The organism is Candidatus Falkowbacteria bacterium, assembly GCA_016699775.1.
GTDB lineage: Bacteria > Patescibacteriota > Patescibacteriia > Patescibacteriales > Patescibacteriaceae > Patescibacterium > Patescibacterium danicum.
Window position 1 is genome coordinate 230,686 of sequence record CP065010.1, and the last position, 57,671, is coordinate 288,356.

The following is a 57,671-nucleotide window of genomic DNA, read 5'->3' on the forward strand; positions in this document are numbered from 1 at the left end:
CCTTACTTGGTCTTAATGAAGGTCAGACTCAAGAAAAAAATCTAGCTGATCAGCAACTCAGAGAAATTTATTCACAATATCCTTGGCTCAAGAATTAACTATGCGTTTTCGATTTTTCATTATTCCTTTTATTGCCTTGCTTACAATCGCCGTTAGCGTTTGGTGGTTTTTAGATGCGACAAATGCATTGTGGATTATTTCAACATTATTGATTGGATACGTTTGGGCAGGTTGGCAACTTGATCCTGAAAGAAAAGATTGGTGGCGATTTGCAATTATCCCTTGGTTGGCAGCTATTAGTATATTATTTTTTAGTATATTAATTTCCGGACTACCATTTTTTATTTTGTTAGCTGGTTTTTCCGTGATCTTGCAGATATTATACTGGCGTCAACTTTTAATATATACGAGTGAATCACCTTCGTATATTCCTTTTAGTTTGGAGCGACTTTCTTTTAACTATAATTTTATTATTATTTTCTTTTTAGCTGCTTCAATATTTGGTTTTAAAAGATTTCTGGATATTTCAAGTTGGATTTTATGGCCAGCTTTTGGCCTCTGTTTGGCTGTCTTAATGTTACAAAGATTATGGATTAGTCAAGCCAATCAAAACTCTGCCTGGAGATTGGCCGCTGGTATTTTTATCGGTGTTATGGAGTTATTTTTGATTGCCACCTTCTTACCACTTGATTTTAGATTACTTGCTTTTTTGGTAGCGGCCTCGTATTATGGGTTTGTCTCACTTGCCTCGGGTCAACCAGAGCAGGAAGCCTCTCGGTTAAATATGTGGCTTCTTATAAGTATCATTACCTTGGGCTGTATCGCCGTTTTTGCCACAGCTCGCTGGTATTAATTTAATTTTATGAATATTTCTACGCGACCAAAAATTATATTTATAACCATTATTATTGCTGTGGCAAGTATTAGTGGTGGTATGTTAGGTAATTGGTTATTCATCTATTTTTTAGATACCTATTATGATGTGCCAAATGGTAATTATGGCACTGTACCCACTTCTGCAACAATGCCAATCAGAAGTCCACAAAAAAATATTGACAGTACCGCTATTGCTGGTTCAGTTACAAATGCTGAGAGTAGTTTAGTAGGAATTTTTAAACGTAGTAATCTTTATATACCAAAGAATAAAGTTAGTCAGGGTGTAATTATGACAAGTGATGGTTGGCTAATGTCGACAATATTGTTCTCCTCGGAAGGAGCTGGAAACTTTAGTGAGTATGTTATTGTGGCTAATGATAAAAAAGTATATGAGATTGATAAAGTTATTAATGATAGTCTTAATAAGATAAGTTTTATTCATTTAAAGAAGGCGAGTAATTTACCGGTTAAAGATTTTGTTTTAAGTCGAGATATAGCACCAGGTCAAGAAGTAATTGGCATGGAATGGAAAGGTGCTGTTAGTACCGGCCTAGTTAACTATCGATCTCCTGATGTTCGATCAAGCGAAGGAGCTCTTAATGAATTATCGGTTGTTGGTTTGGAATCACCTACAGCACCTAATATTTTTATTTTTGATCTTGGTGGACGAATGATCGGATTTTCTCGCAACAATATTATTTTTGATATTGATGGTATCCAGGCGTCACTTAATAAAATAATAACTAGTGGTAAAACAAGGTATGCTCGCCTGGGTATACATTATATTTCTTTAGCTGATCTGCCAGTTGAATCTGGAGAGGGAGCTTTAATTACAGCTGCTGATAAAAAACCGGCAATCATAAAAGGTAGTCCCGCCGAGAAAGCTGGTTTACAAGCAGGAGATATAATTTTATCAATAGATAAAGAATCAATTAATGTAAGTTCGGATATTTCTTCACTATTAAAACAATATCTACCTGGAGAAATAATTGATGTAACTTTTTCTCGAAAAAATGAGATAAAAAATATTCAAGTAACGCTTGATGAACAAGCCTTATAATATATTAATTATGAAGATGCGATCCATGCCATCATTACGTCATTTGAAGGGTAAGCGTATTTTACTTCGCCTTGATCTTAATGTCCCGGTTTCTGGGTCAAAAATTACTGATGATTTTAAAATTATTTCGGCTATACCAACGATTCGTCAACTTCGTTCTTGCCCATTAATTATTATAAGTCATCGTGGTGAGCCAAAAACCAAAGCGGGAAAATATACGTATCAAACCTCATATTCATTGCAACTAATCGTTAAGAAATTACAAAAATATATTGGGGGAAATATTTTTATTAGTAAGGGGTCTTGGTCTCTACTTAAAAAACAAGCTCAAGAGCTAAAGCCAGGGGATATTATGGTGGTAGAGAATCTTCGTTTTTGGCCAGGTGAAGTACAAAATGATAAAAACTTTGCGAAAGAACTAGCTGCTTTGGCTGACATTTATATTAATGACGCCTTCGCGGTTTCTCATCGAGCTCACGCTTCGGTGGCTGCAATTACAAAATATATACCCTCATACGCAGGCCCCTTACTCAGACAGGAAATAGTAAATCTAACTAAGGTTACAAAGCAACGTTCACTAGTTGTGATTCTTGGAGGAGCAAAAATTTCTAGTAAGCTACCATTAATACAAAAATTATTACCACGTTCTTCGGCAATTATTATGGGCGGTGGTTTGGCTAATACTATTTTAAAAGTTCGTGGTTATTCTATTGGGGCTTCGCTCTATGATGTAAAAAGTTTGGTTGCGGCTAAGCGTCTAACTTCAGAAAAAATTATACTGCCAATTGATGTTGTTGTTCAAAGTGGGAAAAAGATATTTACTAAGTCTATTACTCAAGTTGGAACCAAGGAAAAAATTTTTGATATTGGACCAGAAACTGTTTCCCATTTCTCTTCGATTATTTCAAAAGCAAAAACTATTATCTGGAATGGCCCTCTGGGATTATTTGAAAATAAAAAATTTCAAAATGGTACCAAACAAATAATAATTTCCATCCAAAAAACGCAAAAGAAAAATATTTTTACCTTAGCCGGTGGTGGTGAAACCGTTGAGGCTATAAGATATTTAAAAGCTCAATCTTCATTTACCTGGGTTTCAACCGGAGGTGGGGCAAGCTTAGCTTTTTTAAGTGGTGAAATGATGCCCGGTTTACAGGGATTAGGTGATACATAATATGACTGAAGTAAAAAAATATTTGCGTCCAAAACCACTTGTACTTATTACGTTAGAAGGTTGGGGAGTAGCCAGGGCTCATTCTGCTAATGCAATTACTGAAGCTAATCCCGAATATTTTAAATTTTTAATAAGTCATTATCCAGCTTTAACTCTTTTGGCATCTGGCGAGTCTGTTGGTGCTTTATTATCAGAGACTGTGGGCACGGAGTTAGGCCACCTGGCAATTGGCCTTGGCCGGCCAGTGATTAACTATTGTTCATTAGTTGACCAAGATATTGCTTCGGGCAATTTTTCAAAATTATGTGAAACAGAATTTGCAAATATACGCGATGGTAGCGTTCACTTGATTGGTCTTATATCTACGGTACAGGTAGAAGCCTCCTTACATCATTTACAATCTTTATTAAAATCTTTGAAGGAGTCACTGCCTTTAGATACAAAAATATTTTTACATGCAATTTTAGATGGACGAGATATGTCAGCCAAAGGTGGTCGTCATCTACTTGAAGATATTGAGAAAGAACTAAAAACTTGTAATGGAACGATTGCCTCAATAACCGGTCGGTTATATGGTTTAGATAGTCATGAGCATAAAGCACGCTTGGAGAAAACAGTAACCACTATGGTTGAAGGAAAAGGCAATACATCTATATCAGCGCTTCAAGCTGTTTCTGACAATTACCAAAAAAAAATCTTTGATGAAGAATTACCACCAACAGCTATTACTTCTTCAGGCGACACTCCAGTAGCTTTAATTTCAAAAGAAGATACTGTTATCTTTTTTAATTTTAATCCTATTTCTATTCGGCCGTTAGCTCGCTCTTTAATTCAGCAATTTTCTGCAACTGAGTCACATCCTCAATGTATAAGTTTAGTGCCTTATGATGATCCAGAAATAAAACCCTTATGTATACTACGTTCGCAAAGTAATTTTTTAGGGGAGTGTATTTCTGAAGCAGGTTTTCGTCAAATTAGAATTTCTGATAGTGAAGGTTATGTGTCAATTACTAGTTTTTTAAACGGGGGCAATGACGTAAGTGTTTCCGGAGAGGATCGACATCTAATTTCTTTATCTGGCGAAACAGAATATTCAACACGGCCTGAGCTTGGCACAACTGACATAGCCAAAGAAACAGTAAAAATTATCGAAGAGAATAAGTATGATTTTATGGCTGTAAATTTTTCAGCCTTAGATCGGGTTGGACATATGAGTAATATAACTCTAGCTAAGGACGTTGTTCTAGCTATTGATCGGGCTTTGCGAAAAATTATTGAAGCAGTTCTGCAGGCTAATGGCGTAGCGGTAATTGTTGGAAGTCATGGGTTAGCTGAACAGCTAATCTCCATTAATGGTGAAAAGTTTTCACCACATACAATAAATCCAGTTCCTTTTATATTAGTGGGAAAGCCATTCGCTGGTTATAGTCTTGGTTTTCCCGAAGCAGTTGGTGGTGATTTAAGTTTAATAACTCCTGTAGGAAGTTTAATTGATGTAGCACCGACTATTTTAAAATTACTGAAATTGTCTATTCCGTCAGTGATGACAGGCAAAAGTTTTTTTGATGAGCTTACATTACTATGACCAAGAAGATTTTTACTAATATTTTTAAATCTGCTGACACCATTGCCGGTGCAGCTTTTATAATTGCGATACTATCAGTGGCTAGTAGAATATTAGGTGTCTTTCGTGATCGTATTTTGGCGGGAACCTTTGGTGCGGGTCAAACGCTGGATCTATATTATGCAGCTTTTCGTTTCCCAGATCTTTTATTTAATTTACTAGTACTTGGAGCTTTATCAGCTGGCTTCATTCCAATATTTTCTCATTTAACAGCTAATAATCAACAAGAAAAGGCATGGCGATTGGCTAATAATATATTAAATATTCTAACCCTTGGGTTAGCTCTCTTGTGTGGTATTGGTATCATTTTTGCACCGTGGCTAGTGAGATTTATTGCCCCGGGTTTTGGACCAGAATCAATAACTACTCTTGTTGATTTAACACGGATTATGTTTGTATCTCCACTCCTTCTTGGCATTTCCAGTATTATTGGCAGTGTCTTACAGGCCAAGCGACGTTTTTTTGTGTATTCAATATCTCCAATTTTTTATAATCTTGGTATTATTGGTGGTGCTTTACTGTTAGCCCCTCGCTTTGGAATTATTGGTCTTGCCTTTGGTGTTGCGATTGGCTCTCTCTTGCATTTAATCATTCAAGTCCCAACTTTTTTTAAACTAGGTTTTAGGTATCAGCGATTATTTGAGTGGCGTGATGCAAGTGTGTTAGCAGTATTTAAAATGATGTCAGCTCGAACATTTAGTTTGGCTGTAACGCAAATTAATTTAATAGTGATAACAATTATTGCTTCTACATTAGCCACTGGTTCATTATCAATTTTTAATTTAGCCAATAATCTTCAATTTTTTCCAGTCAGTATTTTTGGTATTTCTTTTGCCTTAGCTGTTTTTCCATTGATGTCAGCAACTTCCGATAAAGAAAAAATAAAATTTTTATTTTCCCGGACATTTCGTCAGATTCTTTTTTTCATAATTCCGGCTACGGTTATTGTTTTAACCTTACGAGCTCAAATTGTTCGTTTAGTGCTTGGAACCGGAAAGTTTGATTGGACAGCTACAGTACTGACGATTGAGACACTTGGTTTTTTTGCTATATCTTTTTTTGCTCAAGCTGCTCTACCACTTTTGAACCGCGCTTTTTTTGCTCAACAAAATTCTCGAATTCCATTGTTTACTGGTTTAGCCGCCGAAGCAGTAAATATTATATTAGCAATATATTTGTCAAAGAAATTTGGGGTTCCTGGTTTAGCTCTGGCTTTTTCAATTAGCACGATTATTAATTTTGTATTATTATTTGTTTTCTTACATCGTCGGTTACATGGGCTTGATGAGCGACGTATTATTATGTCAGTTACCAAATATACAGTGGCGGCATTTATGGCAGTTTGTGCAATTCAGGCAATGAAACTATTGGTTTGGCCATACGCCGATATGAGTCGTTTTTGGGGAGTACTATTACAGGCCAGTGCCGCAGGAATCTTTGGTAGCGTAGTGTATCTTGGAATGTGCTCACTTTTAAAGAGTGAAGAGTTTGCAGAATTATGGAAGGCAGCTAAGATTCGTCTATTTAAACCATCAGCTGATTTTAAAGCTGATGATCAGGGTGAGGCTAGAGGGATTTAAAATAATATATGAAAATTCATTTTATTGGATTATCTTGCTTCCTAATCGAGAATGAAATGGGTTTTAGAATTTTAATTGACCCATTTAATAATTCCCCTGAATGGTCACTTGGTCCAAAATTTCCCGAAGAATTTAATGGAAAATCTTTTGGTACTAATGTTGTGTTGATGTCTGAACCAGATGCTGACCATTCATATTCACGTGGAGATTGGTTACAATATGCTCCGAGAACAAAACCCCATAGTGATCCTTTTCCAGACTTTGATTTAAAGGGAAGTTTTGTTTATGAGTATAATGGTGATTTAAATATAGCCTATCAATATACTATTGATGGGTTACGCCTAGCTCATTTTGCTGATAATGCACACTTATTATCTGATAAACAACTTAAGGAGATTGGTTCACTAGATATTATATTTATTTCTCCTCCTAAGGTTACTGCAGATAACAAAGCTCTTAACGTAGTGCGTCAAAATATTAATTTATTAAAACCAAAAATTATTATTTGGTCTCATCATATTGTCCCTGAGAGATTACCTTTTGAAACAGATAGTGAGACATTGAGATTATTTTTTAAAAAATACTTTAAAGAGAAAGCCAGCACTAATCAGTTTTATAAAGGAGAAGAAAGTTTTATTCAGCTGTGTTATGTTTTAGAAAATGCATTGTTATTAAATAAAGAGTATAATGGTCTACTTATTTCAGAAACATCGATTGAAGTAAACAAACAATCAATAGCATCTCTAAAAGAGAATCCTCAAAGTTTTTTATTTACTTCGATGTTGGCTCAGTAAGATATGTCTCAAGCTTTCAAACGAACAATAGAAAATTTTATTTGCGAACATTGTCAGCAAGAAGTTGTTGGTAATGGTTATACTAATCACTGTCCGCATTGTTTATATAGTAAACATGTAGATATTAATCCTGGTGATCGAGAGGCAACTTGTGGTGGTTTAATGAAACCAATGCAGATTGAAATAAAGGGACAGGAATGGATAATTTTACATACCTGCTTGATTTGTGGTTTTAAGAAAAAAAATAAAGTGAGCCCAGGGGATAATCGTGAGGCAATAATTCAATTGGCTAAGAGCTAATATTTTGCTTATATTAAACAAAAATATAGCTTACTCAAGCAAAAAATGACTTGACTTACAGTCAAAAATCAGCTATGGTAAAGCAATCTTGTCTTGAGATAATCGCCCGGTACGCAGGTGATTGCTTTATTTAAAAAAAGATAAAGAGGAAAGTCCGGACTCCAGAAAAAAGGCAGTGGGTAATGCCCACCGGAAGTAATTCCAGGGAAAGTGCCACAGAGACAATACTACCCGATCAAATGATCGGCGAAAGGTGAAAAGTGAATTCAAGTCATTAATCGGCTAGAATTCTCGTCGTCTGGTGACAGACTGACGCGGTAAACCCTGCCTGGAGCAAGAGCAAACCTTTTATTGCCAATGGCAGTAAAAGATGAAAAGTAGCTCGCTTGAATCCTTAAGTAATTGAGGATCTAGATAGATAATTACCGTTCGGTTCAATTTCAGTTGATTATATTAATTAACTGAGACCGGATACAGAATCCGGCTTATCGCGTGCCGGGTGTTTATTTCATGATAAGGAATATATGAAAAAATCAGATTTGTTTTTTTCCGTCCTTCTTCTGCCGCTTGATTTCTTAATGATCATAGCCGCAGGTTTATCAGCTTACTATCTTCGTTTTTCTAATCTTTCAACCGACATCCGTCCGGTAATTTTTAATTTGCCATTATCAGAATATTTAGCAGTGTTGTTTTTTCTTAGTTTGGTTTGGTTGGTTATTTTTTCTTTTTCTGGCCTTTATAATATTCGCGAACTCGGAAGTTTAAAAGTTGAATTAAAGAAAGTTATTTTTGGTTGTTCATTGGGCCTAGTGGCAGTGGTTATCTCAATTTTCTTTTATCGCGAACTTTTTTCTTCACGTTTTATTGTTTTGGCCGGCTGGGTTTTATCAATACTCTATGTTGGTGCGGGTAGAATATTATTAACCTTTGTTCGACGCATGTTGTATCGCTATGGTGTTGGCACACATTCTGTGGTAGTTGTTGGAGACAGCCAGACTTCTGATCATTTAGTTCGAGAATTTGCCCGTCGACCTGGACTTGGGTTTGTTGTTGTAAAACGACTATCAGATTTTAGTATTGAGTCAGCTAAAGAAGTAGAGGATTTATTGCTTGTTAAACCAATTGATGAAATATTACAAGCAGATCCTAATCTTTCTAAAAGTGATCGATTACGTCTGTATGATTTTGCTGATGAACATCATTTGGTTTTTAAGTATGCAGCTGATTTACTAGAAACAAAAGTATTACGAGTTGAAGTTGATGAACTTGGAGGCATCCCAATTGTTGAAGTAAAAAAAACTCCCTTAGATGGTTGGGGTAGAGTGGCAAAACGTCTAGCGGATATTATTGGTTCATTGGCATTAATTATTATTACCAGTCCAATAATGATCTTGGTAATTATTGCCATTAAACTTGATTCTCGAGGACCAATTTTTTTCTCACGACTTGATGATGACTCACCGTTATATCGAATTGGTCAAGGTGGAAAAAAGTTTCGTTATTTAAAATTTCGTTCAATGTTACCGCGAATGGATAGTATGCGGTATGGTGAATTAGCTGATCGTAATTTACGTTCAGATGGACCAATGGTTAAAATTAAAGATGATCCTCGGATTACCCGAGTCGGAAGATTTATTCGTCGCTTTAGCCTTGATGAATTACCTGAGTTTTTCTTAGTCTTATCTGGTTCAATGAGCTTGGTTGGACCTCGTCCGCACTTACCAGAAGAAGTAGCAAAGTATGAAAGTCGTCATAAAAAAGTATTAACCATTAAGCCCGGGATTACCGGGTATGCCCAAGTTTCTGGTCGCAGTGATTTAAGTTTTGAAGAAGAGGTTCGCTTGGATATTTATTATATTGAGAATTGGTCTATCCTTTCGGATATTATTATATTATTAAAAACGCCTTTAGCGGTTCTACGCTCACGGGCGAGTGAATAATTTTATGAAAGTTGCTTTAGTTCATGATCATCTGGCCCAAGCTGGCGGTGCGGAAAAAGTCTTACAGGCAATTTGTGAGATGTTTCCTGATGCGACAATTTTTACTTTATTGTATGAGCCAGAAAATGTAGATAAACATTTTAAAAATCGTCGGATTAGATCTTCAATTATTCAACGGTTACCCGGTGGTGTTAAACACTACCAATGGTATATGCCTTTAATGCCAATGGCCGTAGAATTTTTTAATTTAAAAACATATGATCTAGTTATTTCTGATGCTAGTGCTTTTGCCAAAGGAGTAATTACTGGTACGAACACTTTACATATTTGTTATTGTCATACACCAACTCGTTATTTATGGGATTATACTCATGAGTATATTGAAGAGTTACGATTTAATAAATATTTTAAAAAAATTATTTCTTTGGTTTTAAATTATATTAGAATTTGGGATAAATCAGCAGCGGATCGAGTTGATTATTATATAGCTAATTCAAAAACAATTAAAAGTCGAATTGCTAAATATTATCGTCGGACTTCAGAAGTAATTTATCCGCCAGTAGATATGGATCGTTTTAAAGTTGCGGATAGTCAGGGTGAATATTTTTTAATTGGTGGTCGACTTGCTCCGTATAAACGTATTGATATTGCCGTTAAAGCTTTTAAGGAGCTTGGCTGGCCATTGAAAATTTTTGGTGATGGTATTGATCTTGGACGATTACAAGAAATGGCTAGTAGAGCTGATAATATTGAATTTTTGGGTCGGGTGAGCGAAGAGCAAAAAGCTGAATTATATAAAAATTCTAAAGCGTTTATTAACCCGCAAGAAGAAGATTTTGGTATAACCGTTGTTGAAGCGATGGCCTGTGGCCGTCCAGTTATTGCCTATAAAAAAGGTGGAGCAACGGAAACAGTTATTGAGGGTCAAACTGGACTATTTTTTAATGAGCAGTCAGTTGCATCTTTGATTGAGTGTCTAAGAAGATTTAAGGAAGATTCTTTTTCCAGAGAAGCTATTAGACTACACGCTGAACAATTTTCTACTGAGAAATTCAAGAAACAGATGGCCGAAACTATACAGCGTGAATATGAACGCTTTAAAAATGGCCATGAATATCTTAATTGACATTCGCCCCTTGATGGATAAGCGTTATAGTGGGGTGGCGGAATATACATTCGAATTACTTAAAGCGTTATTAATTATTGATCAGAAAAATCATTATTGGTTGTTGTATAATTCGTATCATAATGTCAGTGATCGATTACCAACTTTTGATTATCCAAATGTCACTATTGTTAGAACTAAGTATCCTAACAAATTTTTTAATTATGTTTTATTAAAATGTTTCCATCGTCCGTTGTTTGACAAGCTTGTGGGACAACCAATTGATATTTTTTTCATGCCTCATTTGAATTTTGCCAGATGGTCACCGTCAATTCCAAGTATTATTACAGTCCATGATATCTCGTTTGTATATTTCCCACAATTTTTCAATTGGCGAAAAAATGTATGGCATTGGTTATTATCGGTAAAAAAATTATTGAAGCGATCAACCCTAGTTGTAACCCTTTCTGAAAATACTCAACGTGATGTTCGGCAATATACGAAATTAGATGCTGAAAGAACCAGGACAATTTATTCTGGTATCTCAGATAGTTTTCAAATTATTAATAAAAATGACATCCGATTAGGCGAAGTAAAACAAAAATATCAATTACCTGATGTCTTTATGCTCTTCTTAGGTACTATTGAACCGAGAAAAAATATTGAAGGCTTAATTAAAGCGTTTGAAATCGTTAAGAGTAAGCAGTGTCCAGATTTAAAATTAGTTATTGCTGGTGGCCGTGGCTGGAAAGCTGATCCAGTTTATGAAGCCGCTAATAAATCTTCATTCGTTAAGGATATTATTTTTTTGGATTATGTTGAGGCAGGGGATAAGGTGTATCTATATAATCTGGCGACTTTGTTTGTCTATCCTTCATTCTATGAAGGTTTTGGTTTCCCGCCCTTAGAAGCGATGGCCTCGGGAACGCCAACCATTGTTAGTGCAACTTCATCATTGCCAGAAGTAGTTGGGGATGGTGCAATAATGATAGATCCATATAATCCTGATGCTTTGGCAATGGCAATCAGTGAAGTTTGTAATGATGAATCTTTAAGATCACTATTGAGTGAAAAAGGAAAACAACAAGCAACTAAATTTAATTGGCGCAAAACTGCAGAGCAATATTTAGAATTATTTTCATTAATTTCAAAAAAATAAATGAAGGTGCCAACTCTAACAACTAATAAATCACCATTGGCTGATAGAATGCGACCTCAGAATTTTGAGGAATTTTTTGGTCAAGAAGAAATTTCAAAAGAAAGTGCTTTGATTCGTAAAGCCATTGCGCAAGATAATCTGCCTTCTTTGATTCTTTGGGGACCACCGGGTTCGGGAAAAACAACTTTAGCTTTGTTAATTGCCAATGAAGTGAAGGCTGAATTTATTCGGTTTAGTGCCGTAACTGAAGGCGTGGCTGATTTACGAAAAGCCATTGACCGAGCACGCTCTAACCAGTTACTGGATCAAAAGACAATTTTATTTATTGATGAAATTCATCGTTGGAATAAAGGTCAACAAGATGCTTTATTACCTCATATTGAAAGTGGTGCTTTAACCTTAATTGGAGCCACAACCGAAAATCCAAGTTTTGAATTACGAACAGCCTTACTATCTCGATCTCGAGTTATTGTTTTGCAGACTCTTAGTGATGTGGCTTTGGAAAAAATAATTAAAAATGCGCTTACTGATTCAGCAAGAGGTTTAGGAAGTTTAGATATAAAGATTCATGATGAGGCAATTACATTTTTGGTTGGTATTAGTCAGGGAGATGCTAGGTCGGCTTTAAATATTCTTGAGGCTTCAAGTGTATTAAGTAAAGAAATTACAGTTGAAATTATTAAGCAAGCCGCTCAGAAGTCACATTTATTATATGACAAGGTTGGCGAAGAGCATTACAACATTATTTCCGCTTTGCATAAGTCACTTCGAGGTTCAAATGCTGATGCTGCTTTGTATTGGCTGGCACGTATGCTCGAAGCTGGTGAAGATCCGTTGTATATTGCGCGGCGCTTAGTACGATTTGCTTCTGAGGATATTGGCTTGGCAAATTCTAGAGCTCTTGAACAGGCCATGGCAGGTTTTCAGGCCTGTCAGGTGATTGGTATGCCGGAATGTAATGTAATTCTCGCTCAAGTTGTTGTTTATCTCGCAAAGTGCCAAAAATCAAATGCATTATATACAGCCTATAAAGCCGCTGCCGTTGATGCGCAAGCAACTTCTAATCAAGGTGTGCCTTTGCATTTACGAAATGCCCCGACATCTTTAATGAAAGATTTAGGCTATGGAAAAGATTATAAATATAGTCCAAATTTTGATTATCAAGAAGATCAAAACTATTGGCCTGAAGGTATGAAAGAAAAAAAATATATTTAAAAAACTATTGGTTATAACAATAGTTTTTTAAAATTAGTTTTGAATTTAATGAAGAAATTTATTCTGTGAAAGAGAAGCTTGGAATAATAATATTATTAACATCAAAATAAGGTCCTTTGTAGGTTAGACCTGGAACAACTTCCGGAAAGCCAGCATAGCCCTCATCATCTTGTCCAAGTGAATAAGAAAATACGTAATCATTCTTTTTAGTTATATATTCACTTTTTGGCTCTTCCTCCGTTTGTTGCTCTTGCCAGACTTTTTCTGGGACTATGAATACATAAAAAACACTGTGGTATTCTCCGGTCTTGGTTTTTAATTGGAAGTTATATGCAATTCTTCCATCAATAAGAGTTTCTTTATTGACAGTATAATCTTTCCAGCGTGGTGGTAGTTGAAGAACAAAGTTATATGCTTTATTTCTATATACTAGATTATCAGATTTTTCTTCAGACTTTGTGTCGCTTTGGACAGGTGCAACAATGGGTGGTTCTTCTTGTTTCAAAGATTGTTCCTCAGTTTTTTCTTGGGGAGCTGTAACTTGGGCTGTTCCAAACCAGTATGATCCTATAGAGATTAATAAAAGCGCTAATATCCAAAATATAGTATTTGATGATTTTTTCATATTGATAGTATAACATATTGAGATATTGAAAAAAAGACCATCATATGATGGTCAATAAATAATTCTAACTAATTAAATCCTATTATTCAAAATACTTGTAAAATTGCTTGGTAAGTATTTTAGCCGCATCTGAAATCTCAGATGCTAAAAGAGGAAGCACCTCTTGTTGAGCAAAATAAATTTCTACTATATCCGGATTTTCAGGTACAGGATATTTTGGTTTGAAAAAATGTATTTCAAATTCTCCTGTCAAAATACTATTCTCTTTATCCAAAGAAAGCTCTTTTTTTCGATAGATTTTTCTCAAGCAGTCTTTGCTAATATTTAAATTTATCACAGAGTCTTCCTCCCAGAAGTTTTTCTCCCAGAACTCTGAATAAATTTTATTGTGTATTTTTTTCAATTTCTTTGTATTACTCGCATAGGCAAATTTTATTGTAAAGGCTACTTTTTTTGTTTTATAAAAAAATGGTAAATCAATAAAGCAACCGTTTTGGAGTTGGCGAAGATTTATACAAAAAGAAGTCAGGAGATTAACTCCAACTTGCTTTCTTTTTATTTGTTCCATTATTCAATAGTTAAGTTTTTAAAGTTCATACATTCAAGCTTGGTTTTTGAATATTGTCAAGTGTTTTGTGTTATCCCTTAGAGCCTAGTCTTGACAGAGACATCTATTTCCTTTACAATAAAACAATCAAATTATGGCTAACCCATAATTATTTTATTCATTTCTCATCGCCCGTTATTCTTTCCTTCCCTTATGGAAATTGATCCAGACAGGGCTTACGGGTGAGAGGTTTAAAGGAAAAATATTATGTCAGAAAAAAATACTGTACTGAAGTCACCTTCAGTTGTGGAGATGCTTGAAGCGGGAATGCACTTTGGTCATCGGACCTTTAAGTGGCACCCAAAGATGAAGCCTTATATTTTTGAGGCTCGCAAAGGAATTCATATTATTGATTTAGAAAAGACAAAGGCTAAACTTGAAGAAGCCTTGGCTTTTATCAGTCGTATAACCAGTGAGGGTAAGATAGTTTTATTTGTCGGCACAAAAAATCAAGTAAAAGGTCCACTTGAAGCAGCAGCTAAAGCTATGGGCATGCCTTATGTTAGCCAGCATTGGCTAGGTGGGACTTTAACCAACTTTAATATCATTCGAACATCAATCCGTGTTTTTCAGGATTTAACTGAGAAAAAAGAGTCAGGAAAATTAGAAAAATATACAAAAAAAGAACGGTTAAATTTTGACCGCCGTATTTCTAAATTATCACAAACAGTTGGTGGACTTGTGGGTATGAATAGAACCCCAGATGCAATTTTTATTTGGGATATAAAGCATGAAGAAACTGCGTTAGCTGAAGCAAAGAAAAAACGTATTCCAATTATTGCAATTTGTGATACCAATGTTAACCCAGATGGAATTGATTATGTTATTCCGGCCAATGATGATGCTTCTAAAGCTATTATAATGATTATGAAAATTATTGAAGATATTGTTGTGACGGCAAAAACTTCCGCAAAAGAAGCTAAAGATAGTCAAGCTACAGAAAATAAGTCAGAATAGTATTAGTTATAAAAAAGAAATTCCTAAAACTATCTTATTGTTTTAGAGCCTCGCTTCTGCGAGAAAAATCTTTATAACATTATAATTTTGTAACCTTATAACTAACAAATATGGAACAAATAAAATTGTTACGTGAGCGCACAGGCGCTGGAATCGTGGATTGTAAGAATGCTTTGCAAGAAGCTAATGGTGACCTTGATACGGCCATTGATATCCTACGTAAAAAGGGGATTGCTAAAGCTGCCAAACGCGGAGACCGTGAAGCAACTGAAGGTTTGGTAAAAGTCGGCCTAAATACAGCAGGAACTGAAGGCTATATTTTTGAAATAAATGCTGAAACCGATTTTGTGGTACGAAATGATCAGTTTAAAGAAATGGCAGATAAAATAATGGCAGTTATTAAAGAAAAATCTCCAGCTACTTTAGAGGAAGTCTTAGCCTTGTCAGTTGATGGAACATCTATTGCTGAGACTCTTGAACATATGAGCGGTGTTATTGGTGAGAAGATAGGTCTTAGTCGTTACACAAAATTAACTTCAACAGGTACTCTTGGAAGCTATGTTCACGCCCAGGGGAATATTGGTGTCCTTGTAGCTTTGAATGCAAGTGGTCAAACCGAATTAGCTCAAAATATTGCCATGCATATTGCGGCAGCTAGTCCTCGATATATAAAACCTGAAGAAGTTGATCCGGCTGAACTTGAAAGAGAAAAATCTATTTATCGCGAGCAACTTGCTACTGAAGGAAAACCAGATGAAATGATTGAAAAAATAATGATGGGTAAGTTGGGTAAATATTATGAAGAAGTATGTTTGCTCAAGCAAGAATATATTAAAGATGATTCAAAAAAAGTTGAAGATATTTTAAACGGAGTAGGAATAGAAAGTTTTATTCGCTATTCCATGTAATCTTTTTCACGCAAAAAACCTTCTCGGTATGTGCTGAGAAGGTTTTTTGTTTTGATAAACTTACTTATCTTTAATAAAGTAATGAACAATGATTAAAGAGAGGTAAGTTATATAAATAAGAATGGCGACTTTGGGGGATAAAAAATATTTGCGTTGAGGTTATAAGGTTATTTGATATTTAATAGTTCTATAATATTTTAATAAAATGGTGAGTTGACAAACCCGTCCTTTTGAGCTATAATGAATGTAGACTAATTATTAATGTACTTTGCCAATTGTCCGCTATATACAGGTACGTATGTAAGGTCAGTTAGCAGGTAAGAATAGTAAACGTATGTCAGAAATGCAAGACAAGGATTTTTTAGAAATGATTGTTAAGGCGATTGTTGGTCATCCCGACAAAGTCTCAGTTGAAAGAACTGTTGATGAGATGGGTGTCCTCTTAACGCTTAAGACAGATCCAGAAGATATGGGTTATGTTATTGGACGCCGAGGTCAAACTGCCCAATCTATCCGAACACTTTTGAAGATTGTTGGTGCCAAGAATAACGCGCGTGTTAATTTAAAAATTTATGAACCAGAGGGTTCTGTTAAACCACCTCGTCGCGAACGAGAGCGTGATAATAATTTTGGACACAGTCATCAGACTGAGGGCCAATCTCATGCCCAAGCTTTAGCTGATGTTGATACTTCAGCCATTGATGATATTGATAACTTAACTATTTAAGTTTTATAAAAGTCCTCCGGTCGTTTGACTGGGGGACTTTTTGTTTAAGCTATATTGTATGTTGTTTCGTGTTCTGACAATTTTTCCTGAACTGATAGACTCGTATATGAAAACGGGAGTTTTAGGACGTGCTCAAAAGAAAAAAATTATTACCGCTAAAGCCTATGATCTTCGTGATTGGGCTACTGATCGTCATGGAACTATTGATGATACTCCCTATGGTGGTGGGGCAGGCATGGTTATGAAAATTGAGCCGATTTATAAAGCCTTACTAAAATTAAAATCCAAGCCTCGTTATACTAAAAAGGAGCAAAAAGTTATTTTACTATCTGCTAGTGGTAAAACCTGGGATCAATCATTAGCCAAAAAATATGCCAAGAGTACAAAGTCTCTAATTTTTATTTGTGGTCGCTATGAGGGAATTGATGAGCGGATTACAGAGCTTGTTGATGAAGAAATTTCTATTGGAGATTTTGTGATGACCGGCGGAGAAGTGGCAGCCATGGCAATTATTGATTCAATTGCACGATTACTGCCTGGAGTTCTTGGTAATGAAGCAAGTTTAGACTTTGAATCTCATTCAAGTAAGGGGTGGCTTGAGTATCCTCATTATACAAAGCCAGAGGTTGTTAGTTTTGGTAAAAAAAAATACCGAGTGCCTTCGGTATTAGTTTCCGGAAATCACCAAGCTATTGCCACCTGGCGTCAAGAGCAAGCTACAAAAAAATCTAAGTCCATAAAGCAGAAATAGCATCATCTAGATTTTTTACTACTGAAGTTTTTAACCCTTTTACTTCCTGATCAAAGCGGGGAGTAATTATTTTTTTAAACCCAAGCTTGACTGCTTCTTTAATTCTGATATTAATATGACTGACTGGCCGAATTTCTCCACCCAACCCAACTTCACCAATTATTAAAGTTTGGCGATCAAGTGGTTTATCAAGAAAAGAAGAAATAATTGCTGCGCACACTGCGAGGTCTAATCCAGGATCAGTAATGCGTAGACCGCCAACTATGTTTAAAATAATGTCTTGATTAGTTAAATTAAATTTTGTTCGTTTGTTTATAACCGCAGCTAAAACTTGCAATCGATTAAGATCAAAACCAGAAGCTTTGCGTTGAGGATAGCCGAAAACAGTTTTTGTTACCAAGGCTTGAACTTCTAATAAAAATGGACGTGTACCTTCAATAATACAACTAGTGGCAGAACCTCCGGTGGTACTTACGGTATCATCAAGAAAAATTGCCGAGGGGTTGGTAATTGGTTTAAATCCTGTATTAGTCATTTCAAAGACCCCTAATTCGTTGGTTGAGCCAAAACGGTTTTTGCTGGCACGAAGAAGTTGATAGCCACGAGCGGTTTCTTGTTCAAGATATAAAACTGTATCAACTAAGTGTTCCAAGGATTTTGGACCAGCAATATTACCATCTTTAGTGACATGACCAATTAAAATAAAAGCGATATTTCTTCGTTTGGCAGTTTCTAAGCAACGAACGGCCACGGCTCGGATTTGATTTAGACTCCCGGCTTCTTGAGGAATAAGACTAGTTTGAACTGTTTGAATAGAGTCAATAATAACTAGTTCAGGTGATTCAATCTCAACGGCAGCAATAATTTTTTCAATATCAGTCCCATTAATAAAGTTAAAATTTTGCAAATTACAACCTAAACGTTCTAAGCGCATTTTTACTTGCCCAAGCGACTCTTCTCCAGAGGTATAAATAATTTTATGTTTTTTTCCGATGGCTTCGGCGATTTGGGCTACAATGGTAGATTTTCCAATACCAGGTTCCCCTGAGAGTAAGGTTAGTGAACCAGTAACAATGCCACCTCCAAACACTCTATCAATTTCGCTTGTACCAGTTTCAAGGCGACGAAAGTTTTCATCAGTATCAACATCAGCGAGTTTAACAATTTCGGCCGGAGCAACAGTTGATTTCTGCTTTGTTTTTTCTTCTTTAGTGCCAAGTGATAATGTGCCCCATCCGCCACATTCTAAACAACGTCCCTGCCATTTTGGGGATTGAGCATCGCAGCGGGTGCAGGTGTAGATTGTTTTTATAGACATAGGGGTTAAATTCAAAATAATAAAATTCAAAACTACAAAATTAAATGCAAAACTACAAAACTGTAAAATCAAAAACTATAAAACTTTTGCTGTTTTGTTATTTGTTTTGTATTTTGACTTTTATCTCACTTTAACTCTGCGAAGTTTGTTGGTGCCTCCTTCAATGTAATATAAGTAGGTACCGTCGGGTGAAAAAGATATATTATTGATTGAGGAAGAATTAGAGAGGGGGATTAGGTCTTTTTGGCCTGTGGATGGGTTTATTCTATACAGAAGATCTTGGGTATTGGCGGCTGCAATTGGGAACATACCTGCTCCTCGTTCCAAAGAAATTGGCACAGCGCAATATAATTCATTACCAGTGTATGAACATTTATTGGCCCAGGTATTAAGATTAAGTGGTCGACGATTACTGCCAATAGTCTCACCTTGAGCGCCTACTAGCCATAAACTTGGTTTAAAGTCATTGTCCTCTGAATAAACACTATATAAAAGTTCATCACCTTTTGGAGACCAGAGTGGCTGAAAGCCTCGACCTTCGGTAACGGCAGATTTAAAATTTTCACCATTTTGACCAATAAAGAAAACTTCTTTTCTATTAAAATCAATACCATCAACAAAAAATGCTATTGATTGATTATTAGGTGACCAAGAAGAAATTACTTTATCACCATTTTCACCTAAGGATTCAATATTTTTTGCTTTTGAACCATCGTCGTTGGCGACAACCAACCAGCGGTTATCTGGATCAAGACCAATGCTCTTGGCAACGATTTTGTCATCAGTAGGAGAAAAATCAAAATCTTCCCAGTGCTTTGGAAGGGTTATTTGGTTTTTTGTAGCAAAGTCATAACGAATTTTATTACCATCGGGATATTCTAAAATAGCTTTATTACCACTAGATGACCAGGTAACATTATTTACTCCAAAAAATTGTTTGTCTGAAAGGGTAACTAACTTGCCTTGAGAATCTAAAGTATAAAAGCGATTGTCTGTTTGGTTATAGAATTGAACCCTTCCATTTTCACTAATATCTGGAAAAGAGGCTTGGTCAGCAATCGTATCTCCAGAAGTAGCAGGAACAACTTCATTACCACCAATTTCATTGGGAATTACTCCGGTACCACCTTGACCCGGTAGTTGTCCGTTACCAGAGGGAGTAACTGTGCCAGGTGTTCCAGTATTAGCTAAAGGAAGGCCATTGCCAGTTTGATTATTTATTGGAGTTTCAGAAGGAGGAGTAGGTATTGTTTCACGGAAAAAAACTACATATAAGAGATAACCAACCACCACCACAACAATACAGAAGATGGCTATAAGACTGATTTTTTTATATTGTATTGTCATATTGATATTTAGTGTATATCTCAAAGTAAAAGGATTGTTACCCTGAGTTTTTTTATGGTATAATAAGAGTAATCTACTTAGAATTATATACGTCCTGTTTTGTAGTGTCAAAGCAGAGAATTTCCATGTATCTCTATGCCTTTATTTAACTCGTTATTTACCTCCTCAACTCATAGCTATCTTGGTATTGATATTAGTGCCCCAGGGATAAAAATGGTGGAGTTAGCTCGTAACGGCAACCAGGTCGCTTTATTAACATATGGTTTTAGTGAGCAGAAAATTGATAGTCCAGTTAAGGATATGTCTATGCTTGATGTTCCTCGAACAGCTGCTTTAATTCACCATATCGCTGAGAAAGCTCATGTAGCCTCTAATCTTTGCTTGGCTTCACTTCCAACCTCTTCAGTTTTTTCGTCAATTATTAATATTAATCAAACCGGTAATAAGAAAGATTTAGAAGCGGCCATTAACTGGGAAGCCAAGAAAGTGATTCCTTTGGCCTTGCAGGATATTGTTTTGGACTGGCAAAAAATTGAAGGCGGACAAGAGGGTAATAATATGATTCTCTTGACTGGAGCCCCCAAGGCTTTAATCCAAAATTATATTTCTATTTTTAAAGCTGCTCAAAGAAATCTCTTAAGCTTAGAAACAGAAATCTTTGCTTTGATTAGATCGTTACTTGGAAATGATCGTTCTCCAGTGATGATTGTTCAGATGGGTTCAACAACCACTAACATTTTCGTGGTTGATAAATGCACTCCGGTTATAAACCGTAGTATTGGTATTGGAGGAAATAATATTACAAAATCTATTGCTGAACATCTTAACTTAAGTTTGGAACAAGCGGAGCAATTTAAATATGATTTAATGCACAGTGAGACCGTCAATGGGAAAACCGAAGTATTACCAGCTATGATTATTGAAGCTTTAGGCCCAATTATTAATGAAATAAAATATATTTTTGAAGTTTTTGGTAATAAAGAAAGTCGTCGTATGGAAAAAATTATTTTAACGGGAGGCGGTGCTTTACTGCCGGGATTAACAAATTATCTTTCCGATCAATTTAATGTAAATACAATTGTTGGAGATCCTTGGTTTAGAATTTCCTACCCATTTGAATTAAAACCGATTCTAGAAAAAATTGGTCCCCGTTTAGCAGTGGCGATTGGCTTAGCTATGCGGGAATTTGATAAGAAATAAGACTATGTTTGAAGAGGAATCTTCCGAACAACCAAAGAAAAAAGAGTTGCCGAAGATCTCAAATACAGAATCGGCTTCATCAGGCTGGCTTAAAAAAGTAAGCCAATTATTTTCTGTATTTAAAAAAGAAAGTAATGACCACGACCGTAATAAAAAAATTCATCAGCTAGAAAAAGCTCGAGACACAGAAAAAAAGATTTTATTAGAACAAAGAAATTTTTATGAAAAGCTTTTTTCACGTTCACCTGAGACCAAAAATAAAATTAAGCATCATTTTTTCGAAAAACTGAGAAAAGCTCCGAAGTCAGTACTTACCCCTCCGCCTCCGCCCCCTCCTCCGGCTTCTGTCTTGTCTGTGCCAACACCTAAAGTTCCTGAGATAACTATTCCAACTCAAACAAAGGTTCCAGAACCGTCTGCGCTTGTCCTTAAGCCACCGGTTGCGTTGACAATGGAAAATGAAATTCCGAAACCACTCCTTCAGTCTCAACCACAAATTACCCAAGCCTCTGTTCAATCATCAGAGATTACAAAGCCCCCACTACCAGTAGCTCCATTGCCAGTTCAAAAGAAAGCTTTTTCCTTGGGATTTTTTAGTCGATTATTTAGTAAAGACTTATCAGCTAAATTGGCTGAAGAAAGAAAAAAAGAAGAAGCTTGGCAAGAACGAAATTCAGTTGAACAACGTTTTTGGCAACCAGCTAAAGGTTTCAATCCGAACTTGATCAAAGATCAGGAAATTGTTTTTTTTAACTGGCATGAAAATATTTTGGTGTTAAGCTTGTCACTTGTTATGTGTTGTTTAGCTATTAGCTTGACGTATGTTGGTTTATTAATTTGGCAAAAAGAACGATTAGAAGCAAGTAAATTTGCTTTTTCAAATGTGGAAATTATAGATAGTCAAATTAAAAAAAGTGAGCAAGAAGTTGAGGAAGTTAAAGAATTTAATAATAAATTAAGTATGGTCAGTGGCTTATTGGATAATCATGTCTACTGGACAAACTTCTTGACTTTTCTTGAGGACTCAACTCTAAAAGATGTATATTATGAGAGGTTTGCTGGAGATATTTCCGGAGAATATTCAATTCCAGCTTTAGCTTCAAGCTTAGAAGCAATTTCTTTACAGCTTGACGTTATGAAAAAAGTTGAAAAGGTTGAAAGTGTATCTCCAGATATTGGTCAACCAAGTGCTGATGGAAGGTCAATGCAATTTAATTTAGGGTTAGTCATAGATCCCACAGTCTTTACGAAAAAATAGTATGGTAAATATTGTTTTTAAAACCAAAAAAACTGCTGAAAAACCAAAGGATGGTGGTTTGGTGAAACCATCGCTTGTTAGTTTAAATATATTTGCCAATTTTTTTAATTGGTTTGTTGTGTTGATTTGTATTATAGTTTTGGCCAGTGGTTATTGGTGGCTTCTTAAACCAAAATATGACGTAGTGGTAAATGATGAAGCATATAAACAACAAGAGAAGATTTATCAAGACAAGATCACTTATTTAAAAAAATTAAATGAAGTAAAAAACGTCTATAATACTATTACCGATCAAGAAAAGGAAAAGATTGATGCTATTATTTCTGCCCGAGAAGATATTGATTCCCTGAAAATTGATATTCTTAAAGAAATATCAAATTTAGGAAAATTGAATGATGTCCAAATGGAAGGTTTTGAATTAACCCCATTAGATAATTCTCAAGATAGATTTGTTAGTATAGCAAATAATAAACTAAGTTCAATCGCCGGTGATGATCTGCAAATTATTGTTGTTTCTTTTGTAATTAAAGAGGTAGAATATGATCAATTAAAAAGAATTCTAATCCGGTTTGAAAAAAGTTTGCGTTTCATGGATATCACAAAATTTTCCTATAACCCTGATGTCAAACAAGCTAATATTGAATTATATGCCTATCATTTAATTCCTGAAGTTACCCCATAATATGTTAAGTAAACAAGATAAAAATATTGTGAGTGTCTACTTGGTGACGATTATTGTCACAGCTGTTTTAGTGTTTGTAATTATTAATTTTAATAATTGGTTTTTTAATGATACACAGCCAGTTGAATCCCAGTATACGCCGGTTACTCGTAATACCATTGGCGCTGATGATTTTCAATCAGATGTTTTTGCAAGAGACAGTTTTCGCTCGCTTGGCCCATTGGTAACTGAGGCAGAATTAAAAGAACTTGATACTAAGATCGTTGAGTTACCCGGGGGAATTAGTGGCACCATTACACCGACTGTTCGTCCAAAACGTGAAGTTAGACGCAGTAATCCTTTTATTCCTTTTTAGTTTCCTATGGCTACTAACCCAGCTTTTATTGATAAGCAGAAATCATTATTAGATTTTTTAATTTCTAGGCAATTGTTGTCACAAGAAACAGCTACGACTGCCTTAGAAGAAATTGAATCTTCTGGCAAAAGTGTTGATGATATTATTATTGAAAAAAGTTTAATTAATATTGAGGATTTTGTTAAAACAAAAGCTGAATTTTATAATTTTCCGTACACTGATTTGGCTGATAAAGTTGTTGATGAGAAGATTCTTAATATAGTCCCACTTAGTATTGCTGAGCATTATAAGATTGTTGCTTTTGATAAAGTCGATAGTAAACTCAAAGTTGGTTTGGTTGATGTCACAAATTTTAAAGCCATTGAAGCCATGGATTTTCTGGCTCAGAAAAGCAAACTTAAAGTTGATTATTACCTGATTTCAAATTTTAGTTATACAAGTGTTTTTAATCAATATAAAAATTTTAATAAAGAAATAGCTGGAGCCCTGGCCACAAAAGCCAAAGAGGATTCAGCCAAAAAATTAGAGGATGATAAGGAAGACGATGGTATAAAATTTGATAAAGTAATTAAAGATGCCCCAGTCTCAAAAATCGTATCAGTAATTATTCGTCATGCTATTGAAGGTGGTGCCAGTGATATTCACATTGAACCAATGTCTGATGAATCGCGGGTTAGATATCGTATCGATGGTATGCTCCATAATTCATTGACCTTGCCTAAAGATATTCATCCGGCAATCATTGCCCGTATTAAGGTTCTGGCGGATCTAAAACTTGATGAGTCTCGCTCTCCACAGGATGGACGTATTCGTTTGACGATTAATAATCGAGAAGTAGATTTTCGTGTTTCATCAATGCCTTTATTGAGTCAGGAGAAAGTTGTTATGCGTGTTTTGGATAGCTCAAAGGGGATTGTTAGTTTAGATAAATTAGGCTTTGTTGGACAGACTGCTGAAGTGTTGAATACGAGTTTTAAAAAGACGAGTGGTATTATGTTGGTTACTGGTCCGACTGGTTCAGGAAAAAGTACGACGTTATATTCTCTTCTTTCTATTTTAAATAATGAAGAAAGAAATATTATTACCTTGGAAGATCCAATTGAATATCAGCTGAAGGGTATTAATCAATCACAGATTCGAGCTGAAGTTGGTTTTACTTTTGCCTCTGGGCTTCGTTCTATTTTACGACAAGACCCAGATATTATCATGGTTGGAGAAATTCGTGATAATGAAACAGCTGAATTAGCCATTCACTCAGCTTTAACCGGTCACTTAGTCTTATCAACTTTGCACACCAATGATGCTCTGGGTACAATTGCTCGTTTGCTTGATATGAAAGTTGAACCTTTCTTATTAAGTTCAGTTCTTAATCTAGCTTTAGCTCAACGTTTGGCGCGTCGTATTTGTACTTACTGCACGGTTCAAGCTCAGATAGAGCCTAATTTTATGGCTAGTATTAAAGAAAAAATAGCAAAGATTCCCCTTGAGAGTATAAAAAAAGTAATTCCAGATTTTGATATAAATAAAATATCATTTTCTCGTGGTCAGGGTTGTACACATTGTGGTAATACGGGTTACCACTCTCGAATTTCAATTGCTGAAGCTATAGATTTTAATCAAGGCATGCGTCAATTATTAGTTCAAAAACAGGGTGCTGTAAGACTTGAAGATGTTCAGGCTAACCAACCATTTTTAACAATGGAGCAAGATGGCTTAATCAAAGCTGTCCAAGGTTTAACAACCTTAGAAGAAGTAATGCGTGTCATTCAATCATAGTATGTCTCACTCTAAACCAAAAATATTGTTAATTGATGATGATCCTTTTTTGATTAGATTATATAATCAAAAATTTTTGGATGAAGGTTTTATTGTTCATAGTGCCTCTACGGCGGCTGATGGGTTAATAGCAGCCAAAGAATTTCAACCTCAGATTATTCTTTTGGATATATCTTTACCAGATGAGGATGGGTTATCGTTGTTAAAAAAATTAAAACGTCAAAAAGAAACTGCCAATACTCCAGTAATGATTTTAACTAACATTAATGAAATGCCTCATCGAGAACAAGCAAAAATTTTTGGGGCTGTTGGTTATTATGTAAAAGCTTACTTAGAGCCTGGTGAAATTGTTGAGCGTGTTCTAGCGGTTATAGAACTATAAATCACTATGCCTTCATTTAATTTTCATATTCTTGATAAATCAACCAACCAAGAGCAGACTGGTGTTGTTGAGGCTGATTCGGAAATTCAGGCGAGTGAAACTTTGACTTCTCGTGGTTATTTGATTATTAGTCTTCAGGAAATTACCCATCGTCAATTGGGATCTTTTTCCCTTTTGAATTTCTTAAACCATGTTAGCGTTAAAGACGTAGTGGTTTTTTCACGACAATTTTCAGTAATGATTAGTGCGAGCGTGCCGGTTGTTGAGGCTTTAAAGGTTATTGCCACGCAATCAGAAAAAGGAAAATTAAAGCAAATTATTGCTGAAATAAGTGATGAAGTAAATAACGGCGAAACATTATCAGGAGCTTTTGCAAAGCGACCAAAGCTTTTTTCAAATTTTTATATTAGCGTTGTAAAATCAGGAGAGCAATCAGGTAAGCTTGATGAGGCTTTGAATTATATCGCTGACGAGATGGAAAAGGATTATGATATGAGTAGTAAGATTAAGGGAGCAATGATTTATCCGACTTTTGTGGTTGTTATGATGGTGGCGATTGGTTTTTTAATGATGATTTTTGTGGTGCCAAAACTAACTTCAATTATTACTGAAGCCGGGGGTGAATTGCCAACCCCAACCAAAATTTTAATTGCTATTTCTAGTTTTTTAACAGCATACTGGTGGGTGGTGATTGGGGGAGTGATCGCTTTGATTGCTGGTTTTCGTATGTATTTAAAGAGTAAGTCTGGACGTCGCCAGTTTGATTATATTATTTTACATATGCCGATTTTTGGTCCACTGCTTCGTATGATTTACTTGGTTCGGTTTACTCGTTCCATGAATACTTTAATTATTGGAGGTGTTAATATCTCTTCAAGTTTAAAGGTAGCCGGGGAGGTTGTGAATAACACCTACTATCAAGATTTAATTACGCAAACAATTGTTGAAGTGCAGGGTGGTAATTCTATCTGTACTGTCTTTGTGAAATCAAAAGAAATACCAGCCATGGTTTCTCAGATGATGATGGTTGGTGAAAAAACCGGTAAATTAGATGTTGTTTTAGAGAGAATTACCACTTTTTATAACCGAGAAATTACAACTTTGTTGGCCGGTCTGATGTCTTTAATTGAACCAGCTTTGATGGTAGCAATGGGTCTTGGTGTTGGTGTTATGGTTGCAGCGATATTGCTGCCGATGTATAATGTAGTTAGCCAGATATAGTAATTTTTTGTTGCTTGTTTTGGTGGAATGTAGTATACTGTTAATATAACTTTTCACGAGGACCGTGAATAAATTTAGATCGGGGGTGAGACCATGAAACAAATAAACAATCGAAAAGGTTTTACATTAATCGAACTTTTAGTCGTTATTGCGATTATCGGTATTTTATCAACTCTCGCAATCGTTGCTTTGGGTAATGCTCGTCAGCGTGCTCGTGACGCTAAGCGTGTCTCAGATATGCGACAGGTACATGCAGCTTTGGAGTTATATAACAACGATGTTGGTACATATCCAACTGACATTACACCTGGTTGGCCTATAAGTTCTATTGGCGCTAATTCAACGACGTATATGGCAATAATGCCATCTAATCCAATGCCAATGAGTGACGGAGTTTGTGAACCAACTGGACAGAATTACTCATACACTGCATTGGCCAATAATGCTTCATATGTAATGACATACTGTATTGGTGCAGCAACGGGAGATATCTCTGCTGGTACTCACCGAGTGCGTCCTTCGGGTATTGGAGGTTATTAATCTAAGGAGGTATGTTAATGGAATACAGATCACTGATTTTGTCTGTGGTCTGTATTTTATACCAATGTTTTTAAGAAATAATGTAATACAATTTGTGAGTGCAATAACACGCTGGAGTATTTTTAGTGTGGTTTTTTTTGTGCCAATTTATTTTGCCTGGTTTCAAGAAAATTACACAATTTTTGATTTGAATAAGTCAGTTGCTTTGCATTTACTTTTAGCTATTACAATTATTAGTTGGTTGATACAAATTTCTCTGGAAGGAAGGTTACAATGGCAAGGAAATAAGAAGTTTTTTATTCTCGGAACAGTGGTTGCCGTGGTTTTTTTATTAAGCACAACTTTTTCACTTCATCCAGTAATTAGTTTATGGGGGAGTTATGAACGACAACAAGGTTTGTATAATTTATGGCATTACCTTGCCTTAACATTTTTTATAGTTGTTGTAATACAAAATCGAGAGCAACTGTATAGCTTAATTATAGCTTTGCTTTTAGGCTCGGTGTTTGCTACGGCCTATGGTTTACTTCAGTTATTTGGTTTAGATTTTTATACATGGGGAGAGGATATTGGTCGTCTTTTTTCAAGCTTTGGACAACCGAATTTTTTTGGGCATTATTTAGCAGTGCTTTTGCCTTTGACACTGTATGCTATCTTTTTTCTTAGTAAAAATATTTATACCAGAATTGGCTATTCGGCTTTGTTCTTTGCTCAGATGTTGTGTTTAATTTTTACTTTTAGTCGAAGTGCTTGGTTAGCCTTACTTATAACTATTATAGCTTGTTTTCTTTGGATTTTATTACGGCGCGGTAAGAAAGTCTTCTTTGCTGTGTTTATTGCTTTAATCATTGCCTTAACTGCAATGGTCAGTTTACCGATAATTAGAGAAAAAATAGCTGAAGTGGCTTGGCGACAAGAAGTGCAGGCAGCTCAGCGTTTTTTAAGTATTTTTAATCTTAACTTTGGAACAACGAGAACAAGATTATTATATTGGGAAGCAGCAGTGAATGGTTTTAAGGATGCAACCTTGAAACAGAAAATATTTGGGCATGGACCTGATGCCCTACCAAATATTTTTGTAAAATATTACCAACCAGAATGGGCTTATTTTGAAACAATTAATTCCTTCCCAGATCGGGCTCATAATTTTATTCTAGATATTATATTGCAATTTGGTCTACTTGGTTTTATTAGTTTCACTCTTTTCGTTGCATACATAGTAAGACGGTTAATCAAGGTTACCTGGAAAGAACAAAGTCCTCAGAATTATTGGTTAGGAGTGAGTATATTATCAGCCTTGAGTATTTACGGCATTAATAATTTTTTTAGTTTTTCATTAGTGTCAATGAATGTGGTGTTTTATACCCTTCTTGGAATAGCCTGGCTTATCGGAAATAACTATACATCTTCAACTTTTTCTTTAGATTTTTTTCAGCCGATTTCAAGGTGGGTGTTGGTTGGTGCTATATCAGTTTTTCTGATTACCTTATTGTATGGTTATAATTTTAGACCACTGATGGCCGATTATTATTTTTTTAAAGTTAAAAAAGCTGAAACTCGAGGTGACTGCCAAAATGTTGTAGCTAACATGGAAAAAACTCTTAACTGGTATCCTGTTAGTCATTTTTATTCCCGAGCTTTTATTAGTTATGGAGTCAACTGCCTTTCTGCTTATTCATCAAAAAAAGAACAACAATATTTTGCTGAAATTCTCTTGACACAAGCTAGTACTATTGACTCTAAAGAAAAACAATATTATACCCTAGTTGATCTCTCGCGCCTGTATTCAATTTTAAGTAGCTTTATTGATCAAAAATATTATGATAATGCCAAAGCGCACTATGAAGAACTATTGTCTATAAATCCTTCAATAACTTTTGTCTATTCAGATTATGGACGGTTGGAATTATGGCATAAAAATTATCAGCAAGCGATAGCAATTTTCAATAAAGGAATAGAGGCAATGCCCTCAGTTGAACCTAAAGACCCTCGGCATCGTCGTAATGATATTGTAATGCAATTGGCTAACTTGTATACACAAATAGGGGTAACCTTGAATGAACAAAAAAAATATGATGAATCAGCTAGTTGGTATATCAAAGCTCTAAAGATTTTTCCTTATGATTTAAACGCCCGTAAAAATTTGGCTGATTATTTTTATTTATCTGACAATCTGCCTGAATCTCTTCGCAATCATAATAGTGGGTATATTGTGGATTATAATAATAGTATGTGGCCACACGAGTTGGCACGTATTTACCAAGAATTAGGAGACGAAGAAAGAGCTTTGCATTTTGCAAAACAAGCTCTTGAACTTAGTCCTGAGAATCCTGCTATAAAAAGCTTAATTAAAAATCTTGAAAGTCAGTAAATCGTATGTCATATTCTATGTATGAACAAGTTTATATTTGATCGTCCAGAGCTTCTATCATCAATTAATGGTATTCTTAGCCCAGTTATTGGAAACTATTCTTTAGTTGTAATTATTGGTCTGCTCGGAGTGTTTATAGGGGTGGTGTACAATTTGATAGTATATTTTAAAAAGAAAAAATTTATTACTTCTAATACTATAGTATATTTTTTATTAATACTATGGCTACCTCTTTTTTTACATTTTTTTTATAGTAATATCAAAGAGATAATCAATAATATAATAATGGTCAATAGACCATTTATGGAGCAACTTCGCTGGCGATATTGCCAAATAGATGTAATTCAAAATTTTGAAGGACGGTTGTGTAGAATACCATTGTTTGTTGAGTTTGTGCGTGAGAATGTTCCAGGAAATTCTATTGTTTATATTGCAGCGGGCGCTGAAAAACCGTTTCTTGAGTTCCAATTACTTAAAGACTACGCTCTTACTTCAAAATCAGAAACAGCGGATTTTCTATTACTCTATCATCCTTTAGAAAATCATAGCTTATCAAGCGAAGGTGGTCTTTATAGATTTGGAATAGATCAGACAAATAGTGATTTTTCAGCTGAAAATTTCTTAGGTTTTTTTAAAGAAAAAAATAAATTAAATCAACAAATGGTTATTTTTGAAAATACTAAATTGTAGTATGTCAATAGAAAGTATATTAGCTTTAGCTACTTATTTTGCTTATGTGCTACCTGTTGGCTGGGTATTGGCTAGGTTTATCCCTATTCAAGAAAGATATATGCGCTTAGCTCTTAGCTATGAATTAGGGACTGTTATTTTATCTTTGGAGCTTTTTGTTTATTTTTTTATATTGAGGTTTAATTTTTCTTTATATTTGCTTATATTCGTTTTTTTACAAGCCTTAATTTGTTTATTATTTTTGATTTATTATAGACAAAAAAATCAACAACTACATTTTAATTTCAAAAATTTTAAACTACCAGAAATTATTTTGGTGGTTTTAATAAGTATCTGTATTATATTTCCCGCCCTTCAAGCCACAGTAAAGCCAACTATAGCTTTTGATGCAATTGTGAATTGGTCAAAAAGAAGTAAAATTTTGTTGTATGAAGGTAGTGTTGATTTTAATCCATTGAGTGACGTTTATTTAGCTGTACCTGGTAATAGTACCTACCCATGGCATAGTTCTTTATTAGAGTACTGGTTACGTCAGCTTGGTGGGGGAGATATTGCGGTAAATTTCATTCCCTTGTCATCATTTATTTGTATCATATTTGTTTTGTACTATTCTTTGTCACAAAGGCTCAGTCGTTTGATTAGTCTCTCGCTCGTTTTCTTTTTTGCTTCAATGCCTTTAATAGCTTATCACAGTATAAATCCCTATGCAGATCTGACATTAGCTTTTTTTGTAGTAACTTCTTTGGCATTGTTCGTTCAATGGTTAGAAAAAAGAACAGACATTTTTTTATACTTTTCGGCTTTTTTTATAGGATGGGGATTTTTTATTAAAAATGATGGAATGTTTTCTATTTTGGCTTGGCTAGGAGCTTTGGGAGTTGCGTGGTGGTTAGATAAAAAATCACTTTCTTGGAAATTACTTTTTAAAAGTATAAGCTTTATGATTGTTCCTTTAGTTTTTTGGTTAGGTTTTAGAGTGGTTTATAATCTTGGTTTACATTCAATAGCTTCTATTAATAATATACACACAGAAATATTTTCTCCAATCATTAGAAGTTTTTTTATTTTTAATAATTGGAATGTTTGGTGGTATATTTTTATTTTGATAATTATTCTTCGGTTTAAGTCTTTTAGGAAAAACTTTACATTTTTAACCGTGCTATCCTTTTTCCTACTATACTTAGGAGCAATTATATTTACATACTTAACTTCCGGATATTATCAATTTGCTCTTGACCCCCGAACATTTATACCTCTCATCCCAATTTCCATTCTTTTAGTTGGACTGGCTTTAGAAGAAAAATCTAAAGTATCTGTTTAAAGATATGATGTCACTCAGTGTTATTGTCCCAATTTTTAATGAATCTAAAACAATTTTAGATGTTATTGAGGCTGTAAAAAATTGTCATATTGAGAATGCTTATCTTAAAGAAATTATAGTTATTGACGACGCTTCAACTGATGGTACCATAGCAATATTACAAAATTATACTGATCCAGTAGTTCGCTATATTTATAAAGATAAGAATCAAGGCAAGGGATCTTCTTTGCAAATTGGTTTTATGCAAGCGCAAGGAGATATTATTATTATTCAAGATGGTGACTTGGAATATAATCCAAGTGATTTTCAAGTTTTACTAAACCCAATTTTACAGAATACCGCTGACGTGGTGTATGGCTCACGTTTTATAATTAAAAGAAAATGGGGAAAGAAAATGTATATGTGGCGTTTTGCTAATTATCTTTTAACAATACTTTCAAATATTTTTACTGGTCTTAGTTTAACTGATATGGAAACCTGTTACAAAGTTTTTAATCGACAAACAGTTGAGGCGTTTAAAGGCAAACTTTTGAGTAATCGTTTTGAAATTGAACCAGAATTAACTGCTTGGGTTGCGTTTTTAAAAGTACGTGTTTCTGAAGTTCCGATTTCATACATTGCTCGAAGTAGAGAACATGGAAAAAAAATTGGGTGGAAGGATGGTTTTCAGGCTACTTTTGCAATTATTTATTTTTATTTCAGGATTAAGTTAATGTAGTCATAATTAAAATATCTCTGTATACTATATGGATATGGGTATTATTTACTTATTTTTCTCACCATTGCTTGGTTTAATAATCGGCAGTTTTTTAAATTGTTTAATTTGGCGACTTCATATTCATGAGAGTCTTCGTGGGCGTTCTCATTGTCGGATGTGTAAAAAAATGATTGCCTGGTATGACAATATTCCAGTACTGAGTTTTTTGCATCTTAAGGGGAAGTGTCGTCACTGTAAGTCAACAATAAGTTGGCAATATCCAGTGGTTGAAGCCGTGACAGCGGTACTGTTTACCTTGGCTTTTGTGCGCCTCACTTCATTACATGGTATGGTTGAAACTTGGCAATGGCAGACATGGTTATTATTAGTTCGAGATTGGATTCTTTTGTCTTCACTAGTGGTTATTTTTGTTACTGATGCCTTGTGGTTTTTAATTTTTGATGAGTTAGTTTTACCAGTTACTATAATCCTCGGAGGTATTAATTTGGTCTTGGGCGTTTCATGGCAAAACCTCCTGCTTTCTGTTACAATAGGAAGCGGTTTTTTCATTAGCCAATTTGTCCTATCTCGGGGTCGTTGGATTGGTGGCGGTGATATTAGATTGGGATTATTGCTTGGAATTGCCCTTGGTTGGCCATTGATTGTTCCAACCATATTTCTAGCCTATATATTAGGTGCTATTGTCGGGATAGGATTGTTAATTGGACGTCAGAAACGCTGGGGGTCAATGCTACCCCTCGGTACTTTTTTAGCAGTATCAGCGGTTATAATTCTTTTCTATGGAGAAGGACTAATTGATTGGTATTTGCAGTTAATCCATCTTCGTTAATTTTTATATGGCAAAAAAATCTCGAAAAAAAATCTCTCCAAAATTTATTTTTGTGGTTGGGGGTGTTATGTCTGGTGTGGGCAAAGGTGTGGCGGTTGCGAGTATTGGTCGAATTTTAACAAGCCAGGGGTTTGATGTTACAGCTTTAAAGATTGATCCATATATTAATGTTGATGCAGGCACAATGAATCCAATTGAACACGGAGAAGTATTTGTAACTGAAGATGGTGATGAAACAGATCAGGATATTGGAAACTATGAGCGGTTTTTAAATAAAAATATCTATCGTGATAATTACATGACTACTGGTCGTGTTTATCAGTCAGTAATTGAGCGAGAGCGAAATCTTGGCTATGGTGGAAAGTGTGTAGAAGTAGTGCCTCATATTCCTTTGGAGGTTAAAGACAGAATTGAAACTGCCTTAAAAAAGTCTGGATCAGAAATAATGATTGTGGAGATTGGTGGAACCGTGGGAGAGTACCAAAATATGTTATTTTTGGAAGCAGCTCGTATGATGAAGTTTACGTATGGGCATGATGTGGTTTTTGTAATGGTTAGTTATTTGCCAATTCCATCAAACTCAAGTGAGATGAAAACCAAGCCAACACAGTATGCGATTAGAACGTTAAATACCGCTGGTATTCAACCTGATTTTATTATTGCTCGTTCCGCTAGGTCTCTTGATCGTCCACGTCGTGAAAAGATTGCCACTAATTGCAATATTAGTCCTGAGGATGTTATCTCAGCGCCTGATAGTCCTTCTATTTATGACGTCCCAATTAACTTTGAAAAAGATAAGCTTGGTGAAAGAATTTTAAAGAAGTTTAACCTTAAACCTCGTCGTAAAGATTTAGCGGAATGGAAGGCTATGATACGAAAACTAAAAACTGCCAAGAAGTCAGTTGATATTGGCATTGTTGGAAAGTATTTTATGTCCGGTGATTTTCATTTAACTGATTCGTATATTTCTGTCCTTGAAGCAGTGAAACACGCGGCGGCTGCTAATCACTGTCAGGTTAATATTCATTGGTTGTCAGCCGAGGAAATTGAGGAAAAAGGGACAAGTCTTTTAAAAAAATTTAGCGGTATTATTGTTCCCCAAGGTTGGGGAAGTCGAGGGTCAGAGGGAAAAATAAAAACAATTCAATATTGTCGAGAGAAGAAAATTCCCTATTTTGGACTTTGCTATGGCATGCAGATGGCAGTGATTGAATTTGCTCGTCACGTTGCTGGATTAAAAGATGCAAATAGTCGGGAAGCTAACCCAAAAACACCGTATGCGGTGATTGATATTATGGAAACACAAAAGAAAAATGTAGCCGAAGGAAAATTCGGAGGAACAATTCGTCTTGGTGGATGGCCTTGTAAGCTTATTCCAGGGACAAAATTAGTTAAGATTTATGCGAAAAAAGCTGGTAAAAAAATGATTGTTTCAGAGCGACATCGTCATCGTTATGAATTTAATCCAGAGTATCGAGAGTTACTTGAACAAAAGGGCTTGGTAATTGCTGGAACCTCTCCTGATAATTCAATTGTTGAAGCCATTGAGTTAAAGAATCACCCATTCTTTATCGGCACTCAATTTCATCCAGAATATATTTCCAGGCCCCTTGACCCTCATCCATTGTTTGTGGAGTTTGTGAAGGTGTGTAGCCAGTTAAAAAAGAGGAAATAATATGAAGTTTATATGGAGATTTAAGGTACTATTTTTTTGGCTGATTGGTAGAGGACGTGGAACAACAGTGAAATCACTTTTTAGAAATATAGCGAGGCCTCGTTTTAAAAAGAGGGCAGAAGAATATATAGAATCCATAGAAGAAGACAGTAGTGATTATATTATAAAAATAAAAAATTATTTTTCACCATTATTTTTTCCAAAAAATATCGGGTTAGATGCTTTGTATCATGTAATTTGTGAGATATGTGATAAAGATGACTGGCATTTTTATGAAGTCCCTGAAACAAGAGTTACGGTTGATGATATTGTTGTTGATTGTGGTGCTGCCGAAGGATTATTTTCTTTAACAGTAAAAGATCGTTGTAGACAAGTATATATCATTGAACCATTGCCTACTTTTTTATCATCACTATCAAAAACTTTTGAAAACGAAAAAAATATTACTCTTATTCCAACAGCTTTGGGGTCTTCGTCATATAAATCTTACATAACTAACGATGGTATCGCAGCTAGAATTTCTAAACATCCAACAGAAACAGTAGTTAATGTTGAAACGATAGATAATTTATTTTTTCATCAAAATAAAAAAATTACGTATATTAAAGCGGATATTGAAGGTCATGAACTTGAAATGCTATCAGGTGCACGTTTGACAATTGAAAAATATCATCCGACAATAGCAATCACCACATATCACCATCCTGATCATGCTCGTTTAATAACTTCCTTTTTAAAAAATATTAACCCTAATTATAGAGTTATTACTAAAGGTATCGAGGATAAAAGTGGTGTTCCAAAATTATTACATGCTTGGGTGAGTTAATTTATTTTATAAAATTTCCAAATAAGACGTCTATAAATGTCTGAAAAATTTTTTGGCACAAGAGGGAGTAGGAGACGTTTTATTTCTTTTATAAAAACTCTGGAATATTTTTTTATAAAGTTTTTTAGATTTTTGTCATTGATTTTAAAATCTGCCCAAGGAGTTTTTGCTAAATAATGGTAATAATATTTTTTACTGGGTCCGACAAAACTGTAAGACCAAGGTTTTGTTTTATCAGAATAGTGGAGAATTACAGTTTCTTGATTTGGCATAGATAAAGGGGATTGACGTTTTAAGTCAACATTAAAACAAGAATTTAAAGCTTGCCAATCATTTTTAAATAAACAATTTAAGACATCTTGGTCTGCTCGTATAAGTTGAGAGTAGTGATCTTTTACGAAATCAAGAGATTTAGTTTTTATATTTAATGTTCTCCATTTTTTTAGATTAATTAGCATTACACCAGCATTAAAATAACTATTTAGATTAGGACAGAAATGAATCCTAGTTATTTCGTTTGACATTATATCTTGGACAGCTGCTAAACCGAAGTTATTTAAATCAGTATTATATAGTGGTACAATGTCTTTTAAGATAACCATATCGGTATCTAAATACAGCACTTTATCAATATTAGTTGGCAATAAATCGGCAATTAATAGGCGTGAGTATGAAGCTTTTAATACATGACGAACTTCTGGAAAACTCGATAATAATGCATCATCAATTTTGTAAATAATGATTTTAGTTCCGTATTTATTTTCTATAAATCGTAATTTTTCTTTATTCTCTGGACTAATATTATTATCAAGAATATGAAAAACAAATTTATTAATATCTGAAGAATTCTCTAAGATTGAAACAAAAATAACGCCAAGATGTTGAGCATAGGCGTTATTAGCTGATAGTATAATATTGATAGTAGTTGATTCCATATCTATGATAAGTTAATTATAAATATAATGAACTTAAAGTCAACTTTAGAACAATTACACTTTTTTACTTTTGCTTATATTTTGGCTATAATTAAGTAGCTTTTAGTACTTGAAAGTTATATTACAAACTAGCTTAGCACAGCTTTTTTTATTAGTTTTTTAGTATTAGATATTAACTATTTCTAAGGAAATAGTCTATTAAATGAGACAGTCTAGTTTGCCCCCTATAAAAGCTTCTTTTATAAATTTTAAATATCCAGATTTAGTTTTAAGGTAACAATTTCAGATTTTATTTCTATTATATTGCCAATGAAGAAAAGAGATCTTTGCATGATTGATAAAAAAGTCTAAAGATAATTTTTCTACTAGTATATATGATTATTCATAGTAAATTTTAAAATACAAAAATGTTTAAAACCCCAGTCCTTTTTCTAATTTTCAATCGCCCAGAAATTAGTCAAGAAGTTTTTAAAGTTATCGCCGAAGTAAAGCCTGAGCAGTTATTTATTGCAGCTGATGGGCCTCGTTTAAATAATCAAGAAGATATTTTGTTATGCCAAAAAACTCGTGAAGCAATACTTAAACTTGTTGATTGGCCCTGTGAGCTAAAAACATTATTTAGGGAAAAAAACCTAGGCTGTGGATTAGCAGTAAGTCAAGGAATTTCTTGGTTCTTTAGCCATGTTGAAGCAGGTATTATTTTAGAAGATGATTGTCTTCCAAACCAAGATTTTTTTCTATTTTGTCAAAAAATGATTCAAAAGTATAATAATTATCCTAACATCGGGATGATTAGTGGTACTAATTTTTTGCTTGATGGAGTATACCGAGAATCTTATTTTTTTTCAAAATATTTTTCAGTATGTGGATGGGCAACCTGGAAAAAAAAGTGGGAATTATATACAGATGATTTAAGTGATTGGAATGAAATAAGAAAAAGTTCATGGCTTAATACTATTTTTAGTAATAAAAATGTTGTTCGTTTTTATATTATGTTTTTTGATAAGTTGTCCGAGAGGTTTGATAATACTTGGGACTACTGGATATACTCATTATTACGTGCAGATCAACTTACAATAACACCGACACAAAATTTAATTTCTAATATTGGTTTTGAGGGTGCTTTTATGGAAAAAAACCATTTCCACTTTCTTAATTTACCTTTAAAAAAATTAGATACTAATTTTTTAATAGAACCAAATGGTATTATGCAGAATATAAAGTTAGATGCATTACAGTTTCATAATTCTAAAATTGATCGCTTTTCTTTGAAAGTATATTTTAGAGTTATATTTAGAGACTCATTCATACTTTCAATTGCCTATAAGATTAAGAATATGTTACATATATAGTAATGAAATTATTTTAAAGTATATATGCAAAGTTTAATTAATAAAATAGCTATATTAAAAGATAAAAATAACCACCTTAATTATGGTCGCCCAATTATAAAAAAATGGGTACAAAGTTTTAGTTTTAATAATTCACAGAATCTGAAAGTTCTCGATGTTGGCTGTGGAAAGGGCTATGATCTAATAAATATACATAAGACTTTATCAGAAAGAGACATTCAGTCTGACCTGTATGGTATTGAGATTTTTGACGAATATAAAGACATCTCAAAGGAAAAGGGAATAACAGTCGCATCACTCAACCTTGAAACAGATGAATTTCCATATTTTGATGAATATTTTGATATTATAGTAATTAATCAAGTTCTTGAGCATGTTAAAGAATTCTTTTGGATAGTATCTGAAATTAATCGTGTTTTAAAAAATGGAGGACTCCTAATTATAGGTGTGCCTAATTTAGCGTCTTGGCACAATCGATTGTTGCTTTTATTTGGGCAACAACCTACGCCAATCAGAATATTGGGACCACATGTGAGAGGCTATACGAAAAATGATTTAGTAAAGACCATGACTACATATGGAGGTTTTAAGTTATATGATTATGGGGGATCTAATTTTTATCCGTTTCCCCCTTTTATATCTAAAATATTTAGTAAAGTTTTCCCCTTGGGTTCGGTATCATTATTTTGTGCTTTTAAAAAAATAAAAAAATCTACTTTTAAAGAATTTTTATCTGAACGTCTAGAGACTAACTTTAAAATGCCTAAGAGCTAAAATTGTTTTAGGATTTAATTTATAAAGCTTCTACAAAAAACACCCAGTCTTTCGACTGGATGTTTTTATATCTTCTTATTTCTTCTCACTCACTACGCTCACAACAGTTGAGGATTTAAGTCGATTATTATATTTAAGAAACTTCTTAGATGAAAATCGAACCATTCCTGCAGCTGCTGAGTAGAGAGTATCATCATTACCTCGACGAACATTGACTCCTGGTTGATACTTTGTGCCGCGTTGACGGATTAAGATCGAACCAGCTTTAGCAATTTGTCCATCTTGTAATTTAACACCGAGACGTTTACTTTGACTATCTCGGCCCAGGGCGGTGGACCCGCCGGCTTTTTTATGTGCCATAGAATTTAAATGTAAAACCGCTTCCCAAGCCAGATTTGGCCATCAGCGGGGGTAATCTTGATTTCTTAGGTTGCTCCGCAAGCAAACTAAGAGATAAGGCCTTTAAACTATAGCGAAAGAGGGGAATAAAGTCAATATTGCTGGAAAAATGCCTATTTTGTCACAAAAACAAGCTAAAACCGTAAATTCATTGACAATTATATGAGTTAGTGCTATAATTTTATAATGTCAAAAATGGCATTTTTTTAAAATATTCTTTAAAAATGTAAAACAAAAAGCCCTCAAGGAGGAGGGACACAATGTTAAAAGCAATATTCATAATGTTGGTAGTTCTATTTAGTTATAACAAAATCAATGCTCAGGATCATCTTTCAAGAAACCCAGTTATTCAAAATGTCCCAGGCATAAACCTGATTGATAGAGTAGTATACTTTAATCAAAATAGAGGATTTGTAGCAGGACAAAATGGAATTTTTGTCACAAGTAATGCAGGTGCTAACTGGACTCATGTCTATGGAGATTCAAATATGCATCTCTATGATGCTGCCAAGCAGAATAACCAAACCGCTTATGCGGTTGGTAGTACCATGGAAACACCATTAGTTCGGTATGTTATTAGAACCACCAACGCCGGTGTAACTTGGGATTCTATCTCAGTACCCGGAAGTAGTCCGTTGTACGCTATATCAATAAAAGATAGTATTATTGAGATCGTCGGTAGCGGTAATGAATTAATAGTGAGTACTGATAATGGTAATAATTGGCAGCAGTATTATGCTAATAACGGTTGGAACTTTGTTCCGTGTGAAGTAGCGCGGAAAGGCGATAGATTATTTGTTGCTCTTGGTAATTTATACAAAAGTGATAATAGGGTTGATTGGGTTAGAGACACATCTCTTTCAAATATTGAGATCCAAACTTTAGCCAATAACGGGAGAAATCTCTTTGCCGCTGGTTTTAACATGGATAATTTGAAAGCCACCATCTGTTTTTCAACTAACAATGGCAACAGTTGGCGAAAGATCCTTCTTCCGGGTGCTGGTTATATTTCTGATATCGAGTTTAAAGATCAATTTGTTGGTTATGCTTGCGGAGTGTGGAGATCAGATACTTCTTCTCAGCAGTTCAAAGGAGTAATTTATAAAACTGTAAATGGCGGAAGGAATTGGTTTAAATTCTATCAAACTCAGTCGCAGGAATTCGGGATTAGGGATATTGCTATAACCGGTCATAGAGTGGTCTTTTCTTTGTTGAATACTCTTTGGGTAATTTCGCAATTATCAATTTGATGAACAGGGATCAGAAAAACCTAATGATCAAATTAAGCTCGAACAAAATTTTCCAAATCCTTTCAATCCGGTAACAAAAATTAATTACTCGATTCATCAACCCGGATTAGTTAAGATCTTAGTCTATGACATGTCTGGTCGGTTAATTCAACAATTGGTTAATGAAGTCAAAACTATCGGTAGCCACTCGGTTGAGTTCAACGGCAACGCATTTTCTAGTGGCACTTATTTTTACAGTATTACTGCCGGGGAATTTAGAGAGACAAGACAGATGATCTTAATAAAATAAAAGTCATTTCAGATCCCCTGTCAGGGATAACAGAAAAAGTCGGGGATGACAGAAAGGAGGGAATATGATACTTCTAATATGTTTTCTCACTTTGGGAATCTGTGCCTATTTCCATTGTGAAATAGGAGCTCTCATGATTCCCACGTTATTATTAGCTTGGCTTATCTTCAAGTGTAACCGAGAAGGCCAAGAAAAATAGATTTAGTTGTTGAATCCGATACGTATACAGTATCGGATTCTTTTATTTTTTGGTGTATTTTTCGGGTTTGCCCAAGCCCCGCTAACATGTTAAAATAGAGTATCTTTTAGAGCCTCATAAATAGTTTGGCCATTCCCAGAAAAGTTAAATTTCCCTCTATGTCCTTCGTTCACCTCCATGTCCATAGTCACTATTCTTTGCTTGATGGTTTAACTAAAATTGATGATTTAGTTGAGTCAGCCAAAGCTGATGGCTCACCGGCTGTTGCCTTAACTGATCATGGCGTCATGTATGGAGCAATTGAATTTTATGAAAAATGTAAAAAGAGGGAATTAAGCCAATCATTGGTGTTGAAGCCTACCTTACTCCAGGTTCACGACACGACCGCACCATTCGTCCTGATGAAAAAAATTATTACCACCTAGTTCTCCTGGCTAAAAATAATATTGGTTACCACAATTTAATTAAATTAACCTCCATCGCTCACGTTGAAGGTTTTTACTATAAGCCACGTATTGACTGGGAAGTGTTATCTCAATACTGCGAAGGGGTTATCGGAACGAGTTCTTGTTTAGCAGGTGAAATTCCACGTTTGTTGTTAGCAGGCAAGCGTGACAAGGCCTTAGAAAAAATTGATGCCTACCGAAAATTATTTGGTGAAGGTAATTTTTTTCTTGAACTACAAGATCATCCAGAAATTCCTGAACAAATGAAATTAAACGATATCTTAGTTGAACTATCAAAAGAATTAAACCTGCCCTTGATTGTTACCAATGATGTTCACTACCTTAAAGCCGAAGATGATGAAGCTCAGGATATTTTATTATGTTTACAAAATAAAAGTAAAAAAGAAGATACTAACCGTATGTCAATGCTTGGTGTTAATTATTCCTTGAAGCCAGCCGCAGACATTGCGAAATCTTTTGCTCATGTTCCTGAGGCTCTGGAAAACACAGTTAAGCTTGCCGAGATGTGTCAACTTGATATTGAGTTAGGTAAAGTTCAATTGCCTCACTTTGAAGTGCCAACTGGTTTTGATGGTAATACCTATTTACGTAAATTGACATTGGAAGGTCTAGTGAAACGATATGGAAAAAGCTATGAAAAAATTGATCAGATTTATCGTGATCGTGTTGATTATGAATTAGAAGTTGTAGCCAAGATGGGTTGGCCGTCATATTTTTTAATTGTGGCTGATTTTGTAAACTGGGCCAAAGATCAAGGAATCATTGTTGGTCCTGGTCGCGGGTCAGCGGCTGGATCACTAGTTTGTTATGTTTTGGGAATTACCAACCTTTGTCCAATTGAATATAATTTAATTTTTGAACGATTTCTAAATCCTGATCGTATCTCAATGCCTGATATTGACTTGGACTTTGCTGATTCACGTCGTAATGAGGTTTTGGAATATGTACAGAATAAATATGGCTCTGACCACGTCGCACAGATTATTACTTTTGGAACTATGGCTGCCAGGGCGGCTGTACGAGACGTTGGTCGAGTGCTTAACTACCCTTATGACTACTGCGATAAGCTCTCAAAGGCCATTCCAGCCTTAATGAAGCTCAAAGACGCCTTATCACGTTCTCCAGAGCTAAAGGCGTTGTATGCAGAACCAGAAGCCAAGCGTATTATTGATTATGCCTTAAAACTTGAAGGTGTAGCACGTCATTCCTCGGTGCATGCTTGTGGTGTTTTGATTACCAAAAATCCATTGACTGATCATGTTCCGATTCAATTTGCTTCCACGTCTGACAAAAGTTTAGTGTCTCAATATTCGCTTCATCCTATTGAAGACTTGGGATTATTAAAAATGGATTTTCTTGGTTTAAGTAACTTAACCATTATTGAAGCAGCCATCCAGATTATAAAAAATACTCGTGGCGTTCATATTAATATCGATACGATTCCGCTCAATGATGAAAAAAGTTTTCAGTTATTTCAAAGTGGAGAAACAACCGGCGTTTTTCAGTTTGAATCAAGCGGCATGAAACGATATTTAAAAGAATTAAAGCCTACGCAGTTTGAAGATATTATCGCTATGGTAGCTTTATACCGTCCTGGACCAATGGAATGGATTCCAAACTATATTTCGGGAAAACAGGGAATTAAAAAATTAAAATATCTACATCCAAAACTAGAACCAATTTTAAATATTACCTATGGTGTGGCAATTTATCAGGAACAAGTCATGCAGATTGCGCGTGACGTGGCTGGCTTTACTATGGCTGAAGCTGATGTTTTGCGTAAAGCCGTTGGAAAGAAAATTGTAAAATTACTTGCTGAACAAAAAGAAAAGTTTATTGAAGGTTGTGTTAAAAACGGCCTATCAGTTAAACTTGGTGAAGAAATTTTTTCTTTTATTGAACCGTTCGCTGGGTATGGTTTTAATCGTTCGCATGCTGCCTGCTATGCTATGGTCGGTTATCAAACTGCCTACTTAAAAGCCAACTTCCCAGTGGAGTTTATGGCCGCCTTATTAACTTCTGATCAACAAGATACAGATCGAATTGCCATTGAAATTGAAGAGTGCCGTAATATGGGTTTGGAAATTCAACAACCTGATATTAATGAATCATTTGAGAATTTTACAGTTGTCACAACAGGGACGGCTGAAAATATGATTGCTTCTGAAGAAAGCAAAACAATTCGCTTTGGGTTAAAGGCTATAAAAAATGTTGGTGACCATATCGCTGAAGCTATCATTCAAGAACGTAAAAAAAATGGTCCATATAAAACTCTAACAGAAGTGTTAGAACGAATTGATGATAAAGATCTTAATCGTAAGTCATTGGAAAGTTTAATAAAAAGTGGGGCTCTGGACACGCTTGGTGAGCGTGGGCAATTATTAGCTAATCTTGATATTATGATTAATTTTCATAAAGAAATTAGTCAACGAAAAACTTCCAGGCAGACAAGTTTGTTCTCAGGCCTAGTGAACCAAGAAGCACCAGCTATTAAATTATCCCCAGCCCCAGTTGCTAATAAACGAGAAATTTTGGCTTGGGAAAAGGAGTTACTTGGTTTGTATATTACCGAACATCCCTTTGCTGAATATCGGGAGGTAGTGAAAGGTTGTACAACTTCAATGCTTGAATTAAGCCAAGCACTGGCGAACAGAGAGATAGTTGTAGCTGGTGTTATCACAACAATCAAAAAGATTTTAACTAGAAAAAATGAAACAATGTTATTTGTGAAACTTGAGGATGGTGGAACAATTGAAGTGATCGTCTTCCCAAAGATTTTAACCGAAACCAGTTTAATCTGGCAGGAGGGAAAAATTGTTTTGTGTCAGGGTACGCTGTCAGACAAAGATGGTCAACTTAAGTTACTTGTAAATCGTGCGGTTGAATTAACTCCAGAAAATGCGACGATTGCTGTTCGCGAGTTTTCAAAGTTAGCCCCACGACAACAAGGTAAACCAGTGGCGCTTTCATATAGACAAAACGAACAAACAGATGGTTTAAAATTAATTATTCCTCAATCACATCTTTTGCCTGATGTTTTTAATCGTTTAAAAGGTATTTTTCAGGAATTCCCAGGCTCTCATCGGGTATATGTTAAAGTTACATCAAAGGAAGGTGATAAAATAATAAAAACTGATTATACAGTTGATAAAAAACCATCTTTGATTGAACGTTTGCGTGAACAATTGTCTGATGTTGTCCAAATTTTATAATACCTCGTGTTACAGATGGTTAGAAAAAATATTGTTTGAATTTTATATTTGTCATTTTGATGCTTTTAAAGTATAATAATAGAATATTAAATTTATTCTATGCCTGAAGAAAAGAAAAAACCAACAGTTAGACGCCCACGAAAAAAAACTACTAAGACAACTAGTAAAAGTACGGTTAAGGTAACTCGTTCACGTAAAGTCTCGGCAGTTTCAGATAAAAATATTTTGGATTTATCAAGTCCTTTTTCAGCGCCAATAGTTGAAGACTTTGTCTTACCTGAAGTACAACCATTGGAACCACAAGTTATCGCTCCACCATCACGTTTTACATCTCGCTTATATCGTCGTATCTCTGTGCCATTTGTTGTCTTAAGTTTATTATTTTTAGGTCTAGTGATTTATGTAACATTTATACGTTTGGATATTACGATTGTTCCTAAAGTTAAAAGTGTTGAAACCAAAACTAATTTTACTGTCTATGATCGTCCTGAAGATTATGAAGTACCAGGTGGCTCAACCCTTGGTTTAGTGCGGGGGATGGATATAGAATATACTCAAGTTTCTCCATCATCAGGTAAAAAAATTACTGGAGCTGAAGTTAGCGGCACGGTTGTCTTAATTAATAATTACAACAAAGATCAACCCTTGGTTGCCACCACTAGATTATTAACTCCAGGAAATCAATTGTTACGTTTAACTGAAACCGTCGTTGTGCCAGCTGGTGGAACCATTACGGCCACTGTATATGCAGAAACGGCTGATCCATCCTTTGCCTTAACTAATACTCGTTTGACTATTCCAGGTTTATGGGCCGGACTTCAAGATAAAATCTACGCTGAGGCAAAAGTAGGCTCTGTGAGCTATAAAGAAAAAGCGGAATTTTCTATTACTCAAACCGATATTGATCAAGCAATTACTAGTGGAAAAGTTGCCTTATTGGAAAAAGCCAAAACTGATATTGAATCCACGTATGATTTGTATGATCAAAAACTATATATCCTTGATGAAGAATCTTTAGATGTTACGGTTGAAGGACAAGTGGGTGAAGTTAAAAAAGATGTGACTGTTAAACTCAAGGGAAGTATTACAGTTGTGGCATTTAATAAAGCTAATATTTCTGGAGTTTTGGGAACAGCTCTTTCAGCAGTTGGTTCGTCAGATGATGGTTTGTCTGAAACCACAAACCCAAAGTTCACAGTTACATCAGCTGATGTAAAGCAGAATGTTGCGGAGATTCAAGTTGAAATGCTTGGTACCTCAATTGCTAGTACTGGAGAAGAAATTATAAATCCTAAAAAAATTGTTGGATTAAGACGGAATCAGCTTGAAGCTTATATACAGAATCAACCAGAAGTTGAGAGCTATGAGCTGACATTTTATCCTGCTTTTTGGCAATGGTCACCATATTTTGCAAATAAGATTTCTGTTTCTCTAAAAAAATAGAATCTAGTAATCTTGACTCTTGGGGGTAAAAGAGTATAGTTATAAGTACATTTCAGCTGAAGCTATAGCTACCACCTATAGTATATTTCAATAATATATCCATTTTTAAGAATATTTTTAATGGACTAAGCTGAGTCTTAAAGTGTCTTTCAGATTTCTGAAAGAAATTCAGGTGGAACCGCGAGGCCCCCGTTTGTATATCAAACCAGAGACCCCGTCCTGAGAAAAATATGATGTTTATCATATAATTCTCTGGGCGGGGTTTTCTAATAATTAATTTTTTCTATGGAACTTCCATTATCGACTAAACGTCATTCTCTGTCACACTTGATGGCACATGCTATTCAAGAGCTGTATCCCAAGGCTCAATTTGCGATTGGACCATCAATTGATGATGGCTGGTATTATGATATTGATTTTATTGATCAAAAACCAAGTGAGGCAGATTTTGAAAAAATTGAAAATTACATCAAAGAGTTAATTAAAAAAGATTTACCTTTTCAAAGAATTGAAAGATCAATCACTGAAGCTCTTGATTGGGCCAGAAAAATAAACCAGGTGTATAAAATAGAAATTATAGAAGATTTGGCTAAACAAGGTGAAACAATGGTTAGTTTTTATACTGTCGGTGATTTTGAAGATTTATGTAAAGGTCCTCATGTTGAACATACTGGTCAAATTGATGCGGACAGTTTCAAGATAAATAAATTAGCCGGAGCCTATTGGCGAGGTGATGAAAAAAATAAGATGTTGACTCGTATCTATGGTTTGGGTTTTGAAAATAAAAATGCCCTACTTGCGCATGTTCAGATGCTCGAAGAAGCTGAAAAAAGAGATCATCGTAAACTTGGGGTCCAACTTGATTTATTTACCTTTTCGGATTTAGTTGGGGCTGGTTTGCCACTCTGGACACCAAAAGGAATGATTCTTCGTCAGTTGCTCGACGATTTTGTGTGGGAGCTTCGTCAAGCCGCCGGCTATGAAAAAGTTGAGATTCCTCATATCACACGAAAAGAATTATATGAGACAAGTGGACACTGGGATAAATTCCAAGATGGTTTGTTTACTATACAAACAAGAGAAGGACATTTTTTTGCCATGAAACCAATGAATTGCCCACACCACACGCAGATTTATAAACGAAAGAAATGGAGCTATCGAGAATTACCTCAACGCTATGCCAATACAACCATGGTCTATCGTGACGAGCAATCCGGTGAACTTTCAGGTCTGTCTCGTGTACGGAGTATTACGCAAGATGATGCCCATGTATTTTGTCGACCAGATCAGGTTAAAGAAGAAATGTTGAAAATTTGGCATATCATTACTGCTTTCTATAGTTCTGTTGGTTTTAGTTTGCGACTTCGTTTGTCGTGTCATGATCCAAAAAATATGTCAGCTTACTTAGGAGATCCTGCACTATGGGAACAAGCAGAAAGAGAATTAGCTGATATGGTGAAAGAGCAAGGACAAGAACCAGAGATTGGTGTTGGTGAAGCCGCTTTCTATGGTCCAAAGCTTGATTTTATGGCTAATGATTCTTTGGGCCGTGAGTGGCAAGTGGCGACGATTCAGCTTGATATGAATTTACCACAGCGTTTTGATTTAACGTATACTTCAGATGAAGGAAAAGATGAGCAGGTTGTAATGATCCACGCGGCGATTATGGGTTCTATAGAACGATATTTGGCTATTTTAATTGAGCACTATGCCGGGGCTTTTCCAGTGTGGTTATCGCCTGTCCAGGTAAAACTATTATCGGTTTCTGATAGTCACGCAGATTTTTGTCAGAACCTAGCTCGTGAAATGAGAGAGCAAAATATTCGTGTAGAAGTTGATACATCTCATGAAACTGTTGGTAATAAAATTCGTAAATCAGTGCAAGAGAAAATTCCATATCTACTTGTAATTGGTGACAAGGAGATGAATTCAGATAAACTATTTGTTCGAGAGCGTGGAGAAAAAGAAGCTAATGAATGGGATAAGGAAAAGTTTATTAATGAAGTTGTGGAGAAGATGAGGAAGAGAGAATAAAAATATTTTCTTCTGCTATCCCCGCTTTTTTTGTCATCCCCGCGAAAGCGGGGATCTATTTCATAAAATTTATTATTCCAATTATTATTAGATTTTAAAATATGGCTTTATATGGCACGCATATTCGGTTTGCTTTGGATGTTAAAGATTATTTTACTGTTAATGACTTAATAAAATATATTTCAGGTACGGTTTACCCTGATAGTCGTTATTTTTCAAGAATAAAAAGAGAGCTAACTCATAGCTCTCAGTTTGAGGATAAGAGTTTTTATAATGGTGATGATTTTAAAAAAGGATGGTCTGTTCATTTACTCTATGACCATATTCAATTTGATATTATAAGCGAAATTTTTTCAACCTTATTTTCACGACAAGAAATTATGTATGGTAATGGTAATTGGATTACCCGGACTACTATTAAATTATTACAAGACTTAGATGATATCAAGCATTTTGATATAATCTCTTATTTATTTTGCCTTGATTATATAGGTACGCCCAATGGAGAGAATGAACAAATAATTCAAAACTACAATAATATTTTAGTGAACCTGTATAAAGAGTTACCTTCAGGAATTGATGATTATAAACTCACATGGACTGGGATGGGGATGGAAATAAAAGTAGTCGAAGCCATTAAAAGTAAGTTTTTAGAATTAGAAAAAAATAAAGAAGTAATGGATAAAGTAAAATTAATTTATCCCAGGTCTCTAGAAGTATTTAAATCTGAGTGGAGAGGGTAATTATTTCCCCACCATCAATCCAGCACCAATTGCCCCAGCCAAGGGACCAAGTTTACCTTTCACTAAGCGGACAGATTGAGCGTTTGGAGAAAACGTATATTTTTTTAGATTTTCTTTGGCGGCATCAAGAAATAAACTTCCGGAATTTAAAACACTTCCACCTAAAATAATAATTTCTGGGTCTAAAATATTCACAATCGTGCTTAAGCCAATGCCCAAGTAGGCTCCAAGTTCTCTAAAGGTTTTTTCAGCCAACAAATCACCCTTATAGGCTTCTTCAGCTAGTAGGGCTGGATTATGGTGGGTGAGCTTATGATATGCCTGTTCAAGAGTAATTTGTTCATCAAAATCAACGATCATATGTCCAACCTCATTTGCTCCGCCATGAAAACCATTATAGATTTCTCCTTTATAATACCAACCGCTACCAATCCCAGTTCCAATGGCTATCCCGTAAACATTTGTAGACTTTTTACCAGCACCAAGCATTGCTTCGGCTCGGACAAAACAATTAACATCATTATCCATCTTAATTAATAAATCAGGTTTATCTAGTTGCTTACGAACAGCCTCAACTAATTTTACTTTATTAAGTAATGGCAGATTGGCTGCAATAACAACTTCTTCATTTTCATAGTCAATAACACCAGGAACACCAAGTCCAATACCTGACAAGATTCCTTGATTAGTTTCTATAATTGTTAAGAGGGGATCTAGACTTGCTTTAAGCATAATTAAAAAATGCTCAAGACTATCTTTTGGTGTTGCAAGAATTGAACTTTCAATTACTTTTTTATGATGTAATAATACTGCGGCAATTTTTGTGCCTCCAACATCAATCCCAATTTCATAGTGTTTACTTCGTGACATATATTATTTCTGATGATTAAACATTCTTTTGCCTTCTTCCCAATAAAAGTTATTACCTCGAGCCTTTTCCCAATACCAGTATTCAACTCCCCACCAGTAAAAGGTTCTAAAGCCAGTTTGACGTGAGAATTCTTGAATTTCTTTAAATTTTTCTGGTGTCATTGTGAGGTCCCGCTCAGCTTGGGGTAGATTTTGAAATGCGTCTTTACCCCAGGGTTCACCTTGGACTTCAATTAAGATCCAGTCATGGGGATGAGAGAAAAGATTTGATATATTTTTTTTAACTCTAAAGAAAATTGGAGAGATTGGATAGCGGATATAATGATCTAAAGTGCGAGAATAGGTATTAAGGTATAAGGTGCTACCAAAAATATCCCCTCGCTTGGCAGCTGGTATCCAGGCTGACAATTCTCCGGAGTCTGTAATAATGATTGGTCGGCTATCAAGTGATTTCGCTAAGGCTATTTCTGTATCAAGAAAATCAACATCAAACTCAGGACAAATACCAAAATATTTTAAAAATGGTTCATTTTCAATTTGCCAGTAGGTAATACTTGGTCGTAGACGATAGCGAGAAATAGTTTCGGTAATATATTCTAAAGTAGCTTTTTCTCTGTCCTCTTTAGAAATGGCATCAGCCCAATCAGGGATATGACACTCTGGCCAGCGGGGGACACGATTACCCATTACTAAAATTATTTCGGCATTTCTTTTTTCCGCTTCATCAATTTGCCAATCAAGATCTTCCCAATTATATATACCTACTTCTGGTTGTATGTCGTCCCAATAGGCTGCTAAACGAATTTTTTTAACTCCCATCTCATCAAACAAAGCTAAATAATTTGCTTTCCAATCAAGGCCGAGGGCCTGGCTTTGTTTTTTGGAAAATGTTACCCCATGCTCAATTTCATGAGGTTCATAGACAGGAGCCCAGCTAAAAATAAAAAATAGCCAAAAAATAATGATTAAGACCAGGCCGATACGTTTTGTGAGTTTAAAAGGATGTTGAAACATTGTTAGAAATTATTTGTTGCCTCAAGAGCTGAGTCTGTAATAAAAATAGTAATTGAATAAGCTGCCAGAACTATTAGTAAGCCAATAACAGCATTACGAATTTGTGCTACAGATTGCTTTACTTTTTCTTCATTACCTCCAGCTGTCATCCATTTATAGCCTGCCATGATGATTAAAATGACAAAAATTGCTCCAAACAACCCGAGGGCAATTTTAATAACATTCCCCACTATAGATTGAAGGGGCTTTGGAGTTCCGGTTTCTCCATAGGCAGTAGTACCAATATCTTCTAATCCGCCTTCTTTTGCGCGATCAATCCAGACACTATCCTGGGCTTGAAGTGGTGAAATACCGCTAAAAACAAAGAGATATAAGCTAAAAAACATTAATTTTAGGATTGTTCGAGTCATAAGAGATATATGGTATACTTTAAATAAGCTACCGATCCTGATATATGATCGGTATTCTCATTATATTAGATGGTTTTCTAAAAGTCTATCTATGGCCCTGGCAGGAAAGGTTGCAGTCAATACAGTAATCCAAGTAGTGACTAAGGTTGTGACAACAGGCCTCAGCCTGATTGTTATTGCTTTAACCACTCGTTATTTGGGTCGATATGGTTTTGGACAATATACAACCGCCATAACATTTGTAACTTTCTTTAGTATTGCAGCTGATTTAGGCTTAACACTTGTAACAACTCAATTAATAAGTCGACCTGGAGCTAATATTTCCAGAGTGATGAGTAATCTTTTTACGTTTCGTGTCATTTCCGGATTTTGTATCATTGGTCTGGCTCCTTTGATTGTTCTGTTATCTCCCTATGAGCCGGTAGTAAAACAAGGAGTAGGTATTGCGGCTATTGCTTTTTACTTTGTCTTACTCAGTCAAATATTTGTTAGCTTATTTCAGAAAGAATTACGTACTGATAAAATTGCCATTGCGGAAGTTGTTAGTCGAATTATAGTCTTAGCTTTGACAATCTGGGCTATTGCTTCTGACTTTGGCGTTATTGGATTACTCTGGACTATCACAATTGGTAATGCCATTAGTTTTTTGTTGCACTTTATTTATGCTCATCGATATGCTCGTATTAGTTTTATCTTTGATGCAAGTGTTTGGAAAGATATTATTCAACGTTCATGGCCATTGATCATAACCATTGTTTTAAATCTAGTCTATCTAAAAGCCGATATATTAATTCTATCATTATTTAAGAGTCAGGCAGATGTTGGTTTATATGGAGCTGCGTACCGTGTAATTGATGTCCTGGTAACTATTCCTTTTATGATTGGAGGCACAATATTGCCAATTTTTACTTTTAGTTGGCAATCAAAAGATAAGGAAAGCTATCAACGAATGTGGCAACGAGTCTTTGATGTTTCAGCAATTATGGCCTGGCCACTTGTAGTTGGTGGATTTATGTTAGCTGGTCCAATTATGAATGTAGTTTCTGGTCCTGGCTTTGCTCCGGCTGGTTCAATTTTAAAGATACTTATAATTGCTGTTGGTTTTATATTCTTTAGTTGTTTTTTTAGCTACACCATGATTAGTTTTGATCAGCAGCGGAAGTTAATCTCAGCCTATTTGATTACGGCAATTGCTTCATTATTATTATATTTTATTTTAATTCCAAAATTTTCATATTATGCTGCGGCGTGGATTACAGTTTTTAGTGAAGTTTTAATTAGTATTTTGGCTCGGTGGATTGTGCGTCGGTCTAGCAATTTACATATTTCATTTAATCGTTTTTTTAAGGCCCTGGGAGCAGCTTTTATTATGGGTTTTATGTTGTTGCTTTGTAAGTCTTTATCACTAACAATTGGTGGATTATTATTAACTATAGTTATTGGAATGGTTGTTTATTTTGTATCACTATATTTAATCAGAGGAATTTCCAAGCAAGATATTACTGAATTAATGTCAACCTGGCGTTTATAAATATCTATGAAACAAATATTGATTTACAATACTTTGACAAAAAACGAACCTTTATTTTCTGAAGTGATTGAGAGTTTGCGACAGCAAAAATTTATTTTTACAATTTTTTCTAACAATAATGATCCAAGAAAAAATGGCACCCCTTTGCTTCCAGTAAATTCCTTTTTAGTTTTATCATTATTGCCAATTTGGTTTTTATTATATTTTATTGTTTTTGGTTTTCGAACCTTGATGTTTAAGCCCCGAACAGTCATGTGTTTACATTGGCCCGAAAAGCTAATTTTTTCTCCCATTGCTTATTTTTTTAAATGGCGAGTGATCTGGATTGAATTACCTGATGCCTGTAAACCACCAGATTTTTTCTTATATAAGAAATTATATCAACGTTCAGCCGGTTATTCAGAAATTATTGTTTTTAGTGGTCAACAAGAAAAATTATTTCGTGAACATTTTAGGACAAATAAAGCTCTTAATTTAGTTAGACCATTAACCTATCCAAATGCCCCTTTTCATCAACAAGATTTATTTAAAGCTTTAGCAGACCGCCCCCGTCATCGATTTGTGATAGGAGCTATAGTCGAAAATTTAGATAAAAATGTTATTGAACGTTTATTGTCAGCTCTGGCTATTGGTTTAACTGTTTGTTCTACTCTTGAGCTTATGATTATTGGAGATGGCCAAAATCGTAAACAACTGCTATGGTTGATTAGAAAAATGGGGCTAGGTAATCATGTCTGGTTAGTTGGTAGCTCTACAGATTTTATTCGTTGGCTTGAGCATGTTGATATGTATGTATTACCTTATGAAAGCCCTAGTCTTGAGGATATTGCTAAGACTATTTTAGTAATGGGTCAAGGTATTCCGGTTCTAGGACATTTGAGCGCTGGTTTGGACGAGGTTATTAATTCTCGCACAGGGGCTTTGGTTGATATTACTGATAGTGAAACCATAGCTCGTCATATTATTCATCTAGAGCAGGCGGGGGACTTACGAAAAAGTATTGGCAAAGAAGCAAAACGAGCGGCCGGTAATTTAACCTTTGAACAATTTATTCTGGATTTCTCAGCTCTTCTTTCTGGTAAAGAACAAAGAGATTAAGATATTTAATTCTTACTATGATAAAAAAAATATTTTCAGTCAAAGATGATTCTGTTGGAAAACGGATTGATAGTTGGTTGGCTGAACAATTACAACAACCTCGTAATCAGATTAGAAATTTTTTAGAAAAAAATGATGTGCTAATTCGTGGTCGTGTTGTTTCTAGTCATTACCTTGTCCGCGCCGGTGATAGTATTTCTTTTAAACTAAAAGAAAATCCAGTAGTTGAAATTTCTAAAGAAAAGCCTGATGAGTCAAAAAAATTATTTTCAAAAATAAAAGTTATTGCTGAAACAAATGATTATGTGGTTCTTAATAAACCAGCTGGGTTATTAATGCATCCGGCTTCAAATGTTAACGCTGCTTCTTTGGTTGATTGGCTTTTACAAACGTATCCAAAAATTCGTCAGGTGGGTGAAGACCCATTGCGTCCAGGTATTATGCATCGGCTTGACCGTGAAGTGAGTGGCTTGGTTGTGGTGGCAAAAAACCAAAATTCATTTGATGATTTAAAACATCAATTTAAATCTCGTTTAATTAAAAAAGAATATACGGCTTTGGTGCATGGAGCGGATATGCCTGATGAAGGGGAAATTAATTTTTTGATTGAACGATCTACTCAGGGTTATAAAATGGCAGCCAAACCTTTAAGCCAATCTGGTAAAACAGCAAGCACTACATTTACAGTTGTACAAAGATTTCATAATTACACGCTACTTTCCGTTCACATAAAGACCGGTCGAACTCATCAAATTAGAGCTCATTTTTCAGCCTATAATCATCCGGTGGTTGGTGATGACCTATATACTGGTTTTAAACTCCGGGCTCTTAATAAAAAATTAGCTTTAGGTAGAATATTTTTAGTAGCTACGAATTTATCTTTTACTGATTTAAAAGGCAAGAGACAAGATTTTTCAATTAAGATACCATCTAATTTGCAAAAATTCTTAACTACACTCACCTAAATTATCTATGATTATTACTTTTAGTGGTTCGGAAGGATCTGGAAAATCAGGTATTGCTAAACGATTAGCTGCTACACTTGGTTGGCCGTACTATGATATTGGTGGAATGCGAAGGACAATGGCAGCTGAAAAAGGTTTAACTCTAGAAGAATATAATAAACTTGGTGAGACCGATTCGAGTACTGATCTTGAGGTTGATAATTATCAAACAACGCTTGGTCAAAATAATGATAATTTTGTAGTTGTTGGTCGAACTTCATGGTATTTTATTCCTCACTCATTAAAAATTTTTCTTACGACTCGTTTAGAAGTTGGTGCACAAAGAATATTTAAGGATTTAGCGACACGCAATGAAGCCAAAGATTTAAGGTCAATTGAAGATGTTATAGCCAGTCTACGTCGTCGAACTGAAAGTGATACTTATCGCTATCAAAAATATTTTTCTATTGATGTTTATAATCCGAAAAACTTTGATTGGATTTTGGACACGAGCGATTTAACAGAGGAAGAAGTATACGAGCAGGTTTCTGGCTTTGTGATGGCGAAATTAAAGGATGCAGAGGGGCGATCACTATGATATACTATATAAATCTGAAATATTTTAGGTTTTAGTTTGTATTATATATAACAATAAGATTTAGATTATTTGATGGAAGTAGGGTTTTTTGACTTTAAAACTTTATAACTTTAATACATTATAACTCTTTATGAATATCGCAATTAATGGTTTTGGTCGCATTGGCCGAGCAGTTTTTAAAGCCTTACTTGAAAAACCAGGGGTTAAAGTAGTGGCGATTAACGATTTAACAGATACAAAGACTCTGGCTCATTTATTAACATATGACAGTGTTTACGGTGTTTCCAATGACCGTATTTCCTATACTGCTAAAACGTTAGTTATTAATGGCCACTCATTTCCAGTATTGGCTGAAAAAGATCCAGCTGCTTTGCCATGGTCAACCTTAAAAGTTGATATTGTGATTGAATCAACTGGCCGTTTTACCGACAGAGATCAAGCACAAGCTCATATCACCGCTGGTGCTAAAAAAGTATTGTTATCAGCGCCTGGTAAAGGCGATGATATTCAGACGTATGTGATTGGTGTTAATGAGAATAAAATCAAGAAAAATGACAAGATTATTTCCATGGCTTCTTGCACAACTAATTGTTTAGCACCGGTAACTGATATTATTCGCAAAGCTTTTGGTATTGATAAGGCGATTATGACAACAATTCATTCATATACCGCTGATCAAAATTTGGTTGATGGACCACATAAAGATTTACGTCGAGCCAGAGCTGCAAGTCTAAGTATGATTCCAACCACAACTGGTGCTGCCTTGGCAGTTGCCAAAACAATTCCATCTCTGGCAGGGCGATTTGATGGTTTGTCAGTTCGGGTTCCAACCCCTGTTGGTTCTCTTTGTGATGCAGTCTATGTCTTGAGAAAGAAAACTACCAAAGATCAGGTTAATACGTTGTTACAAAAAGCTTCACAGTCTAAAGAATATAAAGGTATTGTGACGGTCACTGAAGATCCAATTGTTTCGGCTGACATTGTTGGTAATCCAGCCAGTGCCATTGTTGATCTAGCTTTAACCAATGTCATTGGTGACACATTATTAAAAGTAGTTTCTTGGTATGACAATGAATGGGGATATAGTAATCGCTTAGCTGATTTATGTGTTTATATAAATAAGAAAAAATTATATTAGTTTTGTTTTATATAATATAAAAGTAATTTTACCTATATGACAACAACAGAAAAACGAAATTATTTTATAATATTAATTATTTCAGTGATTGTTAGTGGAGTGGTTGGGGGATTAGCTGGCTTTATGGCTACTGATTCGCTAGCTAAAAGTTCTTCGTTTATTAATAGACTTGAGGGCATGGTGAGTGGCAAAGTCGCCAGTAACCAAACAAGGCAAGCAATTAATAATGATTCAGTGGTTCAAGTTGTAGATACTGTTTCTCCAGCCATCGTTAGTATTATAGTTTCCAAAGACTTACCAAGGTTTAATAGCCCAATGGGAAATTCTGAATTTTTCCGCCAATTCCTTGGTGAGGATTTTGAGAGATTTTTTGGTGAACAACCTTCAACTGAAGGTGAAGAGAATAAAAAGCAAGAGATAGGCAATGGTAGTGGTTTCATAATTTCCAAAGATGGTTTAGTGGTTACCAATCGACATGTGGTTGCTGATGAAGCGGCTGAATATACAGTTGTGACTAATAAAGGTGAAAAATATACGGCTAAAGTTCTGGGACGAGATCCAGTAAATGATTTAGCAATTTTAAAAATTGAAGGTAACGACTTTCCAACACTGAACTTAGGTGATAGCAGTCAGCTCAAACCGGGCCAAAGTGTTATCGCCATTGGCAATGCTCTTGGTCAATTTACTAATACTGTTTCTACAGGTGTAATTTCCGGGCTATCTCGCTCTATTGATGCCTTTGGAGGCTCTAATGTTGGCAGTGAGAGGTTGATTGGTTTAATCCAGACAGATGCGTCAATTAATCCAGGAAACTCTGGTGGACCATTGTTGGATATGTCTGGGAATGTGATTGGGATTAATGTGGCTGTGGCTCAAAATGCTCAAAATATTGGCTTTGCAATTCCAATAGACCAGGTAAAAGGTACAATTGATAGTGTTCGTGAGAATGGCCGTTTAGTAAAAGCCTGGATTGGAGTTAGATATTTATTAATAACCCAAGATATTGCCAAAGCGCAGAAACTAGAAAAAGATAATGGTGCTTGGGTTACAAATGGTGATG

Annotated in this window: 53 protein-coding genes, 1 other RNA gene and 1 pseudogene (2 of these 55 only partly in view); 46 read left to right on the forward strand and 9 right to left on the reverse strand. The window is 35.1% G+C overall.

What is annotated here, in order from left to right; genetic code table 11:
* The 13 genes from IPN41_01215 to IPN41_01275 all read left to right on the forward strand — a co-directional run.
* Positions 1–98: the end of a hypothetical protein gene (locus IPN41_01215; protein ID QQS60581.1), read on the forward strand. The gene continues 319 nt to the left of window position 1, outside the view; 98 of the gene's 417 nt are visible here — the last part of the coding sequence; the start codon falls outside the window, past its left edge; the stop codon is at positions 96–98.
* A 2-nt stretch (positions 99–100) separates the two neighbouring features.
* Positions 101–853 (forward strand): hypothetical protein, encoded by a 753-nt coding sequence (locus tag IPN41_01220; GenBank protein QQS60582.1) that lies wholly within the window; start codon positions 101–103, stop codon positions 851–853.
* Between the two features lie 9 nt (positions 854–862).
* A complete protein-coding gene (locus tag IPN41_01225; GenBank protein ID QQS60583.1) occupies positions 863–1,936 on the forward strand; it encodes a serine protease in 1,074 nt (357 codons plus the stop codon).
* A 10-nt stretch (positions 1,937–1,946) separates the two neighbouring features.
* Positions 1,947–3,110 carry a phosphoglycerate kinase gene (locus IPN41_01230; protein QQS60584.1) on the forward strand — a complete coding sequence of 388 codons (1,164 nt, stop codon included), beginning with the start codon at positions 1,947–1,949 and terminating at the stop codon, positions 3,108–3,110.
* Position 3,111: 1 nt separating this feature from the next.
* Complete coding sequence (locus tag IPN41_01235) at positions 3,112–4,695, forward strand: alkaline phosphatase family protein (protein ID QQS60585.1); 1,584 nt, start codon at positions 3,112–3,114, stop codon at positions 4,693–4,695.
* Positions 4,692–6,314, forward strand: coding sequence for a murein biosynthesis integral membrane protein MurJ (murJ, locus tag IPN41_01240; protein QQS60586.1), 1,623 nt, complete (start codon positions 4,692–4,694; stop codon positions 6,312–6,314). The genes IPN41_01235 and murJ overlap by 4 nt, the downstream gene beginning before the upstream one ends.
* 8 nt (positions 6,315–6,322) lie before the next feature.
* Positions 6,323–7,108, forward strand: a complete 786-nt coding sequence (locus IPN41_01245) for an MBL fold metallo-hydrolase (protein ID QQS60587.1) — start codon at positions 6,323–6,325, stop codon at positions 7,106–7,108.
* Positions 7,109–7,111: 3 nt separating this feature from the next.
* Positions 7,112–7,408 carry an RNHCP domain-containing protein gene (locus tag IPN41_01250; protein QQS60588.1) on the forward strand — a complete coding sequence of 99 codons (297 nt, stop codon included), beginning with the start codon at positions 7,112–7,114 and terminating at the stop codon, positions 7,406–7,408.
* Positions 7,409–7,513: 105 nt separating this feature from the next.
* Positions 7,514–7,912, forward strand: an RNA gene (gene rnpB / locus IPN41_01255) — RNase P RNA component class A.
* A 20-nt stretch (positions 7,913–7,932) separates the two neighbouring features.
* Positions 7,933–9,348, forward strand: a complete 1,416-nt coding sequence (locus IPN41_01260) for a sugar transferase (GenBank protein ID QQS60589.1) — start codon at positions 7,933–7,935, stop codon at positions 9,346–9,348.
* A 4-nt stretch (positions 9,349–9,352) separates the two neighbouring features.
* The gene (locus IPN41_01265; protein QQS60590.1) at positions 9,353–10,474 is read left to right on the forward strand and encodes a glycosyltransferase; all 1,122 of its coding nucleotides are present in this window, start codon (positions 9,353–9,355) and stop codon (positions 10,472–10,474) included.
* Positions 10,437–11,612 carry a glycosyltransferase family 4 protein gene (locus IPN41_01270; GenBank protein ID QQS60591.1) on the forward strand — a complete coding sequence of 392 codons (1,176 nt, stop codon included), beginning with the start codon at positions 10,437–10,439 and terminating at the stop codon, positions 11,610–11,612. The genes IPN41_01265 and IPN41_01270 overlap by 38 nt, the downstream gene beginning before the upstream one ends.
* Positions 11,613–12,827, forward strand: a complete 1,215-nt coding sequence (locus tag IPN41_01275) for a replication-associated recombination protein A (GenBank protein ID QQS60592.1) — start codon at positions 11,613–11,615, stop codon at positions 12,825–12,827.
* 58 nt (positions 12,828–12,885) lie between these two features.
* On the opposite strand, the gene IPN41_01280 is transcribed toward IPN41_01275, so the two are convergent.
* Positions 12,886–13,452 carry a hypothetical protein gene (locus tag IPN41_01280; protein QQS60593.1) on the reverse strand — a complete coding sequence of 189 codons (567 nt, stop codon included), beginning with the start codon at positions 13,450–13,452 and terminating at the stop codon, positions 12,886–12,888.
* An 82-nt stretch (positions 13,453–13,534) separates the two neighbouring features.
* Positions 13,535–14,020 carry a hypothetical protein gene (locus tag IPN41_01285; GenBank protein QQS60594.1) on the reverse strand — a complete coding sequence of 162 codons (486 nt, stop codon included), beginning with the start codon at positions 14,018–14,020 and terminating at the stop codon, positions 13,535–13,537.
* Between the two features lie 246 nt (positions 14,021–14,266).
* Here IPN41_01285 and rpsB point away from each other — a divergent pair, with 246 nt between their 5' ends.
* The 4 genes from rpsB (at position 14,267) to trmD (ending at position 17,402) form a co-directional block, all read left to right on the forward strand.
* Positions 14,267–15,016 carry a 30S ribosomal protein S2 gene (rpsB, locus tag IPN41_01290; protein ID QQS60595.1) on the forward strand — a complete coding sequence of 250 codons (750 nt, stop codon included), beginning with the start codon at positions 14,267–14,269 and terminating at the stop codon, positions 15,014–15,016.
* A gap of 110 nt (positions 15,017–15,126) precedes the next feature.
* Complete coding sequence (locus tag IPN41_01295; GenBank protein ID QQS60596.1) at positions 15,127–15,924, forward strand: elongation factor Ts; 798 nt, start codon at positions 15,127–15,129, stop codon at positions 15,922–15,924.
* A 343-nt stretch (positions 15,925–16,267) separates the two neighbouring features.
* Positions 16,268–16,651 (forward strand): KH domain-containing protein, encoded by a 384-nt coding sequence (locus IPN41_01300; GenBank protein QQS60793.1) that lies wholly within the window; start codon positions 16,268–16,270, stop codon positions 16,649–16,651.
* Between the two features lie 58 nt (positions 16,652–16,709).
* Positions 16,710–17,402 (forward strand): tRNA (guanosine(37)-N1)-methyltransferase TrmD, encoded by a 693-nt coding sequence (gene trmD / locus IPN41_01305; protein QQS60597.1) that lies wholly within the window; start codon positions 16,710–16,712, stop codon positions 17,400–17,402.
* On the opposite strand, the gene radA is transcribed toward trmD, so the two are convergent.
* Both radA and IPN41_01315 read right to left on the reverse strand, forming a co-directional pair.
* Positions 17,380–18,720 (reverse strand): DNA repair protein RadA, encoded by a 1,341-nt coding sequence (radA, locus tag IPN41_01310; protein ID QQS60598.1) that lies wholly within the window; start codon positions 18,718–18,720, stop codon positions 17,380–17,382. The genes trmD and radA overlap by 23 nt on opposite strands.
* 120 nt (positions 18,721–18,840) lie before the next feature.
* A complete protein-coding gene (locus IPN41_01315) occupies positions 18,841–20,067 on the reverse strand; it encodes a PD40 domain-containing protein (GenBank protein ID QQS60599.1) in 1,227 nt (408 codons plus the stop codon).
* A 135-nt stretch (positions 20,068–20,202) separates the two neighbouring features.
* On the opposite strand from IPN41_01315, the gene pilM reads away from it, so the two are divergent.
* From pilM to IPN41_01390, 15 genes are all read left to right on the forward strand, one after another.
* On the forward strand, positions 20,203–21,267 hold the full coding sequence (gene pilM / locus IPN41_01320; GenBank protein QQS60600.1) for a type IV pilus assembly protein PilM: 1,065 nt from the start codon (positions 20,203–20,205) through the stop codon (positions 21,265–21,267).
* Positions 21,268–21,271: 4 nt separating this feature from the next.
* The gene (locus IPN41_01325) at positions 21,272–22,525 is read left to right on the forward strand and encodes a hypothetical protein (GenBank protein ID QQS60601.1); all 1,254 of its coding nucleotides are present in this window, start codon (positions 21,272–21,274) and stop codon (positions 22,523–22,525) included.
* A 1-nt stretch (position 22,526) separates the two neighbouring features.
* Entirely contained in the window at positions 22,527–23,207 is a 681-nt protein-coding gene (locus IPN41_01330) for a hypothetical protein (protein QQS60602.1), read from the forward strand.
* Position 23,208: 1 nt separating this feature from the next.
* Entirely contained in the window at positions 23,209–23,562 is a 354-nt protein-coding gene (locus IPN41_01335; GenBank protein ID QQS60603.1) for a hypothetical protein, read from the forward strand.
* 6 nt (positions 23,563–23,568) lie between these two features.
* A complete protein-coding gene (locus IPN41_01340; protein QQS60604.1) occupies positions 23,569–25,338 on the forward strand; it encodes a type II/IV secretion system protein in 1,770 nt (589 codons plus the stop codon).
* A 1-nt stretch (position 25,339) separates the two neighbouring features.
* Entirely contained in the window at positions 25,340–25,720 is a 381-nt protein-coding gene (locus tag IPN41_01345) for a response regulator (protein QQS60605.1), read from the forward strand.
* 6 nt (positions 25,721–25,726) lie between these two features.
* Entirely contained in the window at positions 25,727–26,941 is a 1,215-nt protein-coding gene (locus IPN41_01350) for a type II secretion system F family protein (GenBank protein ID QQS60606.1), read from the forward strand.
* Positions 26,942–27,043: 102 nt separating this feature from the next.
* Entirely contained in the window at positions 27,044–27,481 is a 438-nt protein-coding gene (locus IPN41_01355) for a type II secretion system protein (protein QQS60794.1), read from the forward strand.
* 94 nt (positions 27,482–27,575) lie between these two features.
* Entirely contained in the window at positions 27,576–29,852 is a 2,277-nt protein-coding gene (locus tag IPN41_01360) for an O-antigen ligase family protein (GenBank protein ID QQS60607.1), read from the forward strand.
* 21 nt (positions 29,853–29,873) lie between these two features.
* Positions 29,874–30,542: a hypothetical protein gene (locus IPN41_01365; protein ID QQS60608.1), complete on the forward strand. Its 669-nt coding sequence runs from the start codon at positions 29,874–29,876 to the stop codon at positions 30,540–30,542.
* A 1-nt stretch (position 30,543) separates the two neighbouring features.
* Positions 30,544–31,863, forward strand: coding sequence for a hypothetical protein (locus IPN41_01370; protein ID QQS60609.1), 1,320 nt, complete (start codon positions 30,544–30,546; stop codon positions 31,861–31,863).
* A gap of 7 nt (positions 31,864–31,870) precedes the next feature.
* Positions 31,871–32,581 (forward strand): glycosyltransferase family 2 protein, encoded by a 711-nt coding sequence (locus IPN41_01375; protein QQS60795.1) that lies wholly within the window; start codon positions 31,871–31,873, stop codon positions 32,579–32,581.
* 28 nt (positions 32,582–32,609) lie between these two features.
* The gene (locus tag IPN41_01380) at positions 32,610–33,410 is read left to right on the forward strand and encodes a prepilin peptidase (GenBank protein ID QQS60610.1); all 801 of its coding nucleotides are present in this window, start codon (positions 32,610–32,612) and stop codon (positions 33,408–33,410) included.
* A gap of 7 nt (positions 33,411–33,417) precedes the next feature.
* Positions 33,418–35,085: a CTP synthase gene (locus tag IPN41_01385; protein ID QQS60611.1), complete on the forward strand. Its 1,668-nt coding sequence runs from the start codon at positions 33,418–33,420 to the stop codon at positions 35,083–35,085.
* Between the two features lies 1 nt (position 35,086).
* Positions 35,087–35,911, forward strand: a complete 825-nt coding sequence (locus tag IPN41_01390; GenBank protein QQS60612.1) for an FkbM family methyltransferase — start codon at positions 35,087–35,089, stop codon at positions 35,909–35,911.
* Here the strand turns inward: IPN41_01390 and IPN41_01395 are convergent.
* Entirely contained in the window at positions 35,908–36,846 is a 939-nt protein-coding gene (locus tag IPN41_01395) for a glycosyltransferase family 8 protein (GenBank protein QQS60613.1), read from the reverse strand. The two genes, IPN41_01390 and IPN41_01395, sit on opposite strands and share 4 nt — an antisense overlap.
* Before the next feature lie 407 nt (positions 36,847–37,253).
* Here IPN41_01395 and IPN41_01400 point away from each other — a divergent pair, with 407 nt between their 5' ends.
* Both IPN41_01400 and IPN41_01405 read left to right on the forward strand, forming a co-directional pair.
* The gene (locus IPN41_01400) at positions 37,254–38,198 is read left to right on the forward strand and encodes a nucleotide-diphospho-sugar transferase (GenBank protein ID QQS60614.1); all 945 of its coding nucleotides are present in this window, start codon (positions 37,254–37,256) and stop codon (positions 38,196–38,198) included.
* 24 nt (positions 38,199–38,222) lie between these two features.
* Entirely contained in the window at positions 38,223–38,972 is a 750-nt protein-coding gene (locus IPN41_01405) for a class I SAM-dependent methyltransferase (GenBank protein QQS60615.1), read from the forward strand.
* Between the two features lie 75 nt (positions 38,973–39,047).
* Here IPN41_01405 and rpmA read toward each other — a convergent pair whose 3' ends face one another.
* Positions 39,048–39,332, reverse strand: a complete 285-nt coding sequence (gene rpmA, locus IPN41_01410) for a 50S ribosomal protein L27 (GenBank protein ID QQS60616.1) — start codon at positions 39,330–39,332, stop codon at positions 39,048–39,050.
* Positions 39,333–39,631: 299 nt separating this feature from the next.
* On the opposite strand from rpmA, the gene IPN41_01415 reads away from it, so the two are divergent.
* From IPN41_01415 to IPN41_01440, 6 genes and pseudogenes are all read left to right on the forward strand, one after another.
* Positions 39,632–40,621 carry a hypothetical protein gene (locus IPN41_01415; protein QQS60617.1) on the forward strand — a complete coding sequence of 330 codons (990 nt, stop codon included), beginning with the start codon at positions 39,632–39,634 and terminating at the stop codon, positions 40,619–40,621.
* 31 nt (positions 40,622–40,652) lie between these two features.
* Complete coding sequence (locus IPN41_01420) at positions 40,653–40,910, forward strand: T9SS type A sorting domain-containing protein (protein ID QQS60796.1); 258 nt, start codon at positions 40,653–40,655, stop codon at positions 40,908–40,910.
* Between the two features lie 357 nt (positions 40,911–41,267).
* Positions 41,268–44,788: pseudogene (locus tag IPN41_01425) on the forward strand (DNA polymerase III subunit alpha).
* A gap of 99 nt (positions 44,789–44,887) precedes the next feature.
* The gene (locus tag IPN41_01430) at positions 44,888–46,231 is read left to right on the forward strand and encodes a hypothetical protein (protein QQS60618.1); all 1,344 of its coding nucleotides are present in this window, start codon (positions 44,888–44,890) and stop codon (positions 46,229–46,231) included.
* Between the two features lie 285 nt (positions 46,232–46,516).
* Positions 46,517–48,265 (forward strand): threonine--tRNA ligase, encoded by a 1,749-nt coding sequence (gene thrS / locus IPN41_01435; GenBank protein ID QQS60619.1) that lies wholly within the window; start codon positions 46,517–46,519, stop codon positions 48,263–48,265.
* Between the two features lie 101 nt (positions 48,266–48,366).
* Entirely contained in the window at positions 48,367–49,008 is a 642-nt protein-coding gene (locus tag IPN41_01440; protein ID QQS60620.1) for a hypothetical protein, read from the forward strand.
* On the opposite strand, the gene IPN41_01445 is transcribed toward IPN41_01440, so the two are convergent.
* From IPN41_01445 to IPN41_01455, 3 genes are read right to left on the reverse strand one after another with little or no spacing between them, the layout of a single operon-like run.
* Positions 49,009–49,878, reverse strand: coding sequence for an ROK family protein (locus IPN41_01445; GenBank protein ID QQS60621.1), 870 nt, complete (start codon positions 49,876–49,878; stop codon positions 49,009–49,011).
* A 3-nt stretch (positions 49,879–49,881) separates the two neighbouring features.
* Entirely contained in the window at positions 49,882–50,892 is a 1,011-nt protein-coding gene (locus IPN41_01450) for a beta-galactosidase (protein ID QQS60622.1), read from the reverse strand.
* A gap of 2 nt (positions 50,893–50,894) precedes the next feature.
* A complete protein-coding gene (locus IPN41_01455; protein ID QQS60623.1) occupies positions 50,895–51,302 on the reverse strand; it encodes a hypothetical protein in 408 nt (135 codons plus the stop codon).
* A gap of 91 nt (positions 51,303–51,393) precedes the next feature.
* Between IPN41_01455 and IPN41_01460 the strand changes: the two genes are divergently transcribed.
* The 6 genes from IPN41_01460 to IPN41_01485 all read left to right on the forward strand — a co-directional run.
* Positions 51,394–52,833: a flippase gene (locus tag IPN41_01460; protein ID QQS60624.1), complete on the forward strand. Its 1,440-nt coding sequence runs from the start codon at positions 51,394–51,396 to the stop codon at positions 52,831–52,833.
* Positions 52,834–52,839: 6 nt separating this feature from the next.
* Entirely contained in the window at positions 52,840–53,931 is a 1,092-nt protein-coding gene (locus tag IPN41_01465) for a glycosyltransferase (protein ID QQS60625.1), read from the forward strand.
* A gap of 17 nt (positions 53,932–53,948) precedes the next feature.
* A complete protein-coding gene (locus IPN41_01470) occupies positions 53,949–54,896 on the forward strand; it encodes an RluA family pseudouridine synthase (GenBank protein QQS60626.1) in 948 nt (315 codons plus the stop codon).
* A 7-nt stretch (positions 54,897–54,903) separates the two neighbouring features.
* Positions 54,904–55,473 (forward strand): cytidylate kinase family protein, encoded by a 570-nt coding sequence (locus IPN41_01475; GenBank protein QQS60627.1) that lies wholly within the window; start codon positions 54,904–54,906, stop codon positions 55,471–55,473.
* A gap of 130 nt (positions 55,474–55,603) precedes the next feature.
* Positions 55,604–56,611: a type I glyceraldehyde-3-phosphate dehydrogenase gene (gene gap / locus IPN41_01480; protein ID QQS60628.1), complete on the forward strand. Its 1,008-nt coding sequence runs from the start codon at positions 55,604–55,606 to the stop codon at positions 56,609–56,611.
* A gap of 177 nt (positions 56,612–56,788) precedes the next feature.
* Positions 56,789–57,671, forward strand: the 5' portion of a protein-coding gene (locus IPN41_01485; GenBank protein ID QQS60797.1) for a trypsin-like peptidase domain-containing protein. 221 nt of this gene lie beyond the right edge of the window; only the first 883 of its 1,104 coding nucleotides appear in the window; its start codon is at positions 56,789–56,791; its stop codon lies off the right edge, out of view.

Coding starts and splice junctions, on each gene's coding strand:
- IPN41_01465 (QQS60625.1), top strand. CDS start 52,840: ATGAAACAAATATTGATTTACAATACTTTGACAAAAAACGAACCTTTA.
- IPN41_01345 (QQS60605.1), top strand. CDS start 25,340: ATGTCTCACTCTAAACCAAAAATATTGTTAATTGATGATGATCCTTTT.
- IPN41_01460 (QQS60624.1), top strand. CDS start 51,394: ATGGCCCTGGCAGGAAAGGTTGCAGTCAATACAGTAATCCAAGTAGTG.
- IPN41_01405 (QQS60615.1), top strand. CDS start 38,223: ATGCAAAGTTTAATTAATAAAATAGCTATATTAAAAGATAAAAATAAC.
- IPN41_01380 (QQS60610.1), top strand. CDS start 32,610: ATGGATATGGGTATTATTTACTTATTTTTCTCACCATTGCTTGGTTTA.
- IPN41_01315 (QQS60599.1), bottom strand. CDS start 20,067: ATGACAATACAATATAAAAAAATCAGTCTTATAGCCATCTTCTGTATT.
- IPN41_01450 (QQS60622.1), bottom strand. CDS start 50,892: ATGTTTCAACATCCTTTTAAACTCACAAAACGTATCGGCCTGGTCTTA.
- IPN41_01415 (QQS60617.1), top strand. CDS start 39,632: ATGTTAAAAGCAATATTCATAATGTTGGTAGTTCTATTTAGTTATAAC.
- IPN41_01390 (QQS60612.1), top strand. CDS start 35,087: ATGAAGTTTATATGGAGATTTAAGGTACTATTTTTTTGGCTGATTGGT.
- IPN41_01235 (QQS60585.1), top strand. CDS start 3,112: ATGACTGAAGTAAAAAAATATTTGCGTCCAAAACCACTTGTACTTATT.
- IPN41_01375 (QQS60795.1), top strand. CDS start 31,871: ATGTCACTCAGTGTTATTGTCCCAATTTTTAATGAATCTAAAACAATT.
- IPN41_01270 (QQS60591.1), top strand. CDS start 10,437: ATGAACGCTTTAAAAATGGCCATGAATATCTTAATTGACATTCGCCCC.
- IPN41_01475 (QQS60627.1), top strand. CDS start 54,904: ATGATTATTACTTTTAGTGGTTCGGAAGGATCTGGAAAATCAGGTATT.
- IPN41_01350 (QQS60606.1), top strand. CDS start 25,727: ATGCCTTCATTTAATTTTCATATTCTTGATAAATCAACCAACCAAGAG.
- pilM (QQS60600.1), top strand. CDS start 20,203: ATGCCTTTATTTAACTCGTTATTTACCTCCTCAACTCATAGCTATCTT.
- IPN41_01275 (QQS60592.1), top strand. CDS start 11,613: ATGAAGGTGCCAACTCTAACAACTAATAAATCACCATTGGCTGATAGA.
- IPN41_01340 (QQS60604.1), top strand. CDS start 23,569: ATGGCTACTAACCCAGCTTTTATTGATAAGCAGAAATCATTATTAGAT.
- IPN41_01395 (QQS60613.1), bottom strand. CDS start 36,846: ATGGAATCAACTACTATCAATATTATACTATCAGCTAATAACGCCTAT.
- radA (QQS60598.1), bottom strand. CDS start 18,720: ATGTCTATAAAAACAATCTACACCTGCACCCGCTGCGATGCTCAATCC.
- IPN41_01300 (QQS60793.1), top strand. CDS start 16,268: ATGCAAGACAAGGATTTTTTAGAAATGATTGTTAAGGCGATTGTTGGT.
- IPN41_01325 (QQS60601.1), top strand. CDS start 21,272: ATGTTTGAAGAGGAATCTTCCGAACAACCAAAGAAAAAAGAGTTGCCG.
- murJ (QQS60586.1), top strand. CDS start 4,692: ATGACCAAGAAGATTTTTACTAATATTTTTAAATCTGCTGACACCATT.
- IPN41_01230 (QQS60584.1), top strand. CDS start 1,947: ATGAAGATGCGATCCATGCCATCATTACGTCATTTGAAGGGTAAGCGT.
- IPN41_01280 (QQS60593.1), bottom strand. CDS start 13,452: ATGAAAAAATCATCAAATACTATATTTTGGATATTAGCGCTTTTATTA.
- IPN41_01285 (QQS60594.1), bottom strand. CDS start 14,020: ATGGAACAAATAAAAAGAAAGCAAGTTGGAGTTAATCTCCTGACTTCT.
- IPN41_01400 (QQS60614.1), top strand. CDS start 37,254: ATGTTTAAAACCCCAGTCCTTTTTCTAATTTTCAATCGCCCAGAAATT.
- IPN41_01365 (QQS60608.1), top strand. CDS start 29,874: ATGAACAAGTTTATATTTGATCGTCCAGAGCTTCTATCATCAATTAAT.
- IPN41_01245 (QQS60587.1), top strand. CDS start 6,323: ATGAAAATTCATTTTATTGGATTATCTTGCTTCCTAATCGAGAATGAA.
- rpsB (QQS60595.1), top strand. CDS start 14,267: ATGTCAGAAAAAAATACTGTACTGAAGTCACCTTCAGTTGTGGAGATG.
- IPN41_01250 (QQS60588.1), top strand. CDS start 7,112: ATGTCTCAAGCTTTCAAACGAACAATAGAAAATTTTATTTGCGAACAT.
- IPN41_01385 (QQS60611.1), top strand. CDS start 33,418: ATGGCAAAAAAATCTCGAAAAAAAATCTCTCCAAAATTTATTTTTGTG.
- IPN41_01260 (QQS60589.1), top strand. CDS start 7,933: ATGAAAAAATCAGATTTGTTTTTTTCCGTCCTTCTTCTGCCGCTTGAT.
- IPN41_01430 (QQS60618.1), top strand. CDS start 44,888: ATGCCTGAAGAAAAGAAAAAACCAACAGTTAGACGCCCACGAAAAAAA.
- gap (QQS60628.1), top strand. CDS start 55,604: ATGAATATCGCAATTAATGGTTTTGGTCGCATTGGCCGAGCAGTTTTT.
- thrS (QQS60619.1), top strand. CDS start 46,517: ATGGAACTTCCATTATCGACTAAACGTCATTCTCTGTCACACTTGATG.
- IPN41_01335 (QQS60603.1), top strand. CDS start 23,209: ATGTTAAGTAAACAAGATAAAAATATTGTGAGTGTCTACTTGGTGACG.
- rpmA (QQS60616.1), bottom strand. CDS start 39,332: ATGGCACATAAAAAAGCCGGCGGGTCCACCGCCCTGGGCCGAGATAGT.
- IPN41_01220 (QQS60582.1), top strand. CDS start 101: ATGCGTTTTCGATTTTTCATTATTCCTTTTATTGCCTTGCTTACAATC.
- IPN41_01295 (QQS60596.1), top strand. CDS start 15,127: ATGGAACAAATAAAATTGTTACGTGAGCGCACAGGCGCTGGAATCGTG.
- trmD (QQS60597.1), top strand. CDS start 16,710: ATGTTGTTTCGTGTTCTGACAATTTTTCCTGAACTGATAGACTCGTAT.
- IPN41_01330 (QQS60602.1), top strand. CDS start 22,527: ATGGTAAATATTGTTTTTAAAACCAAAAAAACTGCTGAAAAACCAAAG.
- IPN41_01445 (QQS60621.1), bottom strand. CDS start 49,878: ATGTCACGAAGTAAACACTATGAAATTGGGATTGATGTTGGAGGCACA.
- IPN41_01370 (QQS60609.1), top strand. CDS start 30,544: ATGTCAATAGAAAGTATATTAGCTTTAGCTACTTATTTTGCTTATGTG.
- IPN41_01225 (QQS60583.1), top strand. CDS start 863: ATGAATATTTCTACGCGACCAAAAATTATATTTATAACCATTATTATT.
- IPN41_01440 (QQS60620.1), top strand. CDS start 48,367: ATGGCTTTATATGGCACGCATATTCGGTTTGCTTTGGATGTTAAAGAT.
- IPN41_01455 (QQS60623.1), bottom strand. CDS start 51,302: ATGACTCGAACAATCCTAAAATTAATGTTTTTTAGCTTATATCTCTTT.
- IPN41_01470 (QQS60626.1), top strand. CDS start 53,949: ATGATAAAAAAAATATTTTCAGTCAAAGATGATTCTGTTGGAAAACGG.
- IPN41_01265 (QQS60590.1), top strand. CDS start 9,353: ATGAAAGTTGCTTTAGTTCATGATCATCTGGCCCAAGCTGGCGGTGCG.